The 56,778-nt window shown below is 62.0% G+C and carries 54 protein-coding genes (1 of these 54 running past the window's edge); 46 read left to right on the top strand and 8 right to left on the bottom strand.

Annotated features, from left to right (window positions below; all coding sequences use genetic code 11):
- Positions 1–79: 79 nt before the first annotated feature.
- A complete protein-coding gene (locus tag ACM3N8_RS13360) occupies positions 80–325 on the top strand; it encodes a YecH family metal-binding protein (protein WP_043141360.1) in 246 nt (81 codons plus the stop codon).
- A 101-nt stretch (positions 326–426) separates the two neighbouring features.
- A complete protein-coding gene (locus tag ACM3N8_RS13355) occupies positions 427–1,026 on the top strand; it encodes a YhgN family NAAT transporter (protein WP_042868544.1) in 600 nt (199 codons plus the stop codon).
- 390 nt (positions 1,027–1,416) lie between these two features.
- On the opposite strand, the gene ACM3N8_RS13350 is transcribed toward ACM3N8_RS13355, so the two are convergent.
- Positions 1,417–2,385 (bottom strand): LysR substrate-binding domain-containing protein, encoded by a 969-nt coding sequence (locus ACM3N8_RS13350; RefSeq protein WP_098980998.1) that lies wholly within the window; start codon positions 2,383–2,385, stop codon positions 1,417–1,419.
- A 273-nt stretch (positions 2,386–2,658) separates the two neighbouring features.
- Between ACM3N8_RS13350 and tatA the strand changes: the two genes are divergently transcribed.
- The 3 genes from tatA to ACM3N8_RS13335 all read left to right on the top strand — a co-directional run bounded on the left by tatA (position 2,659) and on the right by ACM3N8_RS13335 (position 4,689).
- Entirely contained in the window at positions 2,659–2,820 is a 162-nt protein-coding gene (tatA, locus tag ACM3N8_RS13345) for a twin-arginine translocase TatA/TatE family subunit (protein ID WP_043141356.1), read from the top strand.
- Between the two features lie 14 nt (positions 2,821–2,834).
- Entirely contained in the window at positions 2,835–3,137 is a 303-nt protein-coding gene (locus tag ACM3N8_RS13340; protein WP_103471800.1) for a YfcZ/YiiS family protein, read from the top strand.
- Positions 3,138–3,264: 127 nt separating this feature from the next.
- Positions 3,265–4,689 carry a lytic transglycosylase F gene (locus ACM3N8_RS13335; RefSeq protein ID WP_098980996.1) on the top strand — a complete coding sequence of 475 codons (1,425 nt, stop codon included), beginning with the start codon at positions 3,265–3,267 and terminating at the stop codon, positions 4,687–4,689.
- Positions 4,690–4,704: 15 nt separating this feature from the next.
- On the opposite strand, the gene ACM3N8_RS13330 is transcribed toward ACM3N8_RS13335, so the two are convergent.
- The gene (locus tag ACM3N8_RS13330; protein WP_165576266.1) at positions 4,705–4,851 is read right to left on the bottom strand and encodes a hypothetical protein; all 147 of its coding nucleotides are present in this window, start codon (positions 4,849–4,851) and stop codon (positions 4,705–4,707) included.
- Between the two features lie 78 nt (positions 4,852–4,929).
- On the opposite strand from ACM3N8_RS13330, the gene ACM3N8_RS13325 reads away from it, so the two are divergent.
- Positions 4,930–6,183: a phospholipase D family protein gene (locus ACM3N8_RS13325; RefSeq protein ID WP_290018949.1), complete on the top strand. Its 1,254-nt coding sequence runs from the start codon at positions 4,930–4,932 to the stop codon at positions 6,181–6,183.
- A 483-nt stretch (positions 6,184–6,666) separates the two neighbouring features.
- Here the strand turns inward: ACM3N8_RS13325 and ACM3N8_RS13320 are convergent, their stop codons facing one another.
- Entirely contained in the window at positions 6,667–7,785 is a 1,119-nt protein-coding gene (locus ACM3N8_RS13320) for a fatty acid desaturase (RefSeq protein WP_043557047.1), read from the bottom strand.
- A gap of 149 nt (positions 7,786–7,934) precedes the next feature.
- Between ACM3N8_RS13320 and fabR the strand changes: the two genes are divergently transcribed.
- Together fabR and ACM3N8_RS13310 are read left to right on the top strand one after the other, a co-directional pair.
- Positions 7,935–8,555, top strand: coding sequence for an HTH-type transcriptional repressor FabR (gene fabR / locus ACM3N8_RS13315; RefSeq protein WP_043139764.1), 621 nt, complete (start codon positions 7,935–7,937; stop codon positions 8,553–8,555).
- Between the two features lie 20 nt (positions 8,556–8,575).
- Positions 8,576–8,941 (top strand): YijD family membrane protein, encoded by a 366-nt coding sequence (locus ACM3N8_RS13310; protein WP_122974306.1) that lies wholly within the window; start codon positions 8,576–8,578, stop codon positions 8,939–8,941.
- Between the two features lie 38 nt (positions 8,942–8,979).
- Here the strand turns inward: ACM3N8_RS13310 and ACM3N8_RS13305 are convergent, their stop codons facing one another.
- Complete coding sequence (locus ACM3N8_RS13305) at positions 8,980–9,291, bottom strand: DUF1145 domain-containing protein (protein WP_043139760.1); 312 nt, start codon at positions 9,289–9,291, stop codon at positions 8,980–8,982.
- Positions 9,275–9,904 (bottom strand): 16S rRNA (guanine(966)-N(2))-methyltransferase RsmD, encoded by a 630-nt coding sequence (rsmD, locus tag ACM3N8_RS13300; protein ID WP_241280095.1) that lies wholly within the window; start codon positions 9,902–9,904, stop codon positions 9,275–9,277. Before rsmD ends, ACM3N8_RS13305 begins: the two co-directional genes overlap by 17 nt.
- A 111-nt stretch (positions 9,905–10,015) precedes the next feature.
- Between rsmD and ftsY the strand changes: the two genes are divergently transcribed.
- The 10 genes from ftsY to hutH all read left to right on the top strand — a co-directional run bounded on the left by ftsY (position 10,016) and on the right by hutH (position 22,004).
- Positions 10,016–11,773, top strand: a complete 1,758-nt coding sequence (gene ftsY, locus ACM3N8_RS13295; RefSeq protein ID WP_416016213.1) for a signal recognition particle-docking protein FtsY — start codon at positions 10,016–10,018, stop codon at positions 11,771–11,773.
- Between the two features lie 69 nt (positions 11,774–11,842).
- Entirely contained in the window at positions 11,843–12,511 is a 669-nt protein-coding gene (ftsE, locus tag ACM3N8_RS13290) for a cell division ATP-binding protein FtsE (protein ID WP_043139753.1), read from the top strand.
- Positions 12,512–12,617: 106 nt separating this feature from the next.
- Entirely contained in the window at positions 12,618–13,571 is a 954-nt protein-coding gene (gene ftsX / locus ACM3N8_RS13285) for a permease-like cell division protein FtsX (protein WP_042868569.1), read from the top strand.
- Between the two features lie 455 nt (positions 13,572–14,026).
- Complete coding sequence (rpoH, locus tag ACM3N8_RS13280) at positions 14,027–14,881, top strand: RNA polymerase sigma factor RpoH (protein WP_011899178.1); 855 nt, start codon at positions 14,027–14,029, stop codon at positions 14,879–14,881.
- 125 nt (positions 14,882–15,006) lie between these two features.
- Positions 15,007–15,666, top strand: a complete 660-nt coding sequence (can, locus tag ACM3N8_RS13275) for a carbonate dehydratase (protein ID WP_042868573.1) — start codon at positions 15,007–15,009, stop codon at positions 15,664–15,666.
- Positions 15,667–15,677: 11 nt separating this feature from the next.
- Positions 15,678–16,382 carry a histidine utilization repressor gene (gene hutC / locus ACM3N8_RS13270; RefSeq protein ID WP_098980993.1) on the top strand — a complete coding sequence of 235 codons (705 nt, stop codon included), beginning with the start codon at positions 15,678–15,680 and terminating at the stop codon, positions 16,380–16,382.
- A gap of 156 nt (positions 16,383–16,538) precedes the next feature.
- Positions 16,539–17,774 carry an imidazolonepropionase gene (hutI, locus tag ACM3N8_RS13265; protein WP_241280099.1) on the top strand — a complete coding sequence of 412 codons (1,236 nt, stop codon included), beginning with the start codon at positions 16,539–16,541 and terminating at the stop codon, positions 17,772–17,774.
- Positions 17,767–18,711, top strand: a complete 945-nt coding sequence (gene hutG, locus ACM3N8_RS13260) for a formimidoylglutamase (protein WP_241325966.1) — start codon at positions 17,767–17,769, stop codon at positions 18,709–18,711. Before hutI ends, hutG begins: the two co-directional genes overlap by 8 nt.
- Before the next feature lie 55 nt (positions 18,712–18,766).
- Positions 18,767–20,470 (top strand): urocanate hydratase, encoded by a 1,704-nt coding sequence (gene hutU, locus ACM3N8_RS13255; protein WP_241325967.1) that lies wholly within the window; start codon positions 18,767–18,769, stop codon positions 20,468–20,470.
- A 1-nt stretch (position 20,471) separates the two neighbouring features.
- Positions 20,472–22,004, top strand: a complete 1,533-nt coding sequence (hutH, locus tag ACM3N8_RS13250) for a histidine ammonia-lyase (RefSeq protein ID WP_098980989.1) — start codon at positions 20,472–20,474, stop codon at positions 22,002–22,004.
- Between the two features lie 70 nt (positions 22,005–22,074).
- On the opposite strand, the gene ACM3N8_RS13245 is transcribed toward hutH, so the two are convergent.
- The gene (locus tag ACM3N8_RS13245) at positions 22,075–23,172 is read right to left on the bottom strand and encodes a calcium:proton antiporter (RefSeq protein WP_043139740.1); all 1,098 of its coding nucleotides are present in this window, start codon (positions 23,170–23,172) and stop codon (positions 22,075–22,077) included.
- Positions 23,173–23,436: 264 nt separating this feature from the next.
- Between ACM3N8_RS13245 and ACM3N8_RS13240 the strand changes: the two genes are divergently transcribed.
- Complete coding sequence (locus tag ACM3N8_RS13240) at positions 23,437–24,087, top strand: class I SAM-dependent methyltransferase (protein ID WP_043139737.1); 651 nt, start codon at positions 23,437–23,439, stop codon at positions 24,085–24,087.
- A 15-nt stretch (positions 24,088–24,102) separates the two neighbouring features.
- On the opposite strand, the gene ACM3N8_RS13235 is transcribed toward ACM3N8_RS13240, so the two are convergent.
- Positions 24,103–25,635, bottom strand: a complete 1,533-nt coding sequence (locus ACM3N8_RS13235; protein ID WP_290018938.1) for an EAL domain-containing protein — start codon at positions 25,633–25,635, stop codon at positions 24,103–24,105.
- A 544-nt stretch (positions 25,636–26,179) separates the two neighbouring features.
- Here ACM3N8_RS13235 and ACM3N8_RS13230 point away from each other — a divergent pair.
- Positions 26,180–28,108: an EAL domain-containing protein gene (locus ACM3N8_RS13230; RefSeq protein ID WP_290018937.1), complete on the top strand. Its 1,929-nt coding sequence runs from the start codon at positions 26,180–26,182 to the stop codon at positions 28,106–28,108.
- Positions 28,109–28,130: 22 nt separating this feature from the next.
- On the opposite strand, the gene ACM3N8_RS13225 is transcribed toward ACM3N8_RS13230, so the two are convergent.
- The gene (locus ACM3N8_RS13225) at positions 28,131–29,078 is read right to left on the bottom strand and encodes a 1-aminocyclopropane-1-carboxylate deaminase/D-cysteine desulfhydrase (RefSeq protein WP_416016212.1); all 948 of its coding nucleotides are present in this window, start codon (positions 29,076–29,078) and stop codon (positions 28,131–28,133) included.
- Between the two features lie 69 nt (positions 29,079–29,147).
- Between ACM3N8_RS13225 and ACM3N8_RS13220 the strand changes: the two genes are divergently transcribed.
- The 26 genes from ACM3N8_RS13220 to ACM3N8_RS13095 all read left to right on the top strand — a co-directional run.
- Positions 29,148–30,011: an MSHA biogenesis protein MshI gene (locus tag ACM3N8_RS13220; RefSeq protein ID WP_043557033.1), complete on the top strand. Its 864-nt coding sequence runs from the start codon at positions 29,148–29,150 to the stop codon at positions 30,009–30,011.
- A complete protein-coding gene (locus tag ACM3N8_RS13215; protein WP_043139728.1) occupies positions 30,011–30,604 on the top strand; it encodes a PilN domain-containing protein in 594 nt (197 codons plus the stop codon). The genes ACM3N8_RS13220 and ACM3N8_RS13215 overlap by 1 nt, the downstream gene beginning before the upstream one ends.
- Positions 30,604–31,251 carry a type II secretion system protein M gene (locus ACM3N8_RS13210; protein ID WP_241325972.1) on the top strand — a complete coding sequence of 216 codons (648 nt, stop codon included), beginning with the start codon at positions 30,604–30,606 and terminating at the stop codon, positions 31,249–31,251. Before ACM3N8_RS13215 ends, ACM3N8_RS13210 begins: the two co-directional genes overlap by 1 nt.
- A complete protein-coding gene (locus ACM3N8_RS13205) occupies positions 31,244–31,564 on the top strand; it encodes an MSHA biogenesis protein MshK (protein WP_241280114.1) in 321 nt (106 codons plus the stop codon). Before ACM3N8_RS13210 ends, ACM3N8_RS13205 begins: the two co-directional genes overlap by 8 nt.
- Before the next feature lie 70 nt (positions 31,565–31,634).
- Positions 31,635–33,371, top strand: coding sequence for a pilus (MSHA type) biogenesis protein MshL (mshL, locus tag ACM3N8_RS13200; protein ID WP_241280116.1), 1,737 nt, complete (start codon positions 31,635–31,637; stop codon positions 33,369–33,371).
- A gap of 83 nt (positions 33,372–33,454) precedes the next feature.
- A complete protein-coding gene (locus ACM3N8_RS13195; protein ID WP_241280118.1) occupies positions 33,455–34,348 on the top strand; it encodes an ExeA family protein in 894 nt (297 codons plus the stop codon).
- A 100-nt stretch (positions 34,349–34,448) separates the two neighbouring features.
- On the top strand, positions 34,449–35,540 hold the full coding sequence (locus tag ACM3N8_RS13190; protein WP_241280120.1) for a tetratricopeptide repeat protein: 1,092 nt from the start codon (positions 34,449–34,451) through the stop codon (positions 35,538–35,540).
- Positions 35,541–35,572: 32 nt separating this feature from the next.
- Positions 35,573–37,282, top strand: coding sequence for an MSHA fimbrial ATPase MshE (mshE, locus tag ACM3N8_RS13185; RefSeq protein WP_043139715.1), 1,710 nt, complete (start codon positions 35,573–35,575; stop codon positions 37,280–37,282).
- 68 nt (positions 37,283–37,350) lie between these two features.
- Positions 37,351–38,571: an MSHA fimbrial biogenesis protein MshG gene (gene mshG / locus ACM3N8_RS13180; protein WP_241280122.1), complete on the top strand. Its 1,221-nt coding sequence runs from the start codon at positions 37,351–37,353 to the stop codon at positions 38,569–38,571.
- 63 nt (positions 38,572–38,634) lie between these two features.
- On the top strand, positions 38,635–39,096 hold the full coding sequence (locus ACM3N8_RS13175) for a hypothetical protein (RefSeq protein WP_290018932.1): 462 nt from the start codon (positions 38,635–38,637) through the stop codon (positions 39,094–39,096).
- Between the two features lie 77 nt (positions 39,097–39,173).
- Entirely contained in the window at positions 39,174–39,845 is a 672-nt protein-coding gene (locus ACM3N8_RS13170; protein ID WP_241280124.1) for a prepilin-type N-terminal cleavage/methylation domain-containing protein, read from the top strand.
- A 14-nt stretch (positions 39,846–39,859) separates the two neighbouring features.
- A complete protein-coding gene (locus tag ACM3N8_RS13165) occupies positions 39,860–40,297 on the top strand; it encodes a prepilin-type N-terminal cleavage/methylation domain-containing protein (RefSeq protein ID WP_241280125.1) in 438 nt (145 codons plus the stop codon).
- Between the two features lie 61 nt (positions 40,298–40,358).
- Positions 40,359–40,865: a prepilin-type N-terminal cleavage/methylation domain-containing protein gene (locus tag ACM3N8_RS13160; protein WP_241280127.1), complete on the top strand. Its 507-nt coding sequence runs from the start codon at positions 40,359–40,361 to the stop codon at positions 40,863–40,865.
- Complete coding sequence (locus ACM3N8_RS13155) at positions 40,852–41,412, top strand: prepilin-type N-terminal cleavage/methylation domain-containing protein (RefSeq protein WP_241280130.1); 561 nt, start codon at positions 40,852–40,854, stop codon at positions 41,410–41,412. Before ACM3N8_RS13160 ends, ACM3N8_RS13155 begins: the two co-directional genes overlap by 14 nt.
- Positions 41,412–42,239, top strand: a complete 828-nt coding sequence (locus ACM3N8_RS13150; RefSeq protein ID WP_241280132.1) for a PilW family protein — start codon at positions 41,412–41,414, stop codon at positions 42,237–42,239. The genes ACM3N8_RS13155 and ACM3N8_RS13150 overlap by 1 nt, the downstream gene beginning before the upstream one ends.
- Entirely contained in the window at positions 42,229–42,699 is a 471-nt protein-coding gene (locus ACM3N8_RS13145) for an MSHA biogenesis protein MshP (protein WP_416016211.1), read from the top strand. The genes ACM3N8_RS13150 and ACM3N8_RS13145 overlap by 11 nt, the downstream gene beginning before the upstream one ends.
- Complete coding sequence (locus tag ACM3N8_RS13140) at positions 42,696–46,343, top strand: DUF6701 domain-containing protein (RefSeq protein ID WP_290018930.1); 3,648 nt, start codon at positions 42,696–42,698, stop codon at positions 46,341–46,343. Before ACM3N8_RS13145 ends, ACM3N8_RS13140 begins: the two co-directional genes overlap by 4 nt.
- Before the next feature lie 204 nt (positions 46,344–46,547).
- A complete protein-coding gene (locus ACM3N8_RS13135) occupies positions 46,548–47,588 on the top strand; it encodes a rod shape-determining protein (RefSeq protein WP_005308111.1) in 1,041 nt (346 codons plus the stop codon).
- Between the two features lie 42 nt (positions 47,589–47,630).
- Positions 47,631–48,536, top strand: a complete 906-nt coding sequence (mreC, locus tag ACM3N8_RS13130; protein ID WP_065401911.1) for a rod shape-determining protein MreC — start codon at positions 47,631–47,633, stop codon at positions 48,534–48,536.
- Positions 48,536–49,021: a rod shape-determining protein MreD gene (gene mreD, locus ACM3N8_RS13125; protein ID WP_042037959.1), complete on the top strand. Its 486-nt coding sequence runs from the start codon at positions 48,536–48,538 to the stop codon at positions 49,019–49,021. The genes mreC and mreD overlap by 1 nt, the downstream gene beginning before the upstream one ends.
- A 51-nt stretch (positions 49,022–49,072) precedes the next feature.
- A complete protein-coding gene (locus ACM3N8_RS13120) occupies positions 49,073–49,660 on the top strand; it encodes a Maf family protein (protein ID WP_290018928.1) in 588 nt (195 codons plus the stop codon).
- Between the two features lie 194 nt (positions 49,661–49,854).
- Positions 49,855–51,324 (top strand): ribonuclease G, encoded by a 1,470-nt coding sequence (rng, locus tag ACM3N8_RS13115; protein WP_042868629.1) that lies wholly within the window; start codon positions 49,855–49,857, stop codon positions 51,322–51,324.
- Positions 51,325–55,224: a YhdP family protein gene (locus ACM3N8_RS13110; RefSeq protein WP_416016210.1), complete on the top strand. Its 3,900-nt coding sequence runs from the start codon at positions 51,325–51,327 to the stop codon at positions 55,222–55,224.
- Between the two features lie 37 nt (positions 55,225–55,261).
- Positions 55,262–55,594 (top strand): Dabb family protein, encoded by a 333-nt coding sequence (locus tag ACM3N8_RS13105; protein WP_290018925.1) that lies wholly within the window; start codon positions 55,262–55,264, stop codon positions 55,592–55,594.
- On the top strand, positions 55,591–56,178 hold the full coding sequence (locus ACM3N8_RS13100; protein WP_139749525.1) for a nucleotidyltransferase domain-containing protein: 588 nt from the start codon (positions 55,591–55,593) through the stop codon (positions 56,176–56,178). The genes ACM3N8_RS13105 and ACM3N8_RS13100 overlap by 4 nt, the downstream gene beginning before the upstream one ends.
- Positions 56,179–56,197: 19 nt before the next feature.
- Positions 56,198–56,778, top strand: partial view of a carbon-nitrogen hydrolase family protein gene (locus ACM3N8_RS13095; RefSeq protein ID WP_290018920.1) — the 5' portion only. It continues 226 nt past the right edge of the window; only the first 581 of its 807 coding nucleotides appear in the window; its start codon is at positions 56,198–56,200; its stop codon lies off the right edge, out of view.

Here is a 56,778-nt window from a genome sequence, read left to right as displayed (position 1 = left end):
TTTATTGGCCTATATCAAGGTCGTCAGCGGCGGTGCGGGATTTAATAGGCATCAAATATGTCTATTCAAGAGGTTTGCAATGACTCAATCGGTACACGGTCACGAGGTGATGGAGATGATGCTGGCACAGGGTGGCCAATTTACCCGGGCCAGCCTCAAGCAGGCGATCGATGCGCGCTTCGGTGCCGACGCCCGTTTCCATACCTGCAGCGCCAGCGAGATGGATGCTGATGCGCTGATCGCCTTCCTGGCCCAGCGCGGCAAATTCATCGAATCGGAGCAGGGTTTCCAGACCCACGCCGACAAGATCTGCAACCACGGGTGATCCCCTGCGGCGAGCGGTCTGTGACGCTCGCCGAATCCCGTCGCCTTTGTTATATTTCGCCCTCTTTCCCCTCCTTGTTGAAGGCTTAGCCTGGGCGTTGTATGGACACTTTCTCCGCTGCCGTCATGTTGTTTCTGATCATGGATCCGCTGGGCAACCTGCCGGTCTTCCTGTCGATCCTGCGTCATATCGATCCCAAGCGGCGGCGCAAGGTGATGATGCGGGAGCTGTTGTTCTCCCTCGCCATCATGATGGCCTTCCTGTTCGCCGGTCAGCAGATCCTCAATTTCCTCAATCTGCGCCAGGAGGCTGTCAGCATAGCGGGCGGCATCATATTGTTCCTCATCGCCATCAAGATGATCTTCCCGAGTGAAGGCGGGGTGACCGGGCTGGCGGCGGGCGAGGAGCCCTTCCTGGTGCCCATGGCCATCCCCATGATCGCCGGCCCCTCCATTCTTGCCTCCCTCTTGTTGCTGGCCAACCAGGAGCCGACCCGGATGGCGGACTGGTCGCTGGCCCTGCTGATGGCCTGGGGCGCCAGCGCCGTGATCCTGATGTTCTACGAGGTATTCAACAAGCTGCTGGGTGAGCGAGGACTCACAGCGGTGGAGCGGCTGATGGGCATGCTGCTGGTGATGATCTCGGTACAGATGCTGCTGGACGGCGTCCACCACTATCTGGCAGTGACCGGCCAGGGCTAGCTGTCAGGGCTGTCTGCCAGCCCCGGCTTCCAGCTCGCTGATGCCGAGGATGGAGCGTATCTCCGCAGCCAGCAGCATGATCAGGCTTGTTCTGCGGTGGAAGACTCCGGCTTGCTGATGCCGAAGATGAAGATCGTCTCCCGCAGCCAGCCGCATGATCAGGCTTGTTCTGCGGTGGAAGACACCGGCTTGCTGATGCCGAGGATGAAGCGTGTCTCCGCAGCCAGCAGCATGATCAGGCTTGTTCTGCGGTGGAAGACTCCGGCTTGCTGATGCCGAGGATGAAGCGTATCTCCGCAGCCAGCCGCATGACCAGGCTTGTTCTGCGGTGGAAGACACCGGCTTGCTGATGCCGAAGATGAAGATCGTCTCCCGCAGCCAGCCGCATGATCAGGCTTGTTCTATGGTGGAGGGTTCCAGCTTGCTCATGATGAGGGCGAGCAGAGTTTCCCGCAGCCAGCGGTGGCCCGGATCCTCCTCGTGGCGCTGATGCCAGATCAGCAGGTGGGAGATGCTGTCCAGCGCTATGGGCAGCGGCAGCGGCACCAGCGGATAGACCTGGGTGGCGTGACGGGCGTAGAGCCTGGACAGGGTCACTATCATGTCCGAGTGCATGCCCATCCGCAGCGCCGCCTCGAACGAGGGCACGGTCGCCTCGATCCGGCGGTAGAGATCCATCCCCGCCAGCTTGTGATCCAGCATCCAGCGGTCCCGCCCCTCGCAATAGGTCTGCACATGGGGATAGGCCAGGTAACGGGCGAGATCCCATTCGGGCTCGTGCAGGGCCGGGTGATCGTGCTGCACCAGACAGGTGAGGTCATCGATGGCGAGCAAGCGCTGGCAGATGGCGTTGGGCAGGGTGTCGAGCCGAAAATCCGAGCTGATGCAGTTCTCCCGCACCGTGAAGGCGATGTCCACCTGGCCCTGGCTCATCTCGGTCAGGCTGTTCTCGGTCCACTCCTCATAGCGCAGCCGTATGCCCGGCGCCTGCCGTTTTAGTTCGCTCAGGTAGAGCGGGGCGAACAGGGTGAAGGCGCTGTCCATGCTGGCGATGACGAACTCCCGCTCGGTATTGGCCGGATCGAAATCCGGCGGCTGGATCAGGTTGTCCAGCGACAGCAGTATGGGCTGCAGCTGCTGCTGCAGCGTCAGGGCGCGGGCGGTGGGCTCCAGCCCGTAGGCGGAGCGCACGAACAGGGGGTCATCGAAGGTTTCCCGCAGACGGCCAAGGGCCTTGCTGACGGCAGACTGGCTCAGGTGCAGGCGGCGGGCCGCCCGGCTGCCGTTCCGCTCTTCCAGCAAAACTTGCAGGATAATCAATAAGTTGAGGTCGATACGCCCCAGTTGTTCCAGCAACATGATATGAATCTCCTTCAATTCTTAGATGAATTTATACCATTTGTTTTCATATCTTGGCGAACCTATGCTCGAACTGTCTCTCGCCTTCGATGGCGGCTGGTACAGGATGTAGTGGTTGAGGGGACAAGTAGCATCAAGTGATACGGCGACCCTGGGTCGCCGTATTTTTTGCGTGATTTATTTGCAAACTTGCACCTGCCTTGATTTTGCCCAACAATCTTTGCGCCTTCTTTTGATACAAACAATCGGTATCTATCAGTCAGGAGCATCCCTATGGGACTCGGTGGAATTCATATCTGGCATTTGTTGATCCTGCTCGTGGTCGTGGTCGTGGTGTTTGGCAGCAAACGCCTGGCCGGCGCCGGTGAGGATCTGGGCACCGCCATCAAGGATTTTCGTAAAGCCTTGCGTGACGATGAAGTACAGCCGAAATAAGTGGGAGTTGAGTGATGTCTGTAGACGAGAAAGTCGAGTTGAATGAAACCTGTGACAGCTGCGGCTGTTTCGCCGAGATCGGCACCATCATAGGTGAAGGTGACGATGTAATGGATCTGGTGATCGAGGCGGCGGCAGAAGCCGATGCCCGCACCAAGCTGGCCGCTTATGAGGCGCTGGCCAAACAGGTGACCGCCGAAGCCAGCATCAGCAGCGAGCTGAGCCAGGGCGCCAACGGCGTGATCCTGAAAGCCCGCCTGCAATTCACCTGCACCGCCGAAAAATTGATTTTCGAGATGCGTGCCCGCTCTATCTGAGCCCAGTGATGACACGGCGGGTTCGCCTGCCGTGTTGACCCTTCTGCTGTGGGTCTGCGTTCTATAGTTAGTTATCCCACAGACGGCTTTGCCCGACGCGAGTCGGCCAACAGAAGGCGACCACATAATGAGGCTGCGATGGATCTGGGGCCTGCTGGCCCTCTGGTGTCTTCCTCTGCTGGCGGCGGATCTCAAGCCACAGCGCCTGCCCCAACCCGGGGACCTCGAACACATATTGCAAAAGAAAGAACTCAGGGCCCTGGTGGTCTATGAGCGGGGCTTCTTTTTCCTCGACAAGGGGACCCAGCACGGCATCCTGGTCAATCAGCTGCAGGGATTCGAGCGCTGGCTGAACCAGACCTATCTCGCCAAGGAGAAGATCAAGCTCAAGATCATCTACATACCGGTGCGTCAGGACAAGCTGCTGGACTACCTCAGCGAGGGGCGCGGCGATCTGGTGGCAGCCAACATGACGGTGACGCCGACCCGGCGCGAGCAGGTGACCTTCTCGGATCCGGTGATCGCCCCCATCGAAGAGTGGCTGGTGAGCCAGCATTCCCTGCCGACCTTCAACCGTATCACCCAGCTGTCGGGGCGGCGGGTCTGGGTGCGGGCCAGCTCCAGCTATTACGAGAGCCTGCGCCAGCTCAACTGGCTGTTTCGCGAGCTGGGGTTGCCGCCCATCTACATAGAGACGGTCCCCGAATACCTGCAGGACGGGGATCTGCTGGAGATGGTGGCGGCCGGCATCATACCGCTCACGGTAACCGACAGCTTCAAGGGGCGCATCTGGCTCGGCATGATCAGCGGCCTGAGAGCCCACAAGCTGATCCCGCTGCGGGACAAGGGCCGCAGTGCCTGGGCCTTGCGTAACAACAGTCCCGAGCTGCTCAAGGCAGTCAACGCTTATCTGGCCGATGCGGGCAAGCGCACCCTCTACAGCGACATGACCCTGCGTCGTCTGCTGGCCCGCAGCGATCAGATGAGCAATATTCTGGCGCCGGATCCTCTGGGGCGGTTGTCGACCATACGCCAGGTGCTGGAGCAACAGGCCGACAAGTACCGGCTGGACTGGCTGATGCTGGCGGCGCTGGCCTACAAGGAGTCGGGCCTCAATGCCGGCGTGCGCTCAGAGCGGGGGGCTGTGGGGATTATGCAGCTGTTGCCGAGCACCGGGGGTGAGGTGGGCATTCGCGGTGCCAGGCTCGCCAGCCTGGAGGGCAACGTGGAGGCGGCCTGCCGCTACATGCGGCTGATCCTGGATACCTACTTCAACGATCCCGGGCTGGATGTGCTCAACCGCCACCTGTTTGCGCTGGCGGCCTACAATGCCGGCCCGAATCGGGTGCAGGCGATCAGGGCCAAGGCGGAGGCCGCCGGGCTGGATCCGAACGTCTGGTTTGGCAACGTGGAGCAACTGGTGGCCAACGAGGTCGGCCAGGGGCCCATCAACTACGTCAGCACCATCTACAAGTACTACGTGGCCTATCGCTTCAGCCTGCCGCAGCTGGAGGGCAAGGCGGCCGCCATCGAGGCGGTGGCCCAGCCCTGATATTTTCTGGCCCGTCTAGACAGGCTGGGCGGGTGGCGCAAAGGGTTCCCAACCCTGATCCCTGTGCTGCAGATACCAGGGGGTCAGCTGGCCGGTCGGCGAGGGATCCGGCTGACTGGCTTGCGGTCGATGGCTGATGGCGGGGCGATCCGTGAGTTCCATGGTAAATTCCTTCATCCACATTCCAACGAGGCCTGTAGCCAGCGTTATGCCATTTCCCCATGACAGGCAGATGACGCCATGATCCCCGGCGAATTTGCACTGATTGATCAACCCGAGCTGGCGCTCAAGGTGCGCTGCCAGCTGATCCGCAGCGCCCGCTGCCGGGTCCAGGCCCAATACTACAGCTGGGAGGAGGACAGCAGCGGCAAGCTGCTGTTGTCCGAGTTGCTGCATGCGGCCCGGCGCGGAGTTCGGGTACAACTGCTCATCGACGACCTCTATGCCGGCGACAACCGCTTCCTGGAGATGGTGGCCCATCAGCCCGGCATAGAGGTGCGGCTGTTCAACCCCTTCTGGCTGCGGGGTTGGCGTCCGCTGACCCTGCTGCTGGAGGGGATGTTCAGCTTTCGCCGCATCAATCACCGCATGCACAACAAGTTGCTGCTGGTGGATGGCAGCCAGGCGGTGATCGGCGGTCGCAACATAGGTGACCGCTACTTCGGGCTGGGCGGTACGCCCCGATTCGTCGACCTGGATCTCGCCTGCCGTGGCCCGCTCTGCCAGCAGGCCGAGCAGGGCTTCGATCAATTCTGGCGCAGCCGCTGGAGTCACCCGATCCGCCGTCTGCTGCGTCGCCCCTTGCTGCGGGCCGAGGTGACGGCGGTGAACGACTTTCTGCTCACCCTGACCGAGCCGCAGGTGGCGGCCGTCTATGATCTGCCAGCCAGTTTGTTTGACGCCGAGCCTGTTGCCCTGAACTGGCATCCGGGAGAGGCCGAGGTGTGGTTCGACCGGCCCGGCAAGGGGCTGGTGTCGAGGCCGACCACGGCGCCCCTGCTCTGGCGCAAGCTGGCCGACAACCTGGGGAGCCTGAAGTTGGTGAGCCCTTACCTGATCCTGACCCGGGGGCTGCGCCGCCGACTCAGGCAACAGCGCCAGGCGGGGGTGAACATAGAGATTCTTACCAACTCCCTGGCCAGCACGGACGTGCCTCTGGTGTATGGCGCCTACCGGCGTCATCGCCCCTGGCTGATACGGCAGGGCATCGCCCTGTCGGAGCTGGAGGGGGAGGCGCTCAGCCTGCACGCCAAGCTGATCCTGATCGGGGAAGAAGAGGCGCTGCTCGGCAGCTTCAATCTGGATCCCCGCTCCCTGATGCTCAACACCGAGCTGATGCTGCACCTGGCGTGCCCCGCGCTCTGCGCCGAGTTGCAGCTGTGGCTGGCGGGATGGCAGCAGCGGTCGTCCCATTCCGTTGCCGCGCCACAGTCGACCCTGCGTCGACTGCTGGCCAGGGTGAGCGACTGGCTGCCGCTGCAGCGCTGGTTGTGAGCGGGTCATTTCTTGTGCGAGATCTCGCAAAGCCTTGTGCGCCTTCGAGGATAACGTTTGCCATCCAAAGGCGATGAATTTTTTTATCGTATTGTTTTTAATCAGTTTGTTTAGATGCAGGAATCCTGGGAGCGCTCAGTCACTTGCATACTCCACTGAATAAAACGGTTTTTTATTTTATTTAACTGCGTAATATTTCAGTTGCAAGGACAAACACGGTGGCTTGTCTGCCGTGCGGAAGAGGGTTGTGAAGGGTACTGGCCGACTGGATTGCTCCAGCAGGCGCCTGCTTCGGATGGGTAGCAGAAACTCAGGAAACAGGACAGGCACCCGACAGGACCGGATTCCAATATGGAACATGCTATTTGCGAGGGGGTGACATGGAAATGTCACCCCATTTTTTATGGCCCGCTGGCTGAGTGGCACCCAGAAAAAGACCGCCGGTTGGCGGTCTTTTTCTCTGTTCAGCCCAACGGCTCATGGTCAGGCGATGCCCGCCAGCAGCCGGCTCCAGTTGCGCTTGCTGGCAACGAAGCCATCGTGCAGGTTGCGATATTCCAGCTGCAGCTTCAACTTGTCATAGCGGGCCAGCGCCTTGCGCTTGCGTTGTTCCAGCAGGCGTTTGCGGCTGGCGTAGTAGTGCTGCAACTGCTGGCTCAGCTTGTCGTACTCCTCCTGCAACAGCGCCTGCCACAACTCCCTGTCCTCCTGCTTGCGCAACTTGGCCTGCGCCCGCTTGAGCTGCATTTCCAGTCTGGCCTGTTCGATCAGCTCTTCCGGACAGGATCTCAGATCCCGGGTCAGCCCGCACCAGGAGGCGCTGCGGATCAGCCACTTGGTGGGATCGAACTGCCACCAGTGGATGCCGTTGCGATAGTCGTTTTCGAACAGGTGGTGGAAGTTGTGATAGCCCTCGCCGAAGGTGAAGAAGGCCAGGATGCCGTTGTCCCGCGCCGTGTTGCGGTCGGTAAACGGCTGGCTGCCCCAGATGTGGGCCAGGGAGTTGATGAAGAAGGTGGTGTGGTGGGTCATCACCATGCGCAGCACCCCGGCCAGCAGCAGCATGCCGAGCAGATCGCCGTGGACGAGACCCAGCAGCAGCGGGATGCCAATGTTGGTAGCCAGGGTCAGCGCCAGATAGTGTTTGTGCTGGAAGACGACGACGGGGTTGTTCTGCAGATCCCGCACGTTGCTGTAATCGTTGTAGATATCACGCTGGTACTCGCGCAGCATCCAGCCGATGTGGGAGTACCAGAAGCCGCGACCCGCGCTGTAGGGATCCTTCAGGTTGTCGTCCACATGGCGATGGTGGCGACGGTGATCGGAAGACCAGTGCTGGGCTGAGTTTTGCAGGGCGAGGGCCCCGCCAATGGCGAAGATCCACTGCAGGATCGGGTGGGCCTTGTAGGCCTTGTGCGACCAGAGGCGGTGGTAGCCGGCGGTGATGGAGATGCCGCTGTAACAGAACAGCAGCAGGAAGCAGCTCCACTGCCAGAGGTCATAGCCATGGGTCATGCCGTACCAGGGCACGGCTATCAGTGCGGTCAGCCCGGAGAGGGCAAACAGCAGGGTATTGGTCATGATGATCGGTGGGCGTTCCATCTCACTCGGTTCCTTTCAGCGAACAGCTGTGCGCCATTCTCCACGCAGCCAGAATTCGGGTCAATGGTAAAAAAGTAGGAGACAAACCTGATCCCGGCTCGGCCTTCGGGTTATCATTTGGCCTCGATAACCTGAAGGTGACTGTTTTCGTGGGTATTCGCGCGCAACAAAAAGAAAAAACCCGGCGTACTCTGATCGATGCGGCGTTCAGCCAACTGTGCGCCAATCGCAGCTTTTCCAACCTCAGCCTGCGGGAAGTGGCGCGGGAGGCGGGCATAGCGCCGACCTCTTTCTATCGTCACTTTCGCGACATGGAGGAGCTGGGGCTGACTCTGGTGGATGAAGGGGGCCTGACCCTGCGCCAGCTGATGCGCCAGGCGCGTCAGCGCATCGCCGGCGGCGGCAGCGTCATCAGCACCTCGGTGCAGACCTTCATGGAGTTCGTCGAGAACAACCCGAACATCTTCCGGCTGCTGCTGCGTGAGCGTTCCGGCACCTCGGCGGCATTTCGGCAGGCGGTGGCGCGGGAGATACAGCACTTCATCGCCGAGCTGACAGATTACCTCGAAGCTACCACGGGGGCGCCGAGGGAAGAGGCCTACATCCAGGCCGAAGCCATGGTGACCATCGTCTTCAGCGCCGGTGCAGATGCCCTCGACATGACCAGTGAAGAGTGCCGGGCCCTGTCCGATCGCACCATAAGCCAGCTGCGCATGATCGCCATGGGTGCCGAGGTTCAGAACCAGAAGCGCCGCCAACCTCTCTCTTAAGTCAAAGGATGGACACTTACATGCATGATCAGAATCCGATCCCGAAGAAACCCCTGCTGCTGGCCCTGCTCATCGGCATCTGTGGGGATGCCTCCCTGTCGGTGCTGACCGAGTCGGTGATCCCCTTCTCCTTCTTCCCCATGATTGCCCTGGTGCTGGCGGCCTATCAGCTCTACCAGCACTATCGTCACGTCTCGCTGGAGGGCAATACCCCGCTCTGCATGCTGCTCTGCCTCTTCATCGGCGGCTTCGGCCACTCGGCGCTGGTCAAGGTGCAGTACCCCGAGCTTGGCAGCAACTTCTTCTCGCTCATCATGATGTTGCTGCTGCTGGCCGTGCTGTCGATCAAGCTGGGCATCAGCGTGGGGAAAAAAGAGAAGGAGTGACGCGCACTCCTTCCTGATAAATCATGACAGAGCCGGGTTTATCCGGCTTTGTTGTCTGTGCCGCGCTGCTTGGCGTCCACTATGGCCTGCAGTCGAGCCCGGATCTCCACCATGCCAAACACGCCGAACACCAGCACCTGGACGAATTCGAGCCGGCTCACCGCGAAGTAGGGTTTGCAGGCGGCCTTGACCATGCTGGCCTGCACCCAGTGCATCAGGATCACTATCACGCCGCACACCGGCAGAAAACCGTTGAGCTTGCCTGGCAGGGGGGCGAGCAGACTGACCAGCACGCCGAACCAGAAGAACAGGATCAGCCCCATCGCCAACAGATTAAATACCCGCTTCATCGTTTACCTCCCGCAGATAGAGTTGATAGCAGACTTGGCCTGCCTGTTTGTCCTTGAGTAGTTGCCAGCTGGCTGGCAGCGGCAGATCGGCCATCTCCTTCTCCCGCTCCAGATAGATGAGGGCATCCGGTGCCAGCCAGCCGCGCTGCTCCAGCAGTTCGCATACCTGAGGCAGCAGCTCGCGCCGAAACGGCGGATCGAGGAACACCAGATCGAACGGCGTGGCCGGGCCTTGCAGCCAGCTGACGGCATCGGACTGGATCACCTGGCCCTGATTGCTGCCGAGGGCGGCCAGATTCTTCTTGATCTGGTCGGCGGCGCCCTTGTCCATCTCGATCAGGGTCACCTGTTCGGCATAGCGCGACAGCGCCTCCAGCCCCAGGCCGCCGCTGCCGGCGAACAGGTCCAGACAGCGGGTGCCACGGACATGAGGGGCCAGCCAGTTGAAGATGGTCTCCTTGACGCGATCCGTGGTGGGTCTGAGCCCCTCCACATCCTTGACCGGCAATTTGCGGCCTCGCCACTGGCCGCTGATGATTCTGACAAAGCCTGATTTCCCCTGTGGGGCTGGGCTCTTGCTCGGGCTGTTATGGCTGGATTTCACTCTGGGCATCGCGTTTCGTCGTCAGAAAATAAAGTGGTAGTATAAGGCGGTTCATTTTTATGCCGACCCGCCGAGGGACGGCTATCTTAGCAGTCAGCCAACGAAGTGAGTATTTTTTAGATGGCAAAAGGTTTGTTTTCCTGGCTGGGTTTCGGCCGCAAGAAAGAAGAGGCTGAGGCTGTCCAACCACAGACACCCCAAGCCACCCCCATTATCGTTGAGCCTGAGGTCGTTGCTCACCCCGTTTCCGATACTACGCCGGTAGTGCCCACTGAATTGCCCGTCAGCGCACAGAATGATCTCCTGCCCGCTGGCGCTGCGCACGATGACGATTGCTGTGCCCCCACCGATCTGGACGCGGGTCCGCTGGTGGTGGAAGAGTGTGCCTCCGAGCTGGAGCCCGTCATCGTCAATGAACTGCTGATCGAGCAGGAGAGTGCCGAGGCCGAGGCTACCGAAGCCGCCCGTATCGCTGCCGAGGCAGAGGCTGCCGAAGCTGCTCGTATTGCCGCCGAGGCACAGGCTGCCGAAGCCGCCCATGTCGCTGCCGAGGCACAGGCTGCCGAAGCTGCCCGTATCGCCGCCGAGGCGCAAACTGCCGAAGCTGCCCGTATCGCCGCCGAGGCACAAGCTGCCGAAGCCGCTCGCATCGCCGCCGAGACGCAAGCTGCGGAAGCTGCCCGTATCGCTGCCGAGGCACAGGCTGCCGAAGCCGCCCGCATCGCCGCCGAGGCGCAGGCTGCAGAAGCCGCTCGTATCGCCGCCGAGGCACAAGCTGCCGAAGCTGCCCGTATCGCCGCCGAGGCACAGGCTGCCGAAGCCGCCCGTATCGCCAAAGAAGCCCAGAGAGCGGAAGATCTTCGTCTGGTCGCCGAGATGGAGGCTGAAGCCGCCGCACTGGCTGCCCTGCCGCTGGCCGCCAAGGTGGATGACGATACCCAGGACAAGCCGCAGCGGGAGGGCTTCTTTGCCCGCCTCAAGCGCAGTCTGGTGCGCACCAAGGAAAATATTGGCTCCGGCTTCTTCGGCCTGTTCAGTGGCAAGAAGATCGACGATGAGCTGTTTGAAGAGCTGGAGACCCAGCTGCTGACCGCCGATCTGGGGGTCGATACCACGCGCCGCATCATAGATGGCCTGGTGCAGCATGCGGATCGCAAGCAGCTCAAGGATGCCGAGGCGCTCTACGGTCTGCTCAAGCAGGACATGGGTGCCATGCTGGCCAAGGTCGAGCAGCCGCTGGTGATCGACACCAGCAAGAAACCCTACGTGATCCTGATGGTGGGCGTGAACGGTGTCGGCAAGACCACCACCATCGGCAAGCTGGCCAAGCAGTTCCAGGCCGAAGGCAAGAGCGTCATGCTGGCCGCCGGCGACACCTTCCGTGCCGCTGCGGTCGAGCAGCTGCAGGTATGGGGTCAGCGCAACAACATCCCAGTGATCGCCCAGCATACCGGCGCCGACTCTGCCTCCGTCATCTATGATGCCATCGAGGCTGCCCGCTCGCGCGGGGCCGACGTACTGATCGCCGACACCGCCGGCCGCCTGCAGAACAAGAGCAACCTGATGGAAGAGCTCAAGAAAGTGGTGCGGGTGATGAAGAAGCTGGATGAAGAGGCGCCCCACGAGGTCATGCTGACCCTGGATGCGGGTACAGGCCAGAACGCCCTCAGCCAGGCCAAGCTGTTCAGCGAGGCGGTGGGGCTGGACGGTATCGTCCTCACCAAGCTGGACGGAACCGCCAAGGGCGGCGTCATCTTCGCGGTGGCCGACAAGTTCCAGATCCCGATCCGCTATATCGGGGTGGGCGAGGGGATCGACGATCTGCGCCCCTTCGTCGCCAACGACTTTATCGAGGCACTGTTCAGTCGCGATGAGTAAGCTCAGGCGCCATGGTAAGCGCCACATGCCCCGACCCAGGTCGGGGCTTGTCACTGTCAGGGATCCGTTATGATTCGTTTCGATAAGGTCAGCAAGGTATACAGCGGCGGCCATCAGGCGTTGCAGAAGGTCAGCTTTCACCTGCGCAAGGGGGAGATGGCCTTCCTGACCGGGCACTCGGGGGCGGGCAAGAGTACCCTCTTGAAGCTCATCAGTGTGATGGAGCGGCCGACCGACGGGCGCGTCTTCTTCCACGGCGACGACGTCAGTCATATCAAGCGGGGCGATATCCCCTATGTACGGCGCCAGATCGGCATGATCTTTCAGGATCACCGCCTGCTGATGGACAGAACCGTGTTCGACAACGTGGCGCTGCCGCTGGTGATCGACGGCTACAGCCATGCCGACATCAACAAACGAGTGGCGGCAGCGCTGGACAAGGTGGGGCTGCTCGGCAAGGAGCGCTACCAGCCGCGCATGCTCTCCGGTGGTGAACAGCAGCGGGTCGGCATCGCCCGCGCCATCGTCAACAAGCCGCCGCTGCTGCTGGCGGATGAACCGACCGGCAACCTGGATCCCCAGCTCTCCATGGATATCATGCGGCTGTTCGAGGAGTTCAACCGCTTCGGCGTTTCCGTGCTGATTGCCACCCACGATCTGGGGCTGATCGCCCGCATGCGCTATCGCACCCTGACCCTCAAGGCGGGGCGCATGTATTCGGCAGGGGAGGAGCTCTGATGGCGATTTTCCGCTACAAGCAGCCACCACAGTGCCGCTTCATGCTGGCGTGGGGTGAGGATCATGCCCGCTTGCTCGCCAGCCACTTGCCAGGGGAGATGTTCTGATGGCTATCGTTCGTCATAAACAGCCACCGCTACGGCGCTTCATGATGTACTGGGTCGACCACGCCCGTCAGGCCTTCTCCAGCCTGGGCGAGCTGTGGCGCAATCCGCTCGCCTCCCTGATGACGCTGGCGGTACTTGGCGTCAGCCTGGCGCTGCCCTCCTGCTTCCACGTGCTGCTGAAAAATGCCGAGGTGGTGGAGGGGAGCTGGCAGACCAGTTCCCAGATCTCCCTCTATCTGCGCAAGGATCTGCCCGAGCAGAGCATTCTCGACATGAAGCAGCGGATCCTGCTCTATCCCGAGGTGGAGTCCGTCACCTACATGAGCCGGGATGAGGCGCTCAAGGAGTTTCGCGAGATCTCCGGTTTCGGCGACGCGCTCGATTACCTCGACAGCAACCCGCTGCCGCCTGTGCTGAGCGTTATTCCCGATCCCCGCTGGCAGAATCCGGAAGGGGCCGCCGAGCTGCTCAACAAGCTGAACAACGAGGATGGCGTCGAACAGGGCAAGCTGGATCTGCAGTGGCTGACCCGCTTGCAGGGGATCATGAACCTGTTGCGCCACACCATTACCGGCATAGCCGTGCTGCTGCTCTCCGCCGTGCTGCTGATCGTCGGCAATACCCTGCGTCTGAACATACTCAACCAGCGATCCGAGATCGAAGTGCTCAAGCTGGTGGGGGCGACCGATGCCTTCATTCACCGTCCTTTCCTTTATACCGGCATCTGGTTCGGGGTCATCGGCGGCATGCTGGCCTGGTGGCTGACCGAGGTGATGGTGATCTGGAGCGAGGGTGTGGTAAAGGAGCTGGCGGGCTTGTATAACAGCAATTTCCGGCTGGTCGGCATGGGGGCGGTGGATGGGATTAATCTGATTCTGCTGGGGGCTCTGCTGGGGCTGATCGCCTCCTGGTTCTCGGTCCATCGCCACATTCGCGACATAGAACCATCCTGATTAATTTATCAGCGTTTTAAAGCGCTGGATTTTGAGACACGGATCAAGTAAAAGAGGGGCCGTTTCTGGCACGGCCAGCGTTCTGAGAGTAATCTGAACGGTACCGATCTTCGGGATCTTCTCTGGATCCTGTGAACCTTCTGATTTATAAGCAGTCTACAAGTGCTGAAGAACTTATACGGGTGTGGCCCCTCTGCCTTGCTCGTCTGACTTGGCAAGCATGTGAAGGTTGCGAGCTCCGCAACAATGGACTTAGCATGCTACTTTTCGGGGGTCCTTGATTGTGACCCCCTTTTTTTGACTGTTCATTCATGATTCATCCTGCCGGCCTAAGATAACCCCGGTTCAGACATGCTCACTATGATGTTTGATACAGGCCGCAGAATGGCGTCCGGTCAGTAGACAGACCCTCTCAGGGTGTTAGACTGATTCGATTGAAAAGAAAGAGGTAGAACATGGGAACTTCATTGCAGCGCACTATGGCTCTGATTCCGCAAGGTAGTCTGGAAGGCTATATCCAGGCAGTTAACTCGATTCCTGTGCTGACCGCAGAGGAAGAGCGTGAGCTGGCTGAGCGTTTGCAGCAGGGCGGCGATCTCGAGGCTGCCCGTCAGCTGGTCATGTCGCATCTGCGTTTTGTCGTTCACGTCGCCAAGAGTTATGCCGGTTACGGTCTGCCCCAGGCTGACCTGGTGCAGGAAGGCAATATCGGCCTGATGAAGGCCGTCAAGCGCTTCGACCCGACTGTCGGGGTGCGACTCGTCTCCTTCGCCGTGCACTGGATCAAGGCCGAGATCCACGAATATGTCCTGCGCAACTGGCGCATGGTCAAGGTGGCGACCACCAAGGCCCAGCGCAAGCTGTTCTTCAACCTGCGCAAATCCAAGAAGCGTCTGGGCTGGTTCAGCCACGATGAAGTGCAGGCCGTCGCCGCCGAGTTGGGGGTCTCCCCGACCGATGTGACCGAGATGGAAGCACGCATGAGCAACTACGATCAGGCGTTCGATCTGGTCGGTGATGATGAAGATGAAGGTGGCTTCGCCCCGGTTCATTATCTGGAAGACAAATCGTCCGATCTGGCGGCCACCATAGAGAATGACAACTGGGATGACCATGCGACCCGTCGCCTGAGTTCGGCCCTCGCCACTCTGGATGAGCGCAGCCAGCATATCATCCGCGCCCGCTGGCTCGATGATGACAGCAAGACCACCCTGCAGGAGCTGGCCGATACCTATGGTGTCTCTGCCGAACGGGTGCGTCAGCTTGAGAAAAACGCACTCAAGAAGCTGAAAGACGCCATGGAGGCCTGATGCCTCCCTCACAAAAACAGGGCCTGATGGCCCTGTTTTTGTTTCACGAGCATCTGGTCGGCCTTGCCTTGGTTACCCTTGTCTATGTTATGTTGCCGCCACTGCCACAGTAGGGAGAGCAGATAGTGAAACTGTTGAACGACCTGTTTACCAACAACCGCGAGTGGGCGGAACGGATCAAGGCCGAGGACCCGAATTTCTTCGCTACCCTCTCCGCCCAGCAGGCCCCCGAATACCTCTGGATCGGTTGCTCCGACAGCCGGGTTCCCGCCAACCAGCTGATGGGCTTGCTGCCGGGGGATGTGTTCGTCCACCGCAACGTCGCCAACCTGGTGGTGCACACCGACTTCAACTGCCTCTCGGTGCTGCAATACGCGGTCGAGGTGCTCAAGGTGAAGCACATCATCATCTGCGGCCACTATGGCTGCGGTGGCGTCAAGGCGGCGATGCAGAACCAGGAGCTGGGGCTCATCGACAACTGGCTGCGCAACATCAAGGATGTCTACTTCAAGTATCGCGAACAGCTGGATGCCATCGAAGATGAGCACGAGCGTTTCGATTACCTGTGCGAGCTGAACGTGGCCGAGCAGGTCGCCAACGTCTGCCACACCACCATCATCCAGAATGCCTGGCGCAAGGGGCAGGAGCTGGCGGTGCACGGCTGGATCTATGGCATCAAGGACGGTCTGCTGCACGATCTGGATCTCTGCATCAGCGGGCCGGATCAGATCCCCGATGTTTATCGCGCCTGGCCGGACATGCGTCCGCCCCACCGCCGTCGCTGAGGAACCTGCCGTTGGCGCCAGCCCTCTATCTTCAGATCAAGCAGCACATCCTGGACGGGATCCGCGAACGCCACTATCAGGCGGGGGACAGGATCCCGACCGAGGCCGCCCTGTGCGAGCTGTTCACCGTGAGCCGGATGACGGTCAACAAGGCGCTGCGTGAGCTGGTGGCCGAAGGCTGGCTGGTGCGCACCGCCGGTTCCGGCAGCTTCGTGGCGGACAGGCGCACCGAGTCACCGCTGTTGGCCATTCGCAACATAGCCGACGAGATCGCCGAGCGTGGCAGCGAGTACAGCGCCCGGGTGATCCGGCTGCAACGCCAGGCCGCCGACGAGAAGGTGGCGGTCCAGCTCGGGTTGCGGGTCGGCGCCCCCATCTTCCACAGCCTCATCGTCCATCAGGCCGATGGGGAGCCGCTGCAGCTGGAGGAGCGCTTCGTCGATGCCGAGCGCCTGCCGGACTACGGCGGGCAGGACTTCACCCAGCAGACGCCGAACCGCTATCTGATGGAGGTCTGTCCCCTCTCCGAGATGGAGCACGTGGTGGAAGCCGTGCTGCCGAGCGCCGGTGAGGCCGGTCTGCTGCAGGTGCGGGTCGACACCCCCTGCCTGTTGCTGCATCGCCGTACCTGGTCGGAAGGTTACCTGGTCTCCTACGCCCGCCTGCTTTCGCCGGGTTCCCGCTACAAGCTGAGTTCCAAGACCAGCCTCAGCTGATTGTATATACATATTGTTTTTAACAGAGCCCACCTCATGGTGGGCTTTTTTGTGCTTAAACTCTAATCACAGCGCTGTTATCAAGATGTGAATTTGATCCTTTCTTTCCTGCCAGAGATCGGATATAAATTAATGTATATACATTTAGAGGTCGGTATGAACAAGGAACTGTTGAACTGCGAGCGGGTCTGGCTCAACGTGACACCCGCCACCCTGCGCCCCGATCTGGCCGACTACGGTCTGCTGGAGCCCCACGCCCTCGGCGTTCATGAAGGCAAGATCCACGCCCTGGTGCCCATGCAGGATCTCAAGGGCCCTTATCCGGCGCACTGGCAGGAGATGAAGGGCAAGCTGGTGACGCCCGGCCTCATCGACTGTCACACCCATCTGATCTTCGCCGGCAGCCGGGCCGAAGAGTTTGAACTGCGCCAGAAAGGGGTACCCTATGCCGAGATCGCCCGCAAGGGTGGCGGCATTCTCAGCACGGTAAGGGCCACCCGTGCCGCCAGCGAGGATCAGCTGTTTGAGCTGGCACTGCCGCGGCTCAAATCCCTGATCCGGGAAGGGGTCACCACTGTGGAGATCAAGTCCGGCTACGGCCTCACGCTGGATGACGAGCTCAAGATGCTGCGGGTTGCCCGCAGGCTTGGAGAGGCGCTGCCGATCCGGGTCAAGACCACCCTGCTGGCGGCCCATGCGGTGCCGCCCGAATATCGCGACGATCCCGACTCCTGGGTCGAGACCATCTGCCAGGAGATCATTCCGGCGGCCGCCGAGGCGGGCCTGGCGGATGCGGTGGACGTCTTCTGCGAGCACATCGGCTTCTCGCTGGCCCAGACCGAGCAGGTCTATCTGGCCGCGGATCAATACGGTCTGGCGGTGAAGGGCCACATGGAACAGCTCTCCAACCTGGGGGGCAGTGCGCTCGCCGCCAACTTTGGCGCCCTCTCTGTGGATCATCTGGAACATCTGGATCAGGAAGGGATCCAGGCGCTGGCCCACCGTGGCGTGGTCGCCACCCTGCTGCCCACCGCGTTTTATTTCCTGAAAGAGACCAGGCTGCCCCCGGTCGCCGCCCTGCGCAAGGCCCACGTGCCCATGGCGGTCTCCTCCGACATCAACCCGGGCACGGCCCCCATAGTGTCGCTGCGCATGGCCATGAACATGGCCTGTACCCTGTTCGGTCTGACCCCGGTCGAGGCCATGGTCGGGGTGACCCGCAACGCCGCCCGCGCGCTCGGCGAGCAGGAGCGTTTGGGGCAGTTGAGAGTGGGCATGCTGGCGGACTTCCTGGTCTGGAACTGCGGGCACCCGGCCGAGCTCAGTTACCTCATCGGCGTCGATCAGCTGGTGAGCCGTATCGTCAACGGCGAGGAGACGCTGCATGGATAAGTTCAGCCTGCCCCATATGTCGGTCTGGCAGGGGCGCCAGGATCCGGAAGATGGCGAGCTTGCCCTGCGCTGGCACGACAGGGTGCAGGCCTGGCCGCTGATCGGGGCAGCCGAACCCGGCGTCGCTCTGGTGGGCTTTGCCTGCGACGAGGGCGTGCGCCGCAACAAGGGGCGCACGGGGGCGGCCGGCGCACCGCTGGCGATCCGCAAGCTGCTGGCCAACAGTGCCTGGCATCTGACCTGTCCCGTCTTTGATAGCGGTGATCTGTGCTGCGACGACGGCGATCTCGATGCCGCCCATGGCCGGTTGGCCGAGCGGGTGGCTAGCCTGCTGGATGAGGGTCACTTCCCGCTGGTGCTGGGGGGCGGTCACGAGGTGGCGTTCGGTAGCTGGAGCGGCCTCAACCGCCATCTGGCCGGTCAGGGTCGGGTCGGCATCATCAACTTCGATGCCCACTTCGATCTGCGTCGCAAGGCGGAGCAGGCCAGCTCGGGCACCCCCTTCTTCCAGATCGCCGAGCAGTGCGCCGCCCAGGGCACAGGGTTTCATTACGCCTGCCTCGGGGTGGCCGAGACAGCCAATACCCAGGCGCTGTTTGCCCGCGCCGATGAACTGGGGGTCTGGTATGCGCTGGACGAGGCCATGACCCAGGCCACACTGCCCGAGCTTTTGAACGGACTGGATGCCTTTATCGCCCGTTGTGATCACCTTTATCTGACGATCGATCTCGACGTGCTGCCCGGCGCCGTCATGCCGGGGGTGAGCGCCCCCGCCGCCCGCGGTGTCGAGCTGGCGGTCATCGAACCCCTGATTGCCCATATCCGGGCCAGCGGCAAGCTGCGGCTCGCCGATCTGGCCGAGTACAACCCGAACCTGGATCAGGATAACCGCAGCGCCCGCGTGGCCGCCCGGCTGGTCCATCAGTTAACCAAGTAGCGCTCTGCCGAGGGCAGGTCGCCATGCTGCTGCATTGATAAAACAAGGAGTGTGTATGTCTGAGCAACACCTGGATCCCCGTCAGGATCCGAGCCGGGTCATCCGTGCCCCCCGTGGTACCGCGCTGACCGCGAAAAGCTGGCTCACAGAGGCGCCGCTGCGGATGCTGATGAACAACCTGGATCCGGAAGTGGCCGAGCATCCCCAATCCCTGGTGGTGTATGGCGGCATTGGCCGCGCCGCCCGCAACTGGGCCTGCTACGACAAGATAGTCGAGGTGCTGACCCGGCTCGAGGAAGACGAGACCCTGCTGGTGCAATCCGGCAAGCCGGTCGGGGTGTTCCAGACCCACAAGGATGCGCCTCGGGTACTGATCGCCAACTCCAACCTGGTGCCGCACTGGGCCAACTGGGAACACTTCAACGAGCTGGATAAGAAAGGCCTCATGATGTACGGCCAGATGACGGCCGGCTCCTGGATCTACATAGGCACCCAGGGAATAGTGCAGGGCACTTATGAAACCTTCTTCGCGGTGGCCAACCAGCACTTCGACGGCGAGCCTGCGGGTCGCTGGATCCTGACCGGCGGTCTGGGTGGCATGGGCGGCGCCCAGCCGCTGGCCGCCACCATGGCCGGCTTCTCCATGATCGCCGTCGAGTGCGACGAGACCCGCATCGATTTCCGTCTCAAGACCCGCTACGTCGACAAGAAGGCCCACAGTCTGGATGAGGCGCTGGCCATGGTCGAGGAAGCCAAACGCAGCGGCACCGCCGTTTCCGTCGGCCTGCTCGGCAACGCTGCCGATGTCTTTGCCGAACTGGTGGCCCGCGGCATCACGCCGGACGTGGTGACCGACCAGACCTCGGCCCACGACCCCATCCACGGTTACCTGCCCCAGGGCTGGAGCGTGGCCCAGTGGCGCGCGCTGCAAAAATCCGCGCCCCAGGAGGTGAACCAGGCCGCTCGCCACTCCATGGCCCGTCAGGTGGAAGCCATGCTGACCCTGCAATCCCGCGGCGCTGCCACGCTGGATTATGGCAACAACATCCGCCAGATGGCGCTGGAGGAGGGGGTCAAGAATGCGTTCGACTTCCCCGGTTTCGTGCCCGCCTATATCCGCCCGCTGTTCTGCGAGGGGATTGGCCCCTTCCGCTGGGTGGCGCTGTCCGGCGATCCGGAAGACATCTACAAGACGGATCAGAAGGTCAAGGAGTTGATCCCGGACGATCCCCACCTGCACAACTGGCTCGACATGGCCCGCGAGCGCATCGCCTTCCAGGGCCTGCCGGCGCGGATCTGCTGGGTCGGGGTCAAGGATCGGGTACGCCTGGGCCTGGCTTTCAACGAGATGGTGAAAAATGGCGAGCTGAAGGCGCCCGTGGTCATAGGTCGCGATCACCTGGACTCCGGCTCTGTGGCCAGCCCGAACCGCGAGACAGAGTCGATGATGGATGGCTCCGATGCCGTCTCCGACTGGCCGCTGCTCAACGCCCTGCTCAACACCGCCGGCGGCGCGACCTGGGTGTCGCTGCACCACGGTGGCGGTGTGGGCATGGGCTTCTCCCAGCACTCGGGTGTGGTGATCGTCTGTGACGGCTCCGATGACGCCGCCAGACGCGTCGGTCGGGTGCTGCGCAACGACCCGGCCACCGGTGTGATGCGTCACGCCGACGCAGGCTACGAGATTGCCATCAACTGCGCCCATGAGGCGAAACTGGATCTGCCGATGCTGACCGCAACGGGCAAAGGGGTTAAATAAGATGTTTGAACTCAATCTGTTACCGGGCAAGCTCTGCCTCAATACCCTGCGCCGCGTCAGCCGCGAGCCGGTTCATATCAGCCTGGATCCGGCCGCGCTGCCGGGGATCCACGCCTCCGCTGCCGTGGTCACCAAGGTGATCGAGCAGAATCGCGTGGTGTACGGCATCAACACCGGCTTTGGCCTGCTGGCCAACACCCGCATCCCGGTGGAGCAGCTGGACGAATTGCAGCGTTCCATCGTGCTCTCCCACGCGGCCGGCATCGGCACCTACATGGATGACGCCACAGTGCGGCTGATGATGGTGCTCAAGGTCAACTCGCTGGCGCGGGGCTTCTCCGGCATCCGCTTGACTGTGCTTGAGGCGCTGATGACCCTCATCAACGCCGAAGTCTATCCTGTGGTGCCGAAAAAGGGCTCCGTCGGCGCCTCCGGCGATCTGGCGCCGCTGGCCCATATGAGCTGTTTATTGATTGGTGAAGGCAAGGCCCGCCACAAGGGCGAGCTGATGGACGCCGCCACTGCGCTGAAGATCGCGGGTCTCGAACCCATCTCTCTGGCACCGAAGGAGGGACTGGCCCTGCTCAACGGCACCCAGGCCAGCACGGCGTTTGCGCTGGAAGGCCTGTTCCACGCCGAGGACCTGTTCGCCGGCGCCATCACCATAGGTGCCATGAGCGTGGAGGCGGCGCTGGGCAGTCGTCGTCCGTTCGATGCCCGCATCCATGAGGTGCGCGGTCAGCTCGGCCAGATCGATGCCGCCGCCTGCTATCGCCAGCTGCTGGTGGACGGCAGCGAGATCGGCATGTCCCACCACAATTGCGAGAAGGTGCAGGATCCCTACTCCCTGCGCTGCCAGCCGCAGGTGATGGGGGCCTGCCTGACCCAGATCCGTCAGTCTGCCGAGGTATTGGTGTGCGAGGCCAATGCTGTCTCCGACAACCCGCTAGTGTTTGCCGAGGATGAGGAGATCCTCTCCGGCGGCAACTTCCACGCCGAGCCGGTGGCCTTCGCCGCCGACAACCTGGCACTGGCCATCGCCGAAATCGGGTCGCTGTCCGAGCGTCGCATGGCGCTGCTGATCGATTCGCGCATGTCGGGTCTGCCCGCCTTCCTGGTCAACAACGGTGGGGTGAACTCCGGTTTCATGATCGCCCAGGTCACCTCGGCGGCGCTCGCCTCCGAGAACAAGAGCCTGGCCCACCCGGCCTCGGTGGACAGCCTGCCCACCTCCGCCAACCAGGAGGATCACGTCTCCATGGCCACCTTCGCCGCTCGCCGGCTGGCGGACATGGCGGAGAACACCCGTGGCATACTGGCGGTCGAATTGCTGGCGGCGGCGCAGGGGCTGGATTTCCGTGCTCCCCTGCGCACCACTGAGCTGCTTGAGCTGGCCAAGGGTCGGCTGCGCAGCAAGGTCAGCTTCTACGACAAGGACAGGTACTTCTCGCCGGACATCGAAGCGGCTGCCGAGCTGCTGGCTCAGGCGAGCTACAACGACCTGATCCCGGCCGGTGTGCTGCCCAGTCTCTAAGCCCCATTCGCTCCATAGCAAAAGACCGCCCTCAGGGGCGGTCTTTTCGTTGCTGCGGTAGCGTGATCCGTTATTCGTGCTCGAACATCAGGAACAGGTAGACCACGAACAGCACCAGGTGGGTAGCACCGTGCAGCACATTGGTGCGGCCGCTGCTGAAGGTCACCTTGCAGACCATGAGGGTGGTGACGAGCAGCACCATGTCGGCGGCGGAGAGGCCGAGGCGCACCTCCTGGCCCAGCATGGCACCGATGAACAGCACGGCGGGCACTGTCAGGGCTATGGTGGCCAGCACAGAGCCGAAGTAGAGGTTCATGGCGCGCTGCAACTGGTTGTTGAAGGCTGCCTTGATGGCGCCCACGGCTTCCGGTGCGAGCACGATACAGGCCACGATGAAGCCACCCAGCGCAGGCGGCGCAGCCATCACCTTGACCCCGTAGTTGATGGGGATCGCCAATGTCTTGGCCAGCAGGATCACCACCACCAGATAGGCGAGCAGCAACAGGGTGTGGTAGAGGTTGCTCTGCAGCGGGCCGTGGTGCTCTTCGTAATCCTCGTGGTCGCTGTCGACGAAAAAGTGGCTGTGGCTGCGGGTCTGGATCAGCAGGAAGATACCGTAGAGCAGGATGGAGATGATGATCAGCATCCAGGACATGGGGCTCGACATGCTGCCAATGGTGCCGCCCCGGGTGAAGTTGGGCAGCACCAGACAGAGCAGGGCCAGCGGTATGATGGCGACCAGATAGGATTTGACCCCATCCAGATTGAAGCTCTGGGTGTGGTAGCGCCAGCCGCCGAACAGCAGGGTGAAGCCCACCAGGCCGTTGGTGACCAGCATCACCACGGCGAACATGGTGTCACGGGCCATCACGGGATTGGGGTCGCCGGTCAGCATGACGGAGGAGATCATCACCACTTCCAGCGAGATGACGGAGAGCGTCAGGATAAGGGTGCCGAAGGGTTCACCCAGCTTGATGGCGAGGGCGTCCGAGTGGCGTACCACAGAGAAGATGGCCCAGGTGACGATGGCAAGCAGCGCCGCCGAGACAGGAAGATAAATCGCAAGCGGAGTGGCCTCTGTCAGCAGGTCGCTGCCCAGCGTCTTGAAAAACAGCAGGGTCAGCAGGCCAATGGACAGGGCAATCTCTTGCCGGATAAATGACTTCATAGGCAATGGTTCTCATCTCGGGGCGGCCGGGGCCGACGGGGTATGGAGGCAAAACGGCGCCGCTACGGGTGTGGCGGGCCTGCTAATGATAAAGGGAGTTGTATCGCCTGGGGAAAATCATTTTGTTGCAGGATGTAATCTGCCGCAGCTGCCCCGTCGGGTCGGGATATAGATAGGTATCTGCCCGCTTACTGCGTAGCATGGGGGCATGCCGGTCGAATTCATGCTTCCGTGGATCTGGCGGCATCCTGACCAGGGACTCCCATGTCTGTTGTGCGTCTGCGTTATCACACCATAGAGTTTGGCGAACTCGACATCCACCTGCGCACGTTGCGCGACAACCAGCAGTTCTCCGATGACAAGGGAGAGGCTGAGGCGCTCGGCATCTCCTCGGCGTTCTGGCCGCTGTTTGGCATCGTCTGGGACTCCGGCAATGTGCTGGCCCATCTGATGGTGGAGCACGAGGTGGCGGATCTGCGGATCCTGGAGGTGGGGTGCGGCATAGCCCTGGCGAGTCTGGTGCTCAACCACAGGCTGGCGGATATCACGGCCACCGATTATCACCCGGAGGCGGGGGCCTTTCTGGCGGCCAACGTGCTGCTCAACAAGGGGGCGCTCATCCCCTTCATCCGTACCGGTTGGGAAGATGCCGTCACCGAGCTGGGCCGCTTCGATCTCATCATAGGCAGCGATCTGCTCTATGAGCGCGGCCAGGTCGAGACCCTGGCCGGTTTTATCGAGCAGCACGCCAAGTCGCACTGCGAGGTGATCCTGGTGGATCCGGGGCGTGGCCAGCAGGGCCGCTTCAGCAAGCTGATGATGAGCCTGGGCTATGCGCACAGCCAGCACAAGCCGCTGGACGTGAGCTATCTGAGCCAGCCCTTTCGCGGTCAGATACTGCAATACCGGCGTTGACCTTTTTCACCGGCGTCAGCCTGCTCCGGCATGGTTTTGTCGCCATGCCAACAGCCAGATCTGCAGCCGGGCCAGGGCCATGGGCCTGGCGTACACATAGCCCTGGATCAGATGCACGCCGTGCTGGTGCAGATACTCGACCTGTTCCCCGGTTTCGACCCCCTCGGCGATCATCTCCATGCCGGATTCGTGACCGAAGGCGATGATGGAGTCCAGCAGTGTCCGCTTGAGGTCGTCCGTGCCTATGGTGTCGACGAACATCTTGTCGATCTTGATCTGGCGGATGCCGAGTCGCTGCAGGTAGGCGAAGCCGCCATAGCCGGTGCCGAAATCATCCAGCTTGAAGTGATAGCCCAGCTGCTGCAGCGCCGTGATCTCGCCGATCGCCGCCTTGATATCTGTGATCGGCTTGCGTTCGGTCAGCTCGAAGGTGAGCCGGGTCGGTGAGGGCCAGCCGTGCCGCTGCAACAGGGTGCGCAGATTGGGTTGCTCCAGGTGGGTGGCCACTATGTTGACGCTGACCCACTGCGCCGGCGCCAGCCGGGGAAGATCCGTCATGATCCGCTCCAGCAGTTGCTCCGTCATCGGCAGGATCAGCCCCTGCTCCTCCGCGTAGTCGATGAAGGCGCCGGGCGGCACCAGCTCGCGCCCCCGCTGCCAGCGCAGCAGCGCCTCGAAGCCAACCACCTGCTGGCTGCGGTTATCCACTATGGGTTGATAGAAGGGGACAAACTCCCGCCGGGCCAGCCCGGCTTGCAGCAACCCCTTGAGAGAGCGCCGATAGTTGCGCAGCCCCCAGTAGGCGGCAACCAGCAGGGCTCCCAGTGCGCCGCCATACCAGAGCCCATGGTGCCGTGCCTGCTGCCGGGCATAGCGCTCCAGCGCCTTGCCCGCCCATAGCGTCTGCCTGATCTGTTCATCGGAATCGCGGAAGCTCAGACCTATGCTCTGGCTGCCGACCTCCTGCTTGATGCTGCTGTCGCCGCGGGGAAAGGTCTGGCTCGATGTCCCCGGTTGCTGGTCGAGTTCCAGATAGAAACAGTCGGTGCAAGGATATTGCAGCAGAGAATGGCTCCAGCTGTTGCTTAGCACCCAGTAGACGATGTTGCCGCCGGTGCGGTAGTAGGCGACCAGCTCCTGCTCTGTGTGGAAGCGGGACTGGGTGGCGGCGATCCCGAACGGCTTCTGGTTGGCGTAGGGGGGCAGCTCGATCGGGGTGAAGGGCAGGTCAACCCCCAGACTGGAACAGCCACCGCCGCTAGCGAGCAGGATCCCCTGAATGCGGATATGGCCGTTGTAGAAGCGGGGATCCCGCAGCAGCGCCATGTCCTGCTCGCCGCAATCGAACCGAAACTGGGTCAGCTGGCTACGGATGTTGTTGTCCAGCAGCCGGTGGCGTTCCGCCAGCGCGGTCTCGATCTCTTCTTTCTTCTCCTGCAACAGCTGGTGGGCCAACGGGCCGCCGAGCAGCTGACTGAGAGGCAGGCTGGCCAGCAGGGGCAGGCAGAACAGCAACAGGCTGAGCCAGAGGGGGGAGATGGGTCGCATGGTGCACCTGCCTGGTGTGCGGATGGGATGCATATGGGTGGCATCATCATAGTGCATTAGCTGAATCGATTTGAGCGGGGCCGATCACACTTGTGGCGCGAATTTATAATGTGCTGATAAATAATGGTTTTATAAAATGAGCTGTTGAAGATTCAATCGCTGACCTGTCATAAATGACAATTGTCCAGCTTATCTGAAGTGGCTAGAGTAGCGGTGCGGTTTGACTCACCGTGTGTTCAATACTCCTGTATCTGTTTTTTTGTCAGTAGCACAGAGTGTTAGTTTTGATATGAGTGTTTCTTTTGGTCCCCTTAGTGGGACCATTTTTCTGTCTGAAATTCCCTGATCCCGTTGCCCATCTCCCGTTTCCTGCCCCTGTGGCCATTTTTCATGGCCGGCTTGCCGTCAGGCTTGGTGTTCAGGTGCCCATTTGGTTATGCTCGCCCGCTTAATTCCAGAAGCGGGATCTTCGTCCATAGGCGCGCTTCGGCGTTGGCTGATACGATGAGGCCACATGGATGTTGTCGGGCATACGGAAAGGCACATGAAACTGACTACTCAGCTTGTCTCGTTTATTACCCTGTGCGTGATCGCCGCCATGGCCATGGTGCTGCTCGGCGGGGTATTCAGCTTTCGCGAGCTGGGCATGGAGCTGCAGCAGAAGAAGGTCAACTCCCTGGTCGAGATCATCGACAAGCAGCTGGAGGTGGCCGACGACCATCAGGATCTCACCCGCTGGCTGCCGACCCTGCTGCGTTCGGCCCATGTGGTGGAGCTGGAGATCCGTCAGGGCAAGCAGCGGGTCTACTGGTTTCGCGACGTGCAGCAGCAGACCGACGAGAGCCTGCTGATCCCCTATAGCCAGCCCATCTCCCATCAGGCCGGCATGCAGGCCGACTTCAAACTGGAGCGGCCGTTCAAGGAGTTTGAATACTCCATGCGGGCCATGTCCGGCATCTCCCTCGGCGTCTTCATAGTCATCTTCGGACTCTGGTACTCCATTCGCTGGCTGCGCCTGCAACTGCGGGGCGCCGAGCTGCTGGCCGAGCGCGCCCAGCTGATCCTCGACAACAAGCTCACCAAGCTGGCCCACGATCCGGCCGATGAGTGGCCCGTCTCCGCCAGCCAGGCCCTCGACTATCTGCTGGCCGAGCTGGCGGATGCCCGCAAGGAGCGCAGCCGTTTCGACAACTTCATCCGCAGCAATGCCTTCGTCGACAAGATGACCGGCATAGGCAACCGTCTGTTCTTCGACAACCGGCTGGAGAGCGCCATCATGGAGGCGAGCGTGATGAGCGGCGGCGTGCTGCTGATCGAGCTGGCCGGGCTGGAGGATCTGGATCCCGAGCTGAGCGGGCGCCAGAGCCAGGATCTGCTGATGGAGGCGAGCGCCTCCATCACCGCCTTCGTGCGCAAGCACAACGGTGCCCTGCAGGCCCGCTACGCCGGCCAGGTGTTCGCCGTGCTGCTGCCCAACATGTCCGAAAGCGAGATGGTGGATGGCGCCGGCCAGCTGCACAAGAGCCTGCAGCGGCTGCACTGGCCCGAGGCGGTCAACGTCGAGACCGCCGTCTACCTCGGCGCCGTCTGTTATCAGGCGCAGGATTCCCTGCTCAAGGTGCAGGAAGAGGCCGAGCTGGCGCTCAAGAGTGCACGGCTGCAGGGACACACCGGCTGGTTCCTCTACGAGAAGCAGCTGGATGAGGAGCAGAGCAGCAAGGGCACGGTACGCTGGCGCACCCTGATCGGCCGCCGCATCGAGGAGCACGGCATCGACTTCTACGTCCAGCCGGTGCAGCAGGAGCGGGATCAGGTGGTGCTGCAGCAGGACTTGTTGATCCGCATTCACGACGAGCAGGGGCGGGAGTTGCAGGCCGGTGTCTTCATGCCGATGGCCGAGAAGGCGGGGCTGCTGTTGCCGCTGGATCGGCTGGTGGCGGAGCAGACGTTGCGGCTGCTGCGTCAGCGCTCAGAGCAGAGCTGCCCCATCAGCCTGACCCTCTGCGCCCAGAGTCTGCTGCACCGCGAGTTCCAGCGCTGGCTCTTCTTCGATCTGTTCCAGCTGCCCCGCAGCACCAACGAGCGGCTGGTCCTGCAACTGTCGGAGGCCCAGGTGACCCGCCACTACGAGGCACTCAAGCGGCCGCTGCGGGCGCTGCGCATGCTGGGTTGCCAGCTGGCCATCGATCATGCCGGTCAGGATGTGGTGAGCACTCAATATATCAAGGAGTTCGAGATCAACTTCCTCAAGCTCCACCCCAGTCTGGTGCGGGAGATCCACACCCGTCAGGTCAACCAGATGGCGGTACGCAGCCTGGTGGGAGGCTGTGCCAACACCCGCACCCGGGTCATAGCCGTGGGGGTGGAGAGCGGCGACGAGTGGAAGATGCTGCGCCACCTCGGCGTCCATGCCGGGCAGGGGCCCTGGTTCGCCGAGCCGGAGCGGCTGGTGATGGAGCCGGCCGGCACCTGATCCTGTGACCGCAGGGCCGCCTTCAGATCCGGCCCTGTTCTTGCAAACCCGCGAGTCCCTGCATGCCACCGGTATGGATGAAGACTATCTTGCTGCCGCGGGGGATGCGCCCGGCGGCCAGTTCGCGAAACAGGCCCCACATGGCCTTGCCGCTGTAGATGGGCTCCAGCGGCAGGCCTGTCTGCGCACTGAAGGCTTGCACCCACTGCCAGAGCGCCGGGCTGAATTTGGCATAGCCGCCATCATGGTGCTCCAGCGCTATCTGCCAGCCGGGAGTGGTGGCCGCGGCCGGGTGAAGGCGGCACACCTCGTCGGCGATGAAGCTTGCGCCTTTCAATACCGCGATGGCGAGGATCCGCTCCTGCTCCCGCTTGCCGGCGATGAGGCCCGCCAGGGTGCCGCCGCTGGCGCAGGGCAGCACCCAGAGATCCGGCGAGAAGGGCACCTCGTCGACCAGCTCGGCCACCCCGGGGAGGGCGAGCGGGCTGCTGCCCCCTTCCGGCACTATCAGGGTATCGGGTGCCGCGAACTGGGCCAGCCACTCCGGATCCTGCCGCCGCCGGTAATTCTGGCGGTCGACAAAAATGAGATCCATGCCCCAGCCTTTTGCCGCGCTCAGGGTGGAATTGCTGGCAGCCTCCGGCTCACCGCGTATGATGCCGATAGTGTTAAGGCCGGATTGGCACCCTGCCGCCGCCAGTGCATGTATGTGGTTGGAGTAGGCACCACCAAAGGAGATCAGGTGCTTTATGCCCTGCGCCCGGGCGTGTTGCAGCTGGTACTTGAGCTTGCGCCACTTGTTGCCCGAGATGGTCGGGTGGATCAGGTCATCCCGCTTGCACCAGAGCGTGACGCCATGCGCTGTCAGCAGAGGGTGCGAGATGGCCTGGAGCGGCGAGGGAAGCCGGGTCGGCTGCAGGGCAAGCACCTGCGAGCGGGTCGAGTTGGGTTGCAATGAGTGATCCATCATTTATCTGGAGGCTAATACCCTGTTTATGCTAAGGTTTAATCCGTTTTATGCAGCCAGGTGCGGGTTTCAATGAAACAACTTTTCAGACGTTCGACCCCGAGCCGTCAGGTAGGGATCCTGCTGGCCAGCGATCGTATCATGCTGGCCTCGCTGGGGCCCCAGCCAGTGTTCGCTACCCGCGCCATCAATGGCCCGCAGGAGTGGTCGCTTGCCATGAGCGAGCTGTTCAGCCGCCATGGCCTCGCCAAGTCTAAGGTGCGGGTCGCCCTCGCCGCCAGCCTTTATCAGCAAGTCCAGATCGACAAGCCCGCCGTGCCCGAGGCCGAAATGGCCGGCGCCCTGCCCTGGGCGGTCAAGGATTACGTCAATGAACCCGTGTTGCAGCTCGCCATGGACTACGTGGATTTGCCCACGCCGCCTGCCGGCCGGCCGCGCATCAGCGTGATCTGCGTGCCCAAGGCGCGGGTGCAGCAGCTGGCGGATGCAGTCAACGGCATTGCCAGCCTGGATGCCATCGTCAGCGACGAGCTGGCCATGACGGCGCTCTATGAGGCCGACAACACGGTGCGCATGCTGCTGTGGCAGCCCAGGGGGCAGGATCTGCAGTTGCTGGTATTCCATCAGGGCGGCCTCTGCTTCTCCCGCCAGCTGCGCGGCTTCACCGCCCTCACCGGCGAGCATGAGCCGGACAGCATGCTGCTCGACTCCCTGGCGCTGGAGATCCAGCGCTCTCTCGATTACCTGGTCGGCCAGCTCAAGCTGCCGGAGCTGGGTCAGATGCAGCTCGCCATCGCCTCCTCCTTCATCGGCACCCTGGTGCGGCACATGGAGCAGACCTTCGGCTTCGCCGTCTCCGCCATGGCCAACAAGGCGATCCTCTCTGGCGTTGAATATCTCTCGGCCTATGCCGCCGCTCTCGGGGAGGATGCCTGATGAAACGTCAGATCAACCTCTATGGCGCCGAATTTCGTCCCAGACGCCAGTGGGCCAGCCTCAACCAGATGGCGCTGGTGTGGGGTGGCTGCGTGGCATTGCTGCTCTGCATGGCCGCCTTCTACGGCTGGCAGCAGCAAGGGGTCGGCCGTGAGCTGGCGCAGGTGCGCGCTGCGCTGGAGGTCAAGCGGGGCGAGGCCCAGCGGCTGGATGCCGAGCTGACCCGCCACCAGGCCAATACCCTGCTGCAACAGCAGCTTGCTACCCGGCAGGAGGAGCTGACCGCCAAGCAGGGGCTGATGCGCCAGCTGGGCAGTTTGGCGTTGCAAAAATCCCAGGGCTATGCCGGCCTGATGGCCGATCTCTCCCGCATTCGGGACAGGCAGCTCTCCTTGCAGCGGATCGAGATCGCCGAGGGGCGGATCAATCTGTCCGGCTTTGCCGGCCGCAGCCAGGATGTGCCCGCTTGGGTAAACCGTTTCAAGCAGACCCCGTCGCTGGCGGGCAAGCAGTTTGGTGAATTGACCCTGAGCCGCGACAAGGAGGGCCGGCTGGCCTTCCAGCTCAGCGGCATCGAGCGGGAGAAGCCCTGATGAGCCTGAAAGCACAATGGCAGGCATGGGCGGACAAGATTGCCGCCCTCAGCCAGCGCGAGCGGGTATTGATCCTGTTGACCGGTCTGGTGCTGGTCTGTGCCGGCGCCATCTATGGCTGGCTGGATGGCGCCGTCCTGCGGCTGGAGCAGGACAGGGTGGCCTTGACCACGGCCCAGCGGGATCTGGAGATCATGGATCTCGAGAACCTGGGCAAGCAGGCCAGGCTGGCGCGGGATCCCGATCAGAACGTGCGCGAGCAGCTGGTGCGGGTCGAGGGGGATATCGGCAAGCTGGATGCCGAGCTCAAGGCCCAGACGGTGGATCTGATCCAGGCCCACGAGATGCCGGCCGTGCTGGAGGCCCTGTTGTCGCGCTCCGCCAATCTGCACATGTTGGCGCTGACCTCCCTCGCCCCTCAGCCGCTGATGGCGGGGGATCAGCGCATCAACCTGTTCAAGCACGGTATTCGCCTCAAGCTGGAGGGCGGCTACTTCGATGTCTATCAGTACCTGAAGGCGCTGGAGGCGCTGCCCCGCCACTTCTACTGGAAGCAGTTTGACTACCAGGTGCAGGAGCATCCCAAGGCCGTGGTGGAGATGGAAATCTACACCCTGAGCACCAGCAAGGAGTTTATTCGTGGTTAGATGGCTGACGCTATTGTGTTGTCTGCTGGGTCCGGTAGCCCAAGCCGAGGTGCTGCAGGATCCCACGGAACCGCTGGACGGGATGAACAGTCAGGCGGGAGCCACCGCCAGCCAGAGCGCAGGTTTGCCAACATTGCAGAGCGTGATGCTGGGCAATGGCCCGGCACTGGCGGTGCTCAACGGGAAAAGTTACCGGGTGGGCCAGCAGGTCGAGGGATATCGACTGGTGTCCATCAGTGCAGATGCCGTGGTGCTGGAGAAGGGGGGCAAGCGCCAGTCGCTGACCCTGTTCGCCAGCAAGATCCGCATCTGAACGCGCCCCGCCCGGGATGGGTGGGGCAAGGTTTGTCGAGTTTAATTGCAAGTCAGGGTGCACTCATTACATGAAAAAAAATCATCTCTGCCTGATCTCTGTGGCCGTGCTGGCGGCAGGCTGTACCAGCTACCGGCACCCCGAACCCGTGCAGGCCAAGGACGCACTGAAGCACGCCATGACCGAGCAGAACAAGGTCGGGGCACTGGCGACCGTGCCCAAGTCGGTACAGAGCGAACTGCTGCAGATGAACCGGCCGCCCCAGGCCCTCAGCATGCCGGAACAGCGGCTGCGCATCGCCGCCCACGATGTGGATGCGGTGGAGTTCTTCGGTTCCCTGTTCAAGGGTTCCCGCTACAGCGTTGCCGTGCATCCCGGCGTGGCCGGCCAGATCTCCGTCGAGCTCAAGGACGTGACCCTGCCCGAGGTGCTGGCGGTGGTGGGTGACATGTATGGCTTCGACGTGCAGCGCAAGGGCAATGTGTTCCACGTCTATCCGGCTGGGCTGCGCACCGAAACCATACCGGTCAACTACCTGATGATGTCCCGTCGTGGCCTGTCCCGTACCTCGGTCAGCACGGGCGGGGTGACCTCTAACGACAACAATTCAAACAACGGCGGCATCAACTCCAGCAGCAATGCTGAAATATCTTCTAACCAGAATGGCACAGGTATTTCTAGCAACTCCAGTACCCAGACGACATCGAACGGTACCCAGATAGAAACGGACACCAACAGCGACTACTGGACCGATCTGCGCACCTCGCTGGAGATGCTGATCGGCAGTGGCGATGGCCGTGCCGTCATCACCAGCCCGCAGGCGGGTCTGGTCACCATCCGCGCCTATCCAAAAGAGCTCAAAGCGGTGCGCGAATTCCTCAGCCAGTCCGAGACCCACCTCAAGCGCCAGGTAGTGCTGGAGGCGCGGATTATGGAGGTGGCTCTTAGCGAAGGCTATGAGCAGGGGGTAGATTGGAGCGGTTTGACAGCAAGTTGGGATGGGAATAAAGGAATTCCCAAGGTGGCTCAGCCGAAGCTGGTAGCCCCAGGTGCTACGCCAGAGTACAACCTGTTGAATGGTGGTGGGTCTCTTGGGGAGAGCTTGGTTGGAGCTGTGAATCCTATTTTTAACGCGATTGGTGGTGGTGCCGGTTTCACTATCACTGACGGTAACTTCAACGTGGCGGTCAACCTGCTCAAGACCCAGGGGGATGTAAACACCCTCTCCAGCCCGCGGGTGACGGCGACCAACAACCAGAAGGCGGTGATCAAGGTGGGGACGGACGAGTACTTCGTCACCAATGCAACGACAACCATCACCTCTACTACAACAGGATCAGAGCGGACTCCCAATGTAGAGTTGACTCCCTTCTTCTCCGGCATAGCGCTGGACGTGACACCGCAGATAGACGAAGAGGGCAAGGTGCTGCTGCATATCCACCCCTCCGTCATCGACACCGAAGAGCAAAACAAGACGATCGATTTGGGCACCACGGGAGGCAAGATGACTCTGCCGTTGGCCAAGAGCTCGATCCGCGAGTCCGATACTGTGGTGCAGGCCAACAACGGCGACATCATAGTCATCGGCGGTCTGATGAAGACCGACAAGCAGGAGATCGTCAGCAAGGTGCCGCTGCTGGGGGACATTCCCTGGGTCGGCGAGGCCTTCACCAACCGCCGCGAGAGCACCAAGAAGGTGGAGCTGGTGATCATGCTCAAACCGACCGTGGTGGAGAAGGACACCTGGCAGAACGAATTGCAGCGCTCCTCCGATCTGCTCGACAAGTGGTATCCGCCCAAGGGCTAAGCCATGACACAGCACGCGGTTGGCCTTGTTCCATGCGGCCTGTGGCTCGGTGCCACGACAGGCCCCCAGGCCGGTGACGACTCATGTACCTGAATCACTTCGGTTTGCAGGAGGCGCCGTTCGGCCTCACTCCCAACACGGGTTTCTACTACGGATTGCCTCCCCATGAGGAGGCGCTGCAGGTTCTAAATTGGGCCTTGATGCAGGGGGAGGGCTTTATCAAGGTGACCGGCGAGGTCGGTACCGGCAAGACGCTGCTCTGTCGCAAGCTGCTGAGCGAGCTGGGCTCGGAGGCCTGTCCTGTGCGTCTGGCCTGGCTGCCCAACCCGCACCTCAGCCCGGCCGAGCTGCGCACCGCGCTGGCCCTGGAGCTGGGGTTGTCGGTGCGCGAAGGCAACGAGCTGGATCTGACGGATCGCATTCATCGCCACCTCATAGGCCTGCATCAGCAGGGCAGCCGGGTGGTGGTGCTGATCGACGAGGCGCAGGCCCTGCCGGACGAGACCCTGGAGGCGATCCGGTTGTTCGGCAACCTGGAGACCGAGTCGAGCAAGCTGCTGCAGATAGTGCTGTTCGGCCAGCCCGAGCTGGACACCAGGCTGGCCAAACTCCATCTGCGCCAGTTGCGCCAGCGGATCGGTTTCTCCTACTGCCTGCGGCCGCTGCGCTTTGACGAGACCCGCGCCTATCTGGAGCACAGATTGCAGGTCTCGGGTTATCGCGGGGCTCCGCTGTTCGATGGTCGCGCCATGCGCCTGCTGTGGCGCGCCTCCCGTGGCATACCGCGACTCATCAACATATTGGCGCAGAAGTGCCTGATGCTGGCCTATGGCCGGGGTGAGCGCCAGATCGATGCCGGTCTGGTGCACCTCGCCATTCGCGATACCGACGATGCCAGCCGCCCCGGTCGGGGGCGCTGGTGGCCACTGTTACTACTGCTGGGGTGTGCCCTGGCCTATGGAGTCTGGCCATCATGAACGAGATCAACCAGATGCTCGGGGATATGAGAGCGCCCCAGCTGCGTTGTGCGTCAGCATGGGGCTGGCGGATACCTATGCTGGCCTATGGAGTCTGGTCATGAGCGTGATCAACCAGATGCTCAAGGATCTGGAACAGCGTCAGCAGGGGGGCGAGGGGGCCGTCTATGTGCCTCCCGTGCGGCAGCAGGGCTGGTGGATGCTGGTGCTGACCCTGATCTGCGGCCTGGCCCTCGGCATTCTCGGCTGGCGGACCTGGATCTACTGGCAGCAGAGTCAGCGGGTCGCACCGCAGAGCCTGGCACAGGCGGCCAGCGAACCCGGGCCTGATGCGGTTGCCCGCGCCGTGCCGGTCACGCCGACGGAGGAGGAGCAGGAGCCGGTGGATCTGGTGGTGGCCTTGCCCACCCCGGGCACCAGGTCCGAGCCCCACGCTGCTGCCGACCCCGACCCCGAGCCGGCGGCGGAAGATCAGGGCGAGACCGGTTATGACGCTCTGCCCCCGAGCGATGAGTCGCTGCAGCCCGATCTCTATGCCGAGCTGGAAGCGGAGCAAGAGGCGGTTGCCCCGCCGCCGCGCAAACCGGGCGTGCTGAAGATAGAGACGGTGAACCTCTCCGAGGCCGAGCTGGCGACCCTGGCCGAGCGCAAGGCCACCACCGCCATGGCCAGGGGGCAACTGCGCGATGCCCAGGACAACTACTATCAGGTGCTGGTCCACGACCCGCACAATCAGGGCGCCCGCGAACAACTGGCGGGCCTGCTCTATGGCGAAGGGCGGCTGAGCGAGGCCACCCAGCTGCTGGAAGAGGGGATCCAGCTCGATCCCGCACAGGCGGATTTTCGGCTGCTGCTGGCGCGGCTCGCCATCAGCAGCGGCGATCAGCTCAAGGCGCTCGGCTGGTTGACCGGCTATCAGCCGGATCTGGCCAGCAATCTGGATTATTACGCCACCTGGGCCGGCCTGACCCAGGAGCTGGGCCGCAATGCCGAGGCGGCCGAGATCTATGTGACCTTGCTGCGCCAGCAGCCGGATCAGGGCCGCTGGTGGCTCGGGCTCGGCGTGGCCGAAGATGGCCAGGGCCACAGCCAGCGGGCGCTCGATGCCTATCGCAACGCCCAGTTGCACGGCAACCTCGGCGAGGCCTCGACCAGCTGGATTGAACAGCGAATTGCCCAGCTTGCCCCCTGACGGGCGGGCTGGTTCACTTTTTTGGAGTTTGCATGGCACAACCCAGACTGAAAATGCGCCTCGGCGACCTGCTGGTGCAAGAGCAGATCATCTCGGATGATCAGCTGCAGCTCGCCCTGCAGCAGCAGCGTCAGACCGGCCGCAAGCTGGGCACCACACTGATCGATCTCGGCTTCATCAGCGAGGTACAGCTGCTGCAGTTTCTTGCCCGCCAGCTGGACGTGCCCTTCTTCGATCTCAACAACCTCACCATAGACGCCTCGGCGGTGCCGCTGTTGCCCGAGGTGCAGGCGCGTCGCTATCGCGCGCTGGCGGTCAACCTCACCGACAACCGGGTGACCGTGGCCATGTCGGATCCGGCGGACTTGAGCGCCCTCGACGCCATCGCGGCGCTGCTGCGCCCGCGGGAGATGGTGCTGGCGGTGGCGCGGGAAGGCCAGCTGCTGGAGTATTTCGACCGCCTCTATCGCCGTACCCGTGAAATAGAGAGCTTCGCCGAACAGCTGCACGAGGAGTACCAGGATACCGGCTTCGAGCTGGGTTCCAGCAACCTCGGGGCCAACGACGAGGGGGAGGCGACGGTGGCCAAGCTGCTGCGCTCCCTGTTCGAGGACGCGGTGCAGGTGGGGGCCTCCGATATCCACATAGAGCCGGACGAGAAGGTGCTGCGCATTCGCCAGCGGATCGACGGCATACTGCACGAGAATATCCTCAGCGAGGTGCGCATCGCCCAGGCGCTGGTGCTGCGCCTGAAACTGGTGGCAGGGCTCGACATCTCGGAGAAGCGGCTGCCCCAGGATGGCCGTTTCAACATGAAGGTGCGCGGCCGGGACGTGGATGTGCGTATGTCCACCATGCCGGTGCAGTACGGCGAGTCGGTGGTGATGCGGCTGCTGGATCAATCCTCCGGCATACTGTCGCTGAGCGAGACCGGCATGCCGCCGGAGATCCTGACCCGTTTCCGCCGTCAGCTCAAACGCCCCCACGGCATGATTTTGGTGACGGGCCCGACCGGGAGCGGCAAGACCACCACCCTCTACGGTGCCCTCTCAGAGCTCAATCAGGCCAGCCACAAGATCATCACGGTGGAAGATCCGGTGGAATACCGGCTGCCCAGGGTCAATCAGGTGCAGGTGAACCCCAAGATTGGCCTCACCTTCTCCCACGTGCTGCGTTCCACCCTGCGCCAGGATCCGGACATACTGCTGGTGGGCGAGATGCGGGACAACGAGACGGTGGAGATAGGCCTGCGCGGCGCCATCACAGGCCATCTGGTGCTCACCACGTTGCACACCAACGATGCGGTCACCAGCGCCCTGCGCCTCATCGACATGGGGGCGCCCGGCTATCTGGTGGCGAGCGCGCTGCGGGCCGTGGTGGCCCAGCGGCTGGTGCGCCGGGTGTGCGAGCACTGCGTTGAGGAGAGGGCGCCTGACGAGGGGCAGGCCACCTGGCTGACCGTGCTCTCCGGCGAGGCGCCCGGTCAGCATGCCTATCACAAGGGGCGTGGCTGCCAGAGCTGCAACTTTACCGGTTACTCTGGCCGGATCGGGGTCTACGAGCTGCTGGAGCTGGATCAACCCATGATGGATGCCCTGCGCCGCAATGATGCCGAAGGCTTCGCCAAGGCGGCGCGCCAGCATGAACACTATCGGCCGCTTGCCTTGACCGCCCTTGACTACGCCCGCCAGGGGATCACCTCGGTGGACGAGGTGCTGCGGTTGGCCGAGGATCTGGGGTAAGCCATGACTCACTTCAATGCCAACCCCCGTGCCGGTTGCCATGACGCTGTCGATCAGGGGCACTCCTCATGAGTACCTTTGCCTACAAGGGGCGCGACAGCCAGGGCAATGCCGTCAGCGGCGTGGTGGACGCCGCCAACGAGATGGCGGCGGCCGAGCAGCTGATGCGCCGCGGCGTGATGCCGACCGAACTCAAGCCGGGCAAGGCGAAATCCGCTGCCGTCGACTGGTCGCTGTTGCTGGAAGGGGGCGTCAAGCTGGACGAGCTGGTGGTGTTCAGCCGCCAGATGTACGCCCTGACCCGGGCGGGGATCCCGATCCTGCGTGCCATCGCCGGGCTGGAGGAGAGCGCCCACAGCAAGCCGCTCAAGCGAGCGCTGCACGCGCTGGGGGAGGATCTGGGCAACGGCCGGCCGCTGTCGAGCTCGATGCAGGCCCACCCCAAGGTATTTGGCAGCCTGTTCGTCGCCATCATTCACGTGGGCGAGAACACGGGTCAGCTGGAAGAGGCTTTCTTGCAGCTCGCCAACTATTTCGATCTGGAGCTGGAGACCCGCAAGCGGATCAAGACCGCCATGCGCTACCCCAGTTTCGTGCTGGCGGCCATCGGCATCGCCATGGTGATCCTCAATATCATGGTGATCCCGGTCTTCGCCGGCATGTTTGCCAAGTTCGGCGTTGAGTTGCCGCTGGCGACCCGGATCCTGCTCGCCACCTCACACTTCTTCGTCCACTACTGGTGGCTGCTGCTTGGCACACTGCTGGCCATGGTGTTTGGCTGGCGCCGCTGGGTGAGCACGGTCAAGGGCAAGCTGACCTGGCACAGATGGCAACTCAGGCTGCCCATCGTCGGCACCATCATAGAGCGCTCCCTGCTGGCCCGCTTCGCCCGCAGCTTCTCCATGATGCTCAAGGCCGGGGTGCCGCTCAATACGGCGCTGACTCTGGTGGCCGATGCGGTGGACAACGCCTGGATGGCGGGCCAGATCCGCGACATGCGGGCCGGTATCGAACGGGGTGAGAGCCTGCTGCGCACCGCCGGCAGCAGCGGCCTGTTTACCCCCCTGGTGATGCAGATGATCGCGGTGGGGGAAGAGACGGGTCAGGTCGACGATCTGCTGCACGAGGCGGCCGAGTATTACGAGCGGGAGGTGGACTATGACCTCAAGAGCCTGACCGCCCGTATCGAGCCCATCCTGATCGGGATCGTGGCTGTCATGGTGCTGGTGCTGGCGCTCGGTATCTTCACGCCCATGTGGGACATGATGCGGGCCGTGCGTGGCAAGTAAACAGGCAGCTTTACCGTCAGTGATGCGGGGAGTGGATAAGCGGCAAGATGTGGAGCGAAACAGGTGAGCAGACAGTCACAACAGGATGATCGCTGGCTGGGGGGATATAGACGGATGGTCGTGCTGATCTTGCTGCTGATCATAGTGGCGACCCTGGCCCAGAGCTATCGCACCCACAGAGCGGAGGCGCTGGCCCTCGGCCTGGCCCTGCTGGGAGAACAGTTTGCCGAGCGGGCACAAAGGTTGCACGGGCTCTGGCTGGATCAGCGCCGTCCCGCGAGTCTGTTTGCCGATGGTCTGGCCTGGCAGTTCGATGACAGGGGCTGGCCGATAGGGGCCGGATCCCTGCTGGCGCCCTCGGAAAATTGCCGCCAGCTCTGGTTGTCGATCATAGGCACACAGAGCCAGGATCTGCCGCCGCTGCAAGCGCTGGCGAGCCGCGATGGCGGGGGATGCGAGTTCGGTTGGGAAGATAATTGGCTGATTTATCAATTTTCTGATGGCAGAGTGCAACAAAAGCCTTGAATGAGGCCGATTGTGTGGCTCAGTTAAATGATTTTTTTATATCTGCATGAAATAATGCGGGTTATTACGGAGGGACCATGGCAACAAATCGAATGGCACCAACACATCCCGGGTTGGTGATGACGTCTCGGGCGGCGGGTTTCTCGTTGATCGAACTGGTGATCGTCATCGTTATTCTGGGGATCCTGGCGGTGACCGCCTTGCCTCGCTTCCTCGATGTGACCGACGAGGCCAAGAAGGCCAGCGTGGAAGGGGTCTCCGGCGGCTTTGCCACCGGCGTTTCGCTGGTGCGGGCCCAGTGGGAAGCGGAGGGACGTGCCAAGCAGGACAGCCTCAATACCGTGCTGTATGACGGTTCCCGCTTCTATCTGACCACGCCGACCGAGACCCAGGTCAGCAATGGCGAGCTCTCCCCCGGTTATCCCATGGATACCTCGGCGGGTGGCGGTATCGATGTGGATCCGGCCAACCTGACGGCCCAGCGCTGTCTCAAGATTTGGGAGGGTCTGTTGCAGAACCCGCCCAAGGCTACTGCCAGCTTTGACGAGGTGCGCGGTAGCGGCAATGACCTGAAATACTATGTCAGTGTGACCAATAACGGCCTGGACTCAGTCTGCCGCTACTATCTGGTCAATAGTTTGAGTAAGGGTAGTGATGGCAAGTATCAGGATCCGCAAGGCAGTACTGATGCATTCATGAGTTTCAGTTACCGTCCGGCTTCCGGTCAGGTGACCACCAATATCAATTGACAGAGGAAAGTAAAATGAAAAAACAGGCGGGTTTTACCCTGATCGAGCTGGTCATAGTGATCATCATTCTGGGCATTCTGGCAGTGACTGCTGCCCCCAAGTTCCTGAATTTGCAGGATGATGCAAATCAGGCTGCTGCACAGGGCGTTGCGGCGGCTTTGCAAAGTGGTGCTCAGCTGGTTTATAGCCGGTCAGCTCTGGATGGCAAAGAGAAAGATCCAACCGCGTCAGTTTCCGCAGGCACTAGTACAGTGTCCACTGCCTTTGGTTATCCGACTGCAAATAAAGCTGGTATCGGCAATGCAGTAACGGTGGATGGTAGCTGGGAGCAGAAAAATGACGATGGTGTTTACACTTCTAGCCAAGCCAACAGCTGCCAGGTTATTTACACCGCCCCGTCAGTGGCAGGTGGCACTTTCTCGGTATCTCTAAGCGGTGCCAACTGTAGCTAATAAGATCGACAATTCAGCGAGGCTTCGGCCTCGCTTTCTCCTTTCCCCAATGAGAAACCCCATGCCTGCAACCAAGGGCTTTACCCTGATTGAACTGGTCGTGGTGATCCTGTTGCTCGGGATTCTGGCCGCCTTTGCCGTGCCCAAGTTGCTGGGCAAAGGCGGCTTTGAAACTCAAACCCTCCGCGATGAGCTGTTGGCCCGGCTGCGGCTGGTACAGACCGTCAATATGCACGAACCTGCCAGCCGCTGTACCCAGTTGATCGTTGCCTCCCCCCGTTTTGCCCATCGCACCTATGGCGTCACGGCACAGACGGCTTGCCCGGGCAGCGATCCCTTGACTGGCTGGACTGGCAACCAACTGACCCGTGGTCGGGTGGTGAGCGCCTCATCCGGCCTGCTGATCTCTCTGGTCGGTACCGGTAATGGACGTTTTGTACTCCGCTTTGATCCGATGGGGCGGCCGCTTGGTGCCTGTGCGGGTGGCTGCACTCTGCAGGTGAGCGATGGGGGCGAGACGAGTCGCATCAAGATCGAATCCGAGGGGTATATCCATGAGAGCCCCTGAGCGCGGCTTTACCCTGATAGAGCTGATCGTCGGCATAGTGCTGCTGGCGGTGGCGCTGACCGGCATTCTCGGGCTCTTGATCAATCAGGCGCCCCAGGCGGTGGATCCGGTACAGCAGGTACGCGCCGCCCAGCTGGCCCAGCGCCTGGCCGGGGAGATACTGCAAAAGTCGTTCGATGAAAACTCGGATCACAACGGTGGCCGTTACCGCTGCGGCGAGACGGTCGTCAGCGTCACCATCCCTGCCTGTTCGACCCGTTATGGCACGGATGGCGAGCCGGCCCCTTATGCTTTCAACGATGTGGATGACTTCGATACCTCGGGTAACTGGGTGGATGCCAATCTGTTTACCCAGACGGCAGCGGGTATCAGCAGCGAAGAGTATCGCAACTATCGGGTCAAAATCGCGGTAAATGCGGTCGATTTCAGCGATGGCACTTTCAAAAGCTGCGTCGCCCCCTGCTCTGTGGGCAAACGCATCGATCTGCAGGTGCGACTGCCGGATCAGAGTGTGCTCGACTTCTCCTTCTACCGGGGGAACTACTGATGAGGGCGGCGATGTGCGGTTTTACCCTGATCGAACTAGTGATGGTGATCCTGCTGCTCGGTATCATGGCGACCTTTACCAGCCAGTTTATCGGCATCGGCACCCAGATCTATGGCGATGCCAGCAGCCGCGAGCAGTTGATGAGCGATGCCCGTTTCGCCATGGAGCGGCTCAATCGCGAGCTGCGTGATGCTGTGCCGGGTTCAGAGCGGATTGAAGACCAGAATGGCAACTGGCTTGACGAGGGGGCCTGCCTGCGTTTCTGGCCCATCAGCGCCTCCAGCCGCTATCTTGTCCTCAATCGAGCCATGTCGGGCAGCGGCGCTACCCTGGAGCTGGTGATGGCAACCCCCGCCTCTGCGGCCAATCCACTGAGTCAGGATGCCAATGCCGTCAAGGCAGGGGATCTGATGGCCGTCTTCCCTGTGCCGAATTCAGGCGTGGATTCACTGACCGCTGGTTGCGACTATGGCCGTTGTGTCGCCCGAGTGACCGAGGTGCTGGCTCCGGTATCCGGGGCCCAGACCATTCGCTACAGCAGTAGCGAGACCCTGGCAGGCCTCTCGCCGGGCAGTCGGGTCTATTTTGCCAGCCAGCAGGTGCGCTACTGCGTGGCAGGGAACAGGCTCACCCGCGCCAGCGCGGCCATCGCTGCCGCGTTACCTGCCACGGGAGTGCTGATGGCGGAGTCCATTCGTACTGGCGCTTTCTATCGGGAAGCGCTGGCCTTCAACGCACAAGGGGAGTTTGGCATGCGCTTTGTGTTCGAGCGCAAAGGGGAGTCGGTCACCTTCAACCACAAGATAGAGGTGTTCAATGTGCCCTGATACACAGGCTCTTGGACGCATGCGTGGCAGTGCCCTGATGATTGCCCTGTTTGTCATAGTGGTGATGGCGCTGCTGGCGGCCGCCATGGGCCGCTTTCTGACCGACAGCAGCGAGAAAAACACGGTGGAGGTGCGCAGTGTGCGTGCCCTGCTGGCAGCCCAGAGCGGGCTTGAGATAGCCTTGTATCAGCTGTTTCCCAATAGACCGACACCACCATCACCGCTTGATCGCTGCGAGTGGGTACTCTCATCACCTGTGTTTAATGGCAATCCGGGACTGGCTGGCTGCGAGGCAAGGATCAGTTGCGTGCAACTGCCCGTGACCTACAACGGAGGGGTGACCAATGGCTACCGTCTGCTCAGTGTCGGCTCCTGTGGTTCTACCGATCTCGGCAGCGCCAACCCGGAGTTTGCCGTGAGTCGCACTCTGGCCGTTGAAGCCTATGATGGAGGTTCATGATGAAATGGCTATGGGCGCTGGCCCTCTTCACTAGCCCGGTCTGGGCATTTGACCCTATCGACACCAGCACCTTCTTCCCTGCTGTGGTACAGGGTCATCATGGTGACAACAACAATACCTGCCACCAGATCAGCGGCAACCAGCTGAGCCAGCTCAACAATCCCAAGATCAATGGCACCGGCGGTCTGCCGCTCAATTTCTGTTCCATCCTGCCCGATCAGAACAATACGCCCCGTTGCGATAACGGGGCTGGCGGTTACAAGATCTGCGCCATCACCGGCAGCGATATTCGCGGCCTCCCGATGGCAACGGGGAACAACAAGTTCCCGACCATCACCTCTGTGATGCCGCTTCTTTGCCAGCAGGGCCAGCAAACCGCACTCTTCTCGGACTACGGGTCTGCCACGGTCGAGAATTGCACTGTGACCTTTCCGAGCCGCAGCACCTACCAGATCAAGTCGCTGAGTGTACGCAACAACGGTGTGCTGGTGCTGGGGGATGGGGATTACTTTATCGACTCGCTGATCCTCGACAATGCCACCATCCGCCTGTCCGGCAACGGCACGACGCGCATTTTTGTCAACAAGGACATGAAGCTGCTCAACACGGTCAACATCAATGCGACCAATCAGGGCAGCCTTGTCTGGGTCAACTATGGCGACATGACCATAGACAACAACTCCCGATTTTATGGCTACCTCTACACCGATGGTCGTTTGACCATGAACAACAATGCCACCGTTTATGGGCGGGTGACGGCCCGTTATCTGAGCATGGATGCCCAGTCCAGCATCAACGACTATGCCGTTCCTCCTCCGCTGACCTGTTTTGAGGACGGTTTTGACAGCGCCCAGATCAACCCGGACAGCTGGGTGGTGGCCCAGCGCAACAACAGTACCTTGCCATCGGTGCAAAATGGCCGCCTGCGCCTCACCCAGAACGTCACCGATCAGGCCACTTCGGCCACCTTCCAGCGCCTCTTTCCGGGAGCCGGCAACCTGGTGACGGTCGAATTCGATCAGTTCGCCTACAAGACCTTCGGCACGAGCGGGGCGGACGGCATGGCGGTGGTGCTCTCGGATGCCACCCTGACGCCGCAGCCGGGGGCCTTTGGCGGCCCGCTGGGCTATGGCTTCAAGACTGGGATCAGTGGCTTCGCGGGCGGCTGGCTCGGGGTGGGGCTCGACGAGTACGGCAACTATGCCAACGAAGGGGGCAACTACAACTGGGGGTCCCGTCCTCAGGCCGTTTCCATCCGTGGCTCGGGTTCTGGCACCTCCGGCTACAACTATCTGGCCGGTACCGTCAGCAACCTGAGTCCGTCCGTCGACAGCGGCATCAACGGCAATCGCCCCCACCGCTACCGCATCACGGTCGACTCCAGGACGACTGGCAGCTCGCTGGCGAAAGTCGAGCGGGATACCGGCTCGGGCTATGGCACCCTGGTTGGTCCCATCAACATGGCGAGTCAGGCCGGCCAGGCGGCGGTGCCGGCCAATTTCCTGCTCTCCCTGACCGGCTCCACCGGTTCGGTAACCAACTACCACGAGATCGACAACGTGCGGATCTGCGCCCTGCGATCCAACCCGGTCGGGGTGCAGATCGACCACTTCCAGCTCGATCACTCCGGTCAGGCACTGACCTGCAATCCGGAGACTGTGACTATCAAGGCGTGCGCCGATGCTGCTTGTACCACGCTAATCACAGATCCTGTCACCGCGACCCTGAGTCTGGATCCTGTTTCCAGCAGCAATGGCTGGATCGGCGGCAATACGGTGACCTTCAGTGGCGGCTCCACGACCGTTCAGTTGCGCAACAACACCGCCACTGCGGTTACCATAGGGGTGTCCGGCTCGACCCCGGCCACCAAGCCATTCAGTACCACCTTGTGCAAGGCTGGCGCCGGGACGCCCAGTGCGGCAGCCTGTACCCTGAATTTTGCCGATAGCGGCTTTTTCTTCGACGTGCCGGATACCTATTCCAACCAGCCGCAGACGGTGACCATCAAGGCGGTCAAGAAGAGCGACCTGACCCAGCAGTGCGTGCCGGGTTTTGCCAGCCAGAGCAAGATCATCAAGTTCTGGAGCAGCTATCTCTTGCCGAATAGCAATAACTACAACAGCAAGATGAGTGTCAACAGCAGTGTGATCGGTACCAGTCTGGGCACTGCGACGCCTGTATCCCTCATGTTTGATGCCCAGGGGCAGTCGAGCATGACGGTCAGCTACCCGGACGCCGGTCAGGTGCAACTGGATGTCCGTTACGACGGCACGGGCAATGAGGCGGGGCTGGTGATGCTTGGCGCCGACCAGTTTGTGGCGCGTCCTGTCGGCTTGTGCATTACACCCCCGCAAGGTGTGTGTGCGGCAGGGAATAGCAGCTGCCCTGTGTTCAAGAAAGCGGGAGAGACATTCCAGGTAGACATCAAGGCGATGGCCTGGGAATCCGCCAATGATGGGGATATCTGCGCCGGAAATCAGACCACGCCCAACTTTGTACTGAGCGGCATCGGTCTGGGCAGCACTCTGGTGGCCCCCAGCCCGGGCACCAATGCCACGCTTGGCACCACCAGCTATAACCATGTGGCCGCCGCCAACAGTCTCAACAGCGTCAACCAGACGGTGAGCGAGGTGGGGGTGTTCCGGATGACGGCGACCCCGCCAGCCAGCGGTTACTTCACTTACACAATCCCATCCGCCCAGAGCCAGCCGGTGGGCCGTTTTATCCCCGCCGATTTCAATCTGGTCAGCGGCGACATAGTGCCGGCCTGCAATGCCTTCTCCTATATGGGGCAGCCCTTTGGGGTCACGCTGGATGTGCGGGCCCGCAACCTGTCTGGCGGGCAGACCCAGAACTATACGGGGCTGTTTGCCAAGGGGGACGCCTATCTCTCCGTTGCCAACAACAAGGATGGCAAATCCCTGTCGGCCCGGTTGCGCAGCCTGTCTGCGCTGCCCTGGGTGAATGGGCGGTCGGCATTTACCGGTAATAGCGAGTTTGTTCGCCTCTCCGACACTCAACAGGATGGCCCTTACAAGTCTTTGCTGTTTGGTCTCTATATGAAAGACAACGATGGCGAACGTACCCTGATTGCCAGCCCCGACTTCAACGATGCCGTGGCCGGCAATTGCAGCGGCTCTGGTTGCAATGCCCGGCTGATCGACAGTGTGGCCATGCAGGTCTATTTCGGTCGATTGCTGGCGGGCACGGGGGCTGGTCTTGCCTCTGCGCCGCTGGCCGTTCCCTTGCAGATGCAATATTACGAGGCGGGCAACTGGCAGTTGAACAAGCTGGACCAATGTACCCAGCTCTCTCTGGCCAATCAGGGGTTCAGTTTCCTCAATCCGGGCCAGACCTTTGATGCGACCAGCAGCGAGCTCAACCTGGGGGGGAACCGCAAGATAAAGCTGGGGCTGGGCAGCTCGCTGCCGGGCGGCATATCGGCGGTAGCCAGGGATGGGGAGATCCTGTTCCAGTTCGCCAAGCCGGATATCTCGGTACGGATCCCCTACAAGGTCGATTTGTCGAAACAGCCATCACGGCCGCTCTGGTTGTCTGACCCTGTTACCTTGCAAGGCGAGGCCATTTTTGGCTCCAGCCGGGGTAATGACAGAATTATTTATCGGCGCGAAGTGATGCCGTAATGGAGGCGGGGCGGCGGATCTTCGCGATCTTCCCCCCTATCTTCTTGTTTATTAGCGTTTGTCAGCCTGTGCGGGTGAGTGATGACTCGCATTTTTGTCGCGCCTGATGGGTTGGCGACAGTTTGAGCGCTTGCCCATTGGGGTGGGCATTGGTAAAGTTAGCCGGTTTTCTGCACCTCCAAATTCTTAGGATTTCCCGTAGCCATGTTCAAAAAGCTCAGAGGCGTCTTTTCCAACGATCTGTCGATCGACTTGGGAACTGCCAACACCCTGATCTACGTAAAAGATCAAGGGATCGTCCTTAACGAACCCTCAGTTGTCGCCATTCGCCAAGAGCGCGGGAACGCCAAATCGGTCGCTGCCGTCGGTCATGCCGCCAAGCAGATGCTGGGTCGTACCCCAGGCAACATCTCCGCCATCCGTCCGATGAAAGACGGCGTCATCGCCGACTTCTACGTGACCGAGAAGATGCTGCAGCACTTCATCAAGCAGGTTCACGACAACAACTATTTCCGCCCCAGCCCCCGTGTGCTGGTATGTGTGCCGTGTGGCTCCACCCAGGTGGAACGCCGTGCCATCAAGGAATCCGCACTGGGCGCTGGCGCCCGTGAGGTTTACCTGATCGACGAACCCATGGCTGCCGCCATCGGTGCCGGCTTGCCGGTCTCCGAAGCGACCGGTTCCATGGTGGTCGACATCGGTGGTGGTACCACCGAAGTGGCCATCATCTCCCTGAACGGCGTGGTTTACTCCCAATCCGTGCGGATCGGTGGCGACAAGTTTGATGAAGCCATCATCAGCTACGTGCGTCGCAACTATGGCAGCCTGATCGGGGAAGCCACCGCCGAGCGCATCAAGCACGAAATCGGCTCCGCCTATCCGGGCGAAGAGGTGCGCGAGATCGAAGTTCGTGGTCGCAACCTGGCCGAAGGTGTGCCGCGCAGCTTCACCCTCAACTCCAACGAGATCCTGGAAGCGCTGCAAGAGCCGCTGTCCGGTATCGTCTCCGCCGTGATGGTGGCGCTGGAGCAGTCTCCGCCGGAACTGGCGTCCGACATCTCCGAGCGCGGCATGGTGCTGACCGGTGGTGGTGCACTGCTGAAGGATATCGACCGTCTGCTGATGGAAGAGACCGGCATACCGGTAGTGGTTGCCGAAGATCCCCTCACCTGTGTGGCCCGTGGCGGCGGCAAGGCGCTGGAGCTGATCGACATGCACGGTGGCGACCTGTTCCACTACGAATAAGACCCAAAGCCGGCCAGCGCGCCGGCTCTTTTTTGACGACTCATGAAACCCATTTTTGGTAGAGGCCCTTCGCTTCAGTTACGGTTGTTTCTCGCCGTCATCATCTCCATTGCTGCCATCGTAGCGGACTCTCGCTTCGGTGTGTTTACCCATGTCCGCGTCTACCTCAGTTCGCTCGTCAGCCCGCTGCAATACATGGCCAATGCGCCAGGTATCATGCTCGATACCATGTCGACCCAGGTGCAGACCCGGGCCGGCCTCATCGAGCAGACCAAGCAGCAGGAACAACAGCTGTTCACCCTGCGTTCGCGCCTGCTCAAGATGGATCATCTGGAGCACGAGAACCAGCGTCTGCGTGAGCTGCTCGGTTCTCCGGTGCACAAGGAGTCCCGCAAGATGGTGGCCGAGCTGCTGTCGGTGGATTCCGACCCCTTCAGCCATCAGGTGCTGATCAACAAGGGGGCGCTGGACGGCGTCTACAACGGCCAGCCGGTGATCAACGATCAGGGGGTGATAGGTCAGGTGCTGCACGTGGGTTCCACCACCAGCCGTGTCCTGCTCATCACCGACTCCAGCCACGGCATCCCGGTGCGGGTGCTGCGCAACGACCTGCGCGCCATTGCCTCCGGCAGCGGCGAGCTGGACAAGCTGGAGCTGCGCAACCTGCCGCGCAATACGGACGTGCAAGTGGGCGACCTGCTGGTCACCTCAGGCCTTGGCGGCCGCTTCCCGGAAGGGTATCCGGTGGCGACCGTGACCCGCTCCGACTATGTGGAAGGCAAGCCTTTCGCCCAGGTCGAGGCCAAGCCGCTGGTGGCACTGGACAGATTGCGCTACCTGCTGCTGCTGTGGACCGACAAGAAGCCGGACGTGCATGATGATGAAGAGGCGCCGACCCCGGCGGCTGCGCCGGTCGCGGCGACTTCGGCTGCGGGAGCGACGCGCTGATGTTGCAACCCGCCAGCGGCAGGATCTGGATCTGGATCTCGATCCTGCTGGCTCTGTGTCTGTCGATCCTGCCGCTTCCCTTTCAATTTGAACCCTTCCGTCCGGACTGGCTCGCCATGGTGCTCATCTACTGGGCGCTGGCGTTGCCGCATCGGACCAACGTCGGTTCCGCCTGGGTGGCGGGCCTGCTGCTGGATGTGCTGCTGGGCAGCACCCTCGGTGTGCGGGCCATGGCCATGGCCATCACCACCTATCTGGCGGCCTTCCAGTTCCAGAAGATCCGCAACTTCTCCCTCTGGCAACAGGCGCTGATCATCGGCTGTCTCTCGCTGGTGGGCAAGGTGACCATCTTCTGGGCCGAACACCTGTTCAGTCGTGCCAGCCTCAATCTTGCCTACTTTTGGTCGACCCTGAGCACGATGCTAATATGGCCCTGGGTGTTTCTGGTCTTGCGCAAGGTGCGCCGCCGCTTCAATATCAAGTGAATATGAGCAAAAACAATGCATTGTAACTTTACCTCATCTCATTAAGTGAATATGAACAAGCACAACGAACTGCAACTGTATCTCGCCTCGGGCTCGCCCCGCCGTCATGAACTGCTTGCCCAGCTGGGGTACCGCTTCGAGGTACTCAGACTGGATGTGCCGGAGCGGCGGGAAGAGGGTGAAAAGGCGCAGGATTACGTCTGCCGCCTCGCCCGTGACAAGGCGATGGCCGGGGTGGCAGCAGCCCCGACGGCGCTGCCGGTGCTGGGCGCCGACACCATAGTGGTGCTGGGGGAACGGGTGTTGGAGAAGCCGTCCGACCTGCTCGATGCCAAAGACATGCTGGAGGCGCTCTCCGGCAAGGTGCATCAGGTGATGACGGCGGTGGCGCTGGCGACTCCGGAGCGCTGCGATGTGCGCCTGGTCACCACCAACGTGGCGTTTCGCAAGCTGGACGAGGCCGAGATCGAGGCTTACTGGCGCACGGGTGAGCCCTGCGACAAGGCCGGTGCCTATGCGATTCAAGGGATTGCCGGCAAGTTTGTCAGCCGCATCGAGGGGAGCTACAGCGCGGTGGTCGGCCTGCCCCTGCTGGAAACGGATCTGCTGATCAAGCATCATCTGGAACAGTCTCGGTAATCTATCCGCCAGCCATGTTCTGCAAGGCCCGTTCCGCGGGCATGCACAGGGTCGGAACATGGCGGTCAGAATTTGAAGCCATCACAGGCAAGGCATGGGTCGGTGAAACTCGCCGGCTGTTTCTTACTGCGTTACTCACCGGGCACGCGCCGGTTTGGCTGCCAGAATTTAAAACTAGAAAGGCAAGGTAACTTATGTCGGTAGAACTGCTGGTGAACGTCACCCCCTCCGAAACCCGGGTCGCCCTGGTCGAAAACGGTCTGCTGCAGGAAGTGCACGTAGAGCGTCAGGCCAAGCGCGGCATAGTGGGCAATATCTACAAAGGCAAGATCAGCCGGGTGCTGCCCGGCATGCAGGCGGCTTTCGTCGATATCGGCATGGACAAGGCGGCCTTCCTGCACGCTTCCGACATAGTGCCGCACACCGAGTGTGTGGCGGTGAAGGAGAAGGAGCAGTTCCAGGCCGGCAACATAGCCGAGCTGGTACGCCAGGGGCAGGACATCATGGTGCAGGTGGTGAAAGATCCGCTGGGCACCAAGGGCGCCCGTCTCACCACCGACATCACGCTGCCGTCCCGCTATCTGGTATTCATGCCGGGCAGTGCCCATGTGGGGGTTTCCCAGCGCATCGAGTCCGAAGCGGAGCGGGAGCGCCTCAAGCGTACCGTGGCCAGCTATGTGGATGATCTCGGGGGCTACATCATTCGCACCGCCGCCGAAGGGGTGGGGGAGCAGGAGCTGGAGCAGGACGCCGCCTTCCTCAAGCGGCTGTGGCGCAAGATCCTGGAGCGCAAGCAGAAGTATCCGCCCTGCAAGATCCTCTATGAAGATCCCAGCCTGGCCTTCCGGGTGGTGCGCGACTTCGTCGGCGCCGAGCTCGACAAGATCCGGGTCGACTCGCGCCAGAGCTTCGATCAGCTCAAGCGCTTCACCGAGGAGTACGTGCCCGAACTGGCCGGCAAGCTGGAATACTACTCCGGCGAGTCGCCCATCTTCGATCTCTACGACGTGGAGAACGAGATCCAGCGTGCGCTGGATCGCAAGGTAGAGCTGAAATCCGGCGGCTACCTCATCATCGACCAGACCGAAGCCATGACCACGGTGGACATCAACACGGGTGCCTTCGTCGGCCATCGCAATCTGGAAGAGACCATATTCAATACCAACGTCGAGGCGACGGCGGCCATCGCCCGCCACCTGCGCCTGCGCAACCTCGGCGGCATCATCATCATAGATTTCATCGACATGCAGTCCGAGGATCATCGCCGGCGGGTGCTGCACAGCCTGGAGCAGGCGCTCTCCAAGGACAGAGCCAAGACCAACGTCAACGGCTTCTCCCAGCTCGGTCTGGTGGAGATGACCCGCAAGCGTACCCGCGAGAGCCTGGAGCACGTGCTCTGCTCCGAGTGCCCCGAGTGCAAGGGGCGCGGCCGGGTCAAGACGGTGGAGTCGGTCTGCTTCGAGATCCTGCGGGAGATCATCCGGGTCAATCGCGCCTACGATGCGGATCAGTTCACCGTCTACGCCGCGCCGGCCGTGGCCGACTACCTGCGGGGCGAAGAGTCCCACAGCCTCGCCGAGCTGGAGGTGTTCATCGGCAAGCAGGTCCGGGTGGTGAGTGAACCACTCTGCGGCCAGGAACAATTCGATGTGGTGATGATGTAATTGGTCTATCGCTGGCTGAGTCGGGGCTGGTTAGCCCTCGGGGTCTTCTTCGTGCTGCTGGCCATCCTGGTCAGTCTGGTGCGCTTTGGCGGCCCCTTGCTCAATCAGCACAGGCAGGCACTGCTCGGCACCCTGCTGGCCGACAGCAAGCTGGAAGCCAGCGTCGATCGCATCGGCCTGGACTGGACCCGGCGCGGCCCGGCTCTCGAGCTGCAACAGCTGGTGATAGCGCCGGATTCCGGCCGTTTCGCCCTGCGCCTTGGCAAGGTGTGGGCGCACCTCGACTTCTGGCGCTCCCTCAACGAACTCAAGCCGGTGTTCGGCCAGCTCATCTTGAGCGATGGCGACATAGCGCTGGATCTGGCCCAGCCGGCCGACCCCGAGCCCAGTGACGGCCGTGATCAGCAGCAGGCATTGCTGCGCTTCCTGCTGACCCAGCTCTCCACCTTTGACATTCACGACACCCGCCTCAGCCTGACCACGGCGCTGGGGGAGGTGCGGGCCCTCGACATAGCCCAGCTGCGCTGGCAGAACCGCGGCAAGCGCCATCAGGGGGTCGGCAAGGCCTATCTCATCAACGGGGTGGGCGAGAGCACCATAGATCTCATCCTGGATGTGGATGCCCCCGAGGTGCGGCTCGATCGGCTCAAGGGTCAGCTCTATCTGGGGGCCAGCCAGCTCGACATCAGCCCCATGCTGGCACGGACCCACGCCGGCGAGCCACGGGTGGCCGGCCAGCTCGATTTCCAGCTTTGGGGCACGTTTGCCAGCGGTCAGCTGGGGGAGTCCCTGCTGGCGTTTGGCAACAACTACCTGATCTGGAAGGATGAGAAACAGGGTGCCATGCACCGTCTCGGCCTGCAGGGGGGCAAGATCCAGCTGCGCCGGGATGGCGAAGAGTGGCAACTCGCCAGCCATGACGTGACCTTCAAGCTCGACGGCAAGCCCTGGTTGCAGAGCCGGTTGCAGCTCGAGCGGATTGGCTCCCGCATCCAGGGTTATGTACCCGCCATCGATCTGGATCAGGTCGCCAATCTGAGCCAGCTGGTCTCCGGCCTCTACCCAGAGTTGACCGAAACCCTCAAGCGCACCCAGCCCAAGGGCCAGCTGCAGGATCTTGTCCTGCAGGCCGACGCCGACTGGCGCGGGCTCTCTCTCAGCGGCCAGCTTTCCCACATCAAGGTCACCGCCTGGCAGGACGTGCCCGGCGTGCAGGATCTCAACGGCGAGTTCTGGTTGACCCCGACCGGCGGTAGCGCCCGGCTGGCGCTGCACAAGGACAAGCTGGATCCGGCTCGTCACTTCAAGGAGCCGATCCCGATCGACAGCTTCTCGGCGCGGCTCGACTGGTGGCAGGATCCCAGGGGCTGGGTGCTCTATGGTCAGGACGTGGCGCTGGACAACCCGGATTTGACCCTCGCCAGCCGTTTCAGAATGGATCTGTACGAACACACCTTCCTCGCCCTGACCGGCCGCATCGACGTCAAGAATGCGGGCAATGCGGATCGCTATTACCCCTTGCAGGTGATGGACAAGAGCCTGGTGGACTACCTGAGCGGCGCCATCAAGGGCGGCCAGGCCAAGGGCGCGGATCTGCTCTGGTACGGCGAGTTCAAGGATTTCCCCTACAGCAAGGGCGAGGGCATCTTCCAGGTGGCAGTGCCATTGGAGCAGGCCACCTTCCAGTTCTTCCCCGGTTGGCAACCGCTCACCGAGCTGCAGATCGATCTCTTGTTCCAGAACGCCAGCCTCGACATGAACAGCCGTTCCACCCACCTTGGCAAGGCCAGCTCAGACTCGGTCCATGCCTGGATCCCGGATCTCTACCCGGGCGCCCACCTCTATGTGGATGCCAAGGTGGCGGGCGAGGGCAAGGCCATCAGCGACTACCTGCAGGACTCTCCGCTGGGGGATTCCGTCGGTCAGGCGCTGCGGGAGGTAGAGATCCGGGGCCCGCTCAAGGGCTCGGTCAAGCTGGATATCCCCCTCGATGGCGAGAGCAAGGTCAAGGCGAGCGGCGACGCCCTGTTCAGCAACAACAAGGTGCGGGTCGCCAGTCTGGATCTGCCGCTGGAGCAGGTGCAGGGGCGGCTCGAATATGACAACGAGCAGACCCGTTTCAGCAACCTCAAGGCCAGCCTGTGGAACCAGCCGCTGACCCTGGATTATCAGGGTCGGCAGCAGCCGAACCGCTATCAGGTCGACCTCAAGTTCAAGGGCTTGTGGGACAGCAATCGCCAGCGCCGCGATCTGCCCGTGCTCGACATCCTCAAGGGGCGTGGCAACTGGGCCGGTACCCTGGGGCTGACCCTGCCCAACGACAAGCCATTCAGCTTCCAGCTGGCGCTGGACTCCAACCTGCAGGGCATGGGGCTGGATCTGCCCTCGCCGCTGGCCAAGGACGCCAACAGCCGCTTGCCGCTCAAGGTGACAGCCCGTGGCCGCGACGGCAGCGCCGACATTCGTGCCGTGCTGGGCGCCGATGTGGATATGCAGAGTCGGCTGGTCTATGGCGATGGGGTGCCTTACCTCAGCCGGGTGCGGGTGGATGTGGGTCAGCCCGGCGCCCGGGTGCTGCGTGACAAGCCCATGCTGCTGGCCATCAACCAGCAGCAGGCGGATGTGGCCGGCTGGCTGGCCCGACTCAAGCAATGGCTGCCGGCGAGCATGGCGGCGGGCGGCAATGCCGTGGTCGGCCCCGCCTTCCTGCCCCAGGAGTGGTGGGTGGATGGCCAGCTGGCCCGCGCCGACATCGGCAGCGCCAACCTCAAGGCGGTGCACTTCACCGTGGGGCCGGTCAAGCAGGCCACCGAGGTGATGATCGACAGCCCGGACGTGATGGGAGTGGTGCGCCTGCCGGTGACCGAGCGTCAGCCCATAGACGCGAAATTTGCCCGCATCTATTGGTCCGGCAAGAGTTCGGATCTGAGCCCCGAGCCCGATGCCAGACAGGACAGGGCCATCATGGACGCAATTCCCTGGCTCACCTTCAGCTGCGTGGATTGCCGCTTCGGCGCCCTGCCGCTGGGGGAGGTGAAGGGAGAGCTGGTGCCCGGCGCCAACAAGCTGACCCTCAAGGGGCTGGACATGCGGCTGGCGGGCAGCCAGCTGACCGGCACTGTGGACTGGCTGGCCCAGCCCGGCCGGATGCAGACCCATGCCCGTGCCAGCATCAGCAGCAACAACAGCGAGCTACTGCTCAAGCGGCTCGGCTATACCTCGCCCATCGGCGATGCGCCCGGCAAGATGGCGCTGGATCTGAACTGGAACGATGTGCCCTATCGGCTGGATGTGCCGACCCTGGCCGGCAGTGCCAACTATCAGCTGGAGGGGGGCACGTTGCGCGAGGTCAACGACAAGGGGGCGCGCCTGCTCTCCCTGCTCAGCCTGGATTCCCTGCTGCGCAAGCTGCGGCTCGATTTTCGCGATGTGTTCGACAAGGGCTTCTATTTCGAATCCATGTCCGCCTCCGCCAAGATCAAGCAAGGGGTGGTGGATAACCAGGACTTCTACATGAAGGGGGCGGCGGGCAACCTGCGCGGCGAAGGCATCGCCGACCTGGTGCGCTGGCGACTCGACTACGAGCTGAGCTTCTCCCCCAACCTGGGCGGCACATTGCCGGTGGTGGCGGCCTTCTCGCTGACTCCGATCACCGGCCTCTATGTGCTGGCCCTCTCCAAGCTGCTGGAGCCGGTAGTGGACGTGGTGACCCGCATCGATTTTCGGGTCTCGGGCCCGCTCGACGATCCCAAGCTGATCGAGGCAGGACGGGATCGGGCCCGCATCAAGCTCAACCAGCAGCAGAAGGAGGCGGTCGATGCGGTTGCCCCCAACCTGCCGGCGCAGGAGGTGACCCCCTTCCTGCTGACCCCCAAACACGCGGGGCCCGCCCAGCGCTGAGGCTGGTGGCGGGTCTTGCCATCACAAGGAGTGAGCCATGATCCGACATATTCTGCTGATCACCTTCAAGGGTGAGGCCAGTCCCGACGATATCGCGGCCGTCAGGGCGGCCTTTCTCGCCATCTCGCACCAGGTCAGCGGCGTGCTGGCCGTGGAGTGGGGCCAAAATGACAGTCCGGAGGGACGGGCCGAGGGCTTTACCCACAGCGTGCTGATGACCTTCGCCGATGAAGCTGCCCGCCAGCGCTATCTGCCCCACCCGGATCACGATGCCCTCAAGGCCATCTTCCGCCCGGTGCTGGAACGTATCATAGTGCTGGATTACACCCTGCAGGCCGGCGATGCGGTTGCTGTTGGGACGCTGTCATGATGGAGGATGAGCGCTGGGGCAAGATTCCACCGCTGCAATTGACGTTGTTGCGAGCCGTGGTGGAACATGGCAAAGCCCATCCCGCCATTGGTGCCGGGGTGGTGGTTGGTTCGCTTGCCAAAGGAAAGGCGGACCGGGTCTCTGATGTCGATGTCTTGTTGCTGGCCGAGCCGGGTTTTCATCAGCATGGGGAAGCGCTGGTTCGTTCCATTGTCGGTGAACGTGCGGTGTTCCACTGTTGGCAAGGAAGACATGAAGATGTCTGTTCCTACTGGCGCTATATCTTCCTGGATATGTCCAGCATCGAGATCCATATCCTTGATCGCGATGCCGGTTTCCCGCTTGCCAAGCCTTACATGCCTCTTTTTGATAAAACCCATTCGCTATCTGCGCTGGAGGTCGCGGGGCCCGCGCCCAGCCATTGGGATTTCCCTGCCTACATGGGGGACGGTAATGGTCTGGTGTGGGAGCTGTTCGATTGCCTCAAATGGGCGGAACGGGGTCAACGGGGATTAGTCAGGCATCATCTGCGTAAACTGTTGGCAGAGATGGATAAAGACCCGGATATTGTGGATCGCGAGTAACGCGGACAAGGAGAGAACCATGTGGTTAGCCGCAATACAGCTGGTGTCCGGCCGTCACTGGCAGGATAACCGGGAGCAGATAGACGCCGAGCTGGCGGCGCTGCCCAAGGAGCGGCCACTGCTGGTGCTGCTGCCGGAGAACTTCGCCCTGTTTGGCGAGCGGCAGGGCTATCTGGACGGGGCCGAGGCAATCGGTGCAGGACCGATCCAGGCCCAGCTGGCCGAGTGGGCCCGTCACTACGGTATTTGGCTGGTGGCCGGTGCCATGCCGACCACCATCGCCGGTTCGGAGCATATCCACACCAGCTCGCTGGTGTTCGACCCCAGCGGCGAGCTCAAGGGCCACTACCACAAGATCCACCTGTTCGATGTGGACGTGGCCGACAATCAGGGTCGCTACCGGGAGTCGGAGACTTTCAGCCCGGGGAGTCAGCCTGTGCTGGTGGACTCCCCCTTTGGTCCCCTCGGCCTCTCTATCTGTTATGATCTGCGCTTTCCCGAGCTTTACCGCCAGCTGGCCCGGGCCGGAGCCCGCGTGCTGCTGGTGCCTGCCGCCTTTACCGCCGTGACCGGCGAGGCGCACTGGGAGCCGCTGCTGCG

Origin of the sequence: Aeromonas sp. A04 (assembly GCF_047780465.1) — a bacterium.
In the GTDB taxonomy this organism is placed as follows: Bacteria; Pseudomonadota; Gammaproteobacteria; order Enterobacterales; family Aeromonadaceae; genus Aeromonas; species Aeromonas bestiarum.
The sequence above is the reverse complement of the archived record's forward strand: the minus strand, read 5'-3'. Positions and strand labels throughout refer to the sequence as shown.

Coding starts and splice junctions, on each gene's coding strand:
- ACM3N8_RS13360 (WP_043141360.1), top strand. CDS start 80: ATGACTCAATCGGTACACGGTCACGAGGTGATGGAGATGATGCTGGCA.
- ACM3N8_RS13355 (WP_042868544.1), top strand. CDS start 427: ATGGACACTTTCTCCGCTGCCGTCATGTTGTTTCTGATCATGGATCCG.
- ACM3N8_RS13350 (WP_098980998.1), bottom strand. CDS start 2,385: ATGTTGCTGGAACAACTGGGGCGTATCGACCTCAACTTATTGATTATC.
- tatA (WP_043141356.1), top strand. CDS start 2,659: ATGGGACTCGGTGGAATTCATATCTGGCATTTGTTGATCCTGCTCGTG.
- ACM3N8_RS13340 (WP_103471800.1), top strand. CDS start 2,835: ATGTCTGTAGACGAGAAAGTCGAGTTGAATGAAACCTGTGACAGCTGC.
- ACM3N8_RS13335 (WP_098980996.1), top strand. CDS start 3,265: ATGAGGCTGCGATGGATCTGGGGCCTGCTGGCCCTCTGGTGTCTTCCT.
- ACM3N8_RS13330 (WP_165576266.1), bottom strand. CDS start 4,851: ATGGAACTCACGGATCGCCCCGCCATCAGCCATCGACCGCAAGCCAGT.
- ACM3N8_RS13325 (WP_290018949.1), top strand. CDS start 4,930: ATGATCCCCGGCGAATTTGCACTGATTGATCAACCCGAGCTGGCGCTC.
- ACM3N8_RS13320 (WP_043557047.1), bottom strand. CDS start 7,785: ATGGAACGCCCACCGATCATCATGACCAATACCCTGCTGTTTGCCCTC.
- ACM3N8_RS13310 (WP_122974306.1), top strand. CDS start 8,576: ATGCATGATCAGAATCCGATCCCGAAGAAACCCCTGCTGCTGGCCCTG.
- ACM3N8_RS13305 (WP_043139760.1), bottom strand. CDS start 9,291: ATGAAGCGGGTATTTAATCTGTTGGCGATGGGGCTGATCCTGTTCTTC.
- rsmD (WP_241280095.1), bottom strand. CDS start 9,904: ATGCCCAGAGTGAAATCCAGCCATAACAGCCCGAGCAAGAGCCCAGCC.
- ftsY (WP_416016213.1), top strand. CDS start 10,016: ATGGCAAAAGGTTTGTTTTCCTGGCTGGGTTTCGGCCGCAAGAAAGAA.
- ftsE (WP_043139753.1), top strand. CDS start 11,843: ATGATTCGTTTCGATAAGGTCAGCAAGGTATACAGCGGCGGCCATCAG.
- ftsX (WP_042868569.1), top strand. CDS start 12,618: ATGGCTATCGTTCGTCATAAACAGCCACCGCTACGGCGCTTCATGATG.
- rpoH (WP_011899178.1), top strand. CDS start 14,027: ATGGGAACTTCATTGCAGCGCACTATGGCTCTGATTCCGCAAGGTAGT.
- hutI (WP_241280099.1), top strand. CDS start 16,539: ATGAACAAGGAACTGTTGAACTGCGAGCGGGTCTGGCTCAACGTGACA.
- hutG (WP_241325966.1), top strand. CDS start 17,767: ATGGATAAGTTCAGCCTGCCCCATATGTCGGTCTGGCAGGGGCGCCAG.
- hutU (WP_241325967.1), top strand. CDS start 18,767: ATGTCTGAGCAACACCTGGATCCCCGTCAGGATCCGAGCCGGGTCATC.
- hutH (WP_098980989.1), top strand. CDS start 20,472: ATGTTTGAACTCAATCTGTTACCGGGCAAGCTCTGCCTCAATACCCTG.
- ACM3N8_RS13245 (WP_043139740.1), bottom strand. CDS start 23,172: ATGAAGTCATTTATCCGGCAAGAGATTGCCCTGTCCATTGGCCTGCTG.
- ACM3N8_RS13240 (WP_043139737.1), top strand. CDS start 23,437: ATGTCTGTTGTGCGTCTGCGTTATCACACCATAGAGTTTGGCGAACTC.
- ACM3N8_RS13235 (WP_290018938.1), bottom strand. CDS start 25,635: ATGCGACCCATCTCCCCCCTCTGGCTCAGCCTGTTGCTGTTCTGCCTG.
- ACM3N8_RS13230 (WP_290018937.1), top strand. CDS start 26,180: ATGAAACTGACTACTCAGCTTGTCTCGTTTATTACCCTGTGCGTGATC.
- ACM3N8_RS13225 (WP_416016212.1), bottom strand. CDS start 29,078: ATGATGGATCACTCATTGCAACCCAACTCGACCCGCTCGCAGGTGCTT.
- ACM3N8_RS13220 (WP_043557033.1), top strand. CDS start 29,148: ATGAAACAACTTTTCAGACGTTCGACCCCGAGCCGTCAGGTAGGGATC.
- ACM3N8_RS13215 (WP_043139728.1), top strand. CDS start 30,011: ATGAAACGTCAGATCAACCTCTATGGCGCCGAATTTCGTCCCAGACGC.
- ACM3N8_RS13210 (WP_241325972.1), top strand. CDS start 30,604: ATGAGCCTGAAAGCACAATGGCAGGCATGGGCGGACAAGATTGCCGCC.
- mshL (WP_241280116.1), top strand. CDS start 31,635: ATGAAAAAAAATCATCTCTGCCTGATCTCTGTGGCCGTGCTGGCGGCA.
- ACM3N8_RS13195 (WP_241280118.1), top strand. CDS start 33,455: ATGTACCTGAATCACTTCGGTTTGCAGGAGGCGCCGTTCGGCCTCACT.
- ACM3N8_RS13190 (WP_241280120.1), top strand. CDS start 34,449: ATGAGCGTGATCAACCAGATGCTCAAGGATCTGGAACAGCGTCAGCAG.
- mshE (WP_043139715.1), top strand. CDS start 35,573: ATGGCACAACCCAGACTGAAAATGCGCCTCGGCGACCTGCTGGTGCAA.
- mshG (WP_241280122.1), top strand. CDS start 37,351: ATGAGTACCTTTGCCTACAAGGGGCGCGACAGCCAGGGCAATGCCGTC.
- ACM3N8_RS13170 (WP_241280124.1), top strand. CDS start 39,174: ATGGCAACAAATCGAATGGCACCAACACATCCCGGGTTGGTGATGACG.
- ACM3N8_RS13165 (WP_241280125.1), top strand. CDS start 39,860: ATGAAAAAACAGGCGGGTTTTACCCTGATCGAGCTGGTCATAGTGATC.
- ACM3N8_RS13160 (WP_241280127.1), top strand. CDS start 40,359: ATGCCTGCAACCAAGGGCTTTACCCTGATTGAACTGGTCGTGGTGATC.
- ACM3N8_RS13155 (WP_241280130.1), top strand. CDS start 40,852: ATGAGAGCCCCTGAGCGCGGCTTTACCCTGATAGAGCTGATCGTCGGC.
- ACM3N8_RS13150 (WP_241280132.1), top strand. CDS start 41,412: ATGAGGGCGGCGATGTGCGGTTTTACCCTGATCGAACTAGTGATGGTG.
- ACM3N8_RS13145 (WP_416016211.1), top strand. CDS start 42,229: ATGTGCCCTGATACACAGGCTCTTGGACGCATGCGTGGCAGTGCCCTG.
- ACM3N8_RS13140 (WP_290018930.1), top strand. CDS start 42,696: ATGATGAAATGGCTATGGGCGCTGGCCCTCTTCACTAGCCCGGTCTGG.
- ACM3N8_RS13135 (WP_005308111.1), top strand. CDS start 46,548: ATGTTCAAAAAGCTCAGAGGCGTCTTTTCCAACGATCTGTCGATCGAC.
- mreC (WP_065401911.1), top strand. CDS start 47,631: ATGAAACCCATTTTTGGTAGAGGCCCTTCGCTTCAGTTACGGTTGTTT.
- mreD (WP_042037959.1), top strand. CDS start 48,536: ATGTTGCAACCCGCCAGCGGCAGGATCTGGATCTGGATCTCGATCCTG.
- ACM3N8_RS13120 (WP_290018928.1), top strand. CDS start 49,073: ATGAACAAGCACAACGAACTGCAACTGTATCTCGCCTCGGGCTCGCCC.
- rng (WP_042868629.1), top strand. CDS start 49,855: ATGTCGGTAGAACTGCTGGTGAACGTCACCCCCTCCGAAACCCGGGTC.
- ACM3N8_RS13105 (WP_290018925.1), top strand. CDS start 55,262: ATGATCCGACATATTCTGCTGATCACCTTCAAGGGTGAGGCCAGTCCC.
- ACM3N8_RS13100 (WP_139749525.1), top strand. CDS start 55,591: ATGATGGAGGATGAGCGCTGGGGCAAGATTCCACCGCTGCAATTGACG.